The sequence below is a fragment of the Pseudarthrobacter sp. NPDC055928 genome (genome assembly GCF_042270935.1).
Lineage (GTDB): Bacteria > Actinomycetota > Actinomycetes > Actinomycetales > Micrococcaceae > Arthrobacter.
Map to the genome: position 1 here is coordinate 567,446 of NZ_JBHJZH010000001.1, position 56,101 is coordinate 623,546.

At 66.1% G+C, this 56,101-nt stretch carries 51 protein-coding genes (2 of these 51 cut by a window edge); 22 read left to right on the top strand and 29 right to left on the bottom strand.

Annotated elements, in window-relative coordinates; all coding sequences use genetic code 11:
* Positions 1 to 1,043, top strand: the 3' portion of a protein-coding gene (locus tag ACFC25_RS02720) for a M24 family metallopeptidase (RefSeq protein WP_376043889.1). 97 nt of this gene lie to the left of the window's left edge; only the last 1,043 of its 1,140 coding nucleotides appear in the window; its start codon lies beyond the left edge, outside the window; the stop codon is at positions 1,041 to 1,043.
* 128 nt (positions 1,044 to 1,171) lie between these two features.
* Here ACFC25_RS02720 and ACFC25_RS02725 read toward each other — a convergent pair whose 3' ends face one another.
* Genes ACFC25_RS02725 through ACFC25_RS02745 form a run of 5 tightly spaced genes read right to left on the bottom strand, consistent with a single transcriptional unit; the run spans position 1,172 to position 7,174 of the window.
* Positions 1,172 to 2,623, bottom strand: coding sequence for an aldehyde dehydrogenase (NADP(+)) (locus ACFC25_RS02725; protein WP_376043890.1), 1,452 nt, complete (start codon positions 2,621 to 2,623; stop codon positions 1,172 to 1,174).
* A gap of 54 nt (positions 2,624 to 2,677) precedes the next feature.
* Entirely contained in the window at positions 2,678 to 3,787 is a 1,110-nt protein-coding gene (locus tag ACFC25_RS02730; RefSeq protein ID WP_376043891.1) for a mandelate racemase/muconate lactonizing enzyme family protein, read from the bottom strand.
* Complete coding sequence (locus tag ACFC25_RS02735; protein WP_376043893.1) at positions 3,787 to 4,692, bottom strand: 5-dehydro-4-deoxyglucarate dehydratase; 906 nt, start codon at positions 4,690 to 4,692, stop codon at positions 3,787 to 3,789. The genes ACFC25_RS02730 and ACFC25_RS02735 overlap by 1 nt, the downstream gene beginning before the upstream one ends.
* On the bottom strand, positions 4,689 to 5,657 hold the full coding sequence (locus tag ACFC25_RS02740; RefSeq protein WP_337346011.1) for an NAD(P)-dependent oxidoreductase: 969 nt from the start codon (positions 5,655 to 5,657) through the stop codon (positions 4,689 to 4,691). Before ACFC25_RS02740 ends, ACFC25_RS02735 begins: the two co-directional genes overlap by 4 nt.
* 32 nt (positions 5,658 to 5,689) lie before the next feature.
* The gene (locus ACFC25_RS02745) at positions 5,690 to 7,174 is read right to left on the bottom strand and encodes a Gfo/Idh/MocA family oxidoreductase (RefSeq protein WP_376043894.1); all 1,485 of its coding nucleotides are present in this window, start codon (positions 7,172 to 7,174) and stop codon (positions 5,690 to 5,692) included.
* Between the two features lie 343 nt (positions 7,175 to 7,517).
* On the opposite strand from ACFC25_RS02745, the gene ACFC25_RS02750 reads away from it, so the two are divergent.
* Positions 7,518 to 8,552, top strand: a complete 1,035-nt coding sequence (locus tag ACFC25_RS02750; protein ID WP_376043896.1) for a LacI family DNA-binding transcriptional regulator — start codon at positions 7,518 to 7,520, stop codon at positions 8,550 to 8,552.
* A 7-nt stretch (positions 8,553 to 8,559) separates the two neighbouring features.
* Here ACFC25_RS02750 and ACFC25_RS02755 read toward each other — a convergent pair whose 3' ends face one another.
* Entirely contained in the window at positions 8,560 to 9,249 is a 690-nt protein-coding gene (locus tag ACFC25_RS02755) for a FadR/GntR family transcriptional regulator (RefSeq protein ID WP_376043898.1), read from the bottom strand.
* A gap of 114 nt (positions 9,250 to 9,363) precedes the next feature.
* Here ACFC25_RS02755 and ACFC25_RS02760 point away from each other — a divergent pair, with 114 nt between their 5' ends.
* Positions 9,364 to 10,698, top strand: a complete 1,335-nt coding sequence (locus ACFC25_RS02760; RefSeq protein ID WP_376043900.1) for an alpha-hydroxy-acid oxidizing protein — start codon at positions 9,364 to 9,366, stop codon at positions 10,696 to 10,698.
* A gap of 28 nt (positions 10,699 to 10,726) precedes the next feature.
* Here the strand turns inward: ACFC25_RS02760 and ACFC25_RS02765 are convergent, their stop codons facing one another.
* Positions 10,727 to 11,272, bottom strand: coding sequence for a metalloregulator ArsR/SmtB family transcription factor (locus ACFC25_RS02765; RefSeq protein ID WP_337346006.1), 546 nt, complete (start codon positions 11,270 to 11,272; stop codon positions 10,727 to 10,729).
* 155 nt (positions 11,273 to 11,427) lie between these two features.
* Here ACFC25_RS02765 and ACFC25_RS02770 point away from each other — a divergent pair, with 155 nt between their 5' ends.
* Positions 11,428 to 11,931: a hypothetical protein gene (locus tag ACFC25_RS02770; RefSeq protein WP_337346005.1), complete on the top strand. Its 504-nt coding sequence runs from the start codon at positions 11,428 to 11,430 to the stop codon at positions 11,929 to 11,931.
* Positions 11,932 to 11,943: 12 nt separating this feature from the next.
* Here the strand turns inward: ACFC25_RS02770 and ACFC25_RS02775 are convergent, their stop codons facing one another.
* Positions 11,944 to 13,155 carry an acetoin utilization protein AcuC gene (locus tag ACFC25_RS02775; protein ID WP_376043902.1) on the bottom strand — a complete coding sequence of 404 codons (1,212 nt, stop codon included), beginning with the start codon at positions 13,153 to 13,155 and terminating at the stop codon, positions 11,944 to 11,946.
* A 104-nt stretch (positions 13,156 to 13,259) separates the two neighbouring features.
* On the opposite strand from ACFC25_RS02775, the gene ACFC25_RS02780 reads away from it, so the two are divergent.
* Both ACFC25_RS02780 and ACFC25_RS02785 read left to right on the top strand, forming a co-directional pair.
* Positions 13,260 to 14,693, top strand: a complete 1,434-nt coding sequence (locus ACFC25_RS02780) for a TrkH family potassium uptake protein (RefSeq protein ID WP_376043904.1) — start codon at positions 13,260 to 13,262, stop codon at positions 14,691 to 14,693.
* Positions 14,686 to 15,372: a TrkA family potassium uptake protein gene (locus ACFC25_RS02785; protein ID WP_131135094.1), complete on the top strand. Its 687-nt coding sequence runs from the start codon at positions 14,686 to 14,688 to the stop codon at positions 15,370 to 15,372. Before ACFC25_RS02780 ends, ACFC25_RS02785 begins: the two co-directional genes overlap by 8 nt.
* 72 nt (positions 15,373 to 15,444) lie before the next feature.
* On the opposite strand, the gene proC is transcribed toward ACFC25_RS02785, so the two are convergent.
* From proC to ACFC25_RS02820, 7 genes are all read right to left on the bottom strand, one after another.
* Positions 15,445 to 16,278: a pyrroline-5-carboxylate reductase gene (gene proC, locus ACFC25_RS02790; RefSeq protein ID WP_337346002.1), complete on the bottom strand. Its 834-nt coding sequence runs from the start codon at positions 16,276 to 16,278 to the stop codon at positions 15,445 to 15,447.
* Positions 16,279 to 16,583: 305 nt separating this feature from the next.
* The gene (locus ACFC25_RS02795; protein WP_376043907.1) at positions 16,584 to 17,600 is read right to left on the bottom strand and encodes a Ppx/GppA phosphatase family protein; all 1,017 of its coding nucleotides are present in this window, start codon (positions 17,598 to 17,600) and stop codon (positions 16,584 to 16,586) included.
* A 53-nt stretch (positions 17,601 to 17,653) separates the two neighbouring features.
* Positions 17,654 to 18,106, bottom strand: coding sequence for an SseB family protein (locus ACFC25_RS02800; protein WP_337346000.1), 453 nt, complete (start codon positions 18,104 to 18,106; stop codon positions 17,654 to 17,656).
* Positions 18,107 to 18,152: 46 nt separating this feature from the next.
* On the bottom strand, positions 18,153 to 20,882 hold the full coding sequence (gene topA / locus ACFC25_RS02805) for a type I DNA topoisomerase (RefSeq protein ID WP_337351566.1): 2,730 nt from the start codon (positions 20,880 to 20,882) through the stop codon (positions 18,153 to 18,155).
* A 132-nt stretch (positions 20,883 to 21,014) separates the two neighbouring features.
* On the bottom strand, positions 21,015 to 21,656 hold the full coding sequence (locus ACFC25_RS02810) for an ArsR/SmtB family transcription factor (RefSeq protein WP_376043909.1): 642 nt from the start codon (positions 21,654 to 21,656) through the stop codon (positions 21,015 to 21,017).
* 82 nt (positions 21,657 to 21,738) lie between these two features.
* A complete protein-coding gene (locus tag ACFC25_RS02815) occupies positions 21,739 to 23,409 on the bottom strand; it encodes a methyltransferase (protein WP_376043911.1) in 1,671 nt (556 codons plus the stop codon).
* A gap of 35 nt (positions 23,410 to 23,444) precedes the next feature.
* Positions 23,445 to 24,224: a MerR family transcriptional regulator gene (locus ACFC25_RS02820; protein WP_376043913.1), complete on the bottom strand. Its 780-nt coding sequence runs from the start codon at positions 24,222 to 24,224 to the stop codon at positions 23,445 to 23,447.
* A 292-nt stretch (positions 24,225 to 24,516) separates the two neighbouring features.
* Between ACFC25_RS02820 and ACFC25_RS02825 the strand changes: the two genes are divergently transcribed.
* From ACFC25_RS02825 to ACFC25_RS02840, 4 genes are all read left to right on the top strand, one after another.
* On the top strand, positions 24,517 to 25,674 hold the full coding sequence (locus ACFC25_RS02825) for a hypothetical protein (protein ID WP_376043914.1): 1,158 nt from the start codon (positions 24,517 to 24,519) through the stop codon (positions 25,672 to 25,674).
* A 33-nt stretch (positions 25,675 to 25,707) separates the two neighbouring features.
* Positions 25,708 to 26,142: a hypothetical protein gene (locus ACFC25_RS02830; RefSeq protein WP_376043915.1), complete on the top strand. Its 435-nt coding sequence runs from the start codon at positions 25,708 to 25,710 to the stop codon at positions 26,140 to 26,142.
* Positions 26,143 to 26,202: 60 nt separating this feature from the next.
* The gene (locus ACFC25_RS02835; RefSeq protein ID WP_337345993.1) at positions 26,203 to 26,802 is read left to right on the top strand and encodes a hypothetical protein; all 600 of its coding nucleotides are present in this window, start codon (positions 26,203 to 26,205) and stop codon (positions 26,800 to 26,802) included.
* 97 nt (positions 26,803 to 26,899) lie between these two features.
* Complete coding sequence (locus tag ACFC25_RS02840; RefSeq protein ID WP_376043917.1) at positions 26,900 to 27,505, top strand: hypothetical protein; 606 nt, start codon at positions 26,900 to 26,902, stop codon at positions 27,503 to 27,505.
* A gap of 50 nt (positions 27,506 to 27,555) precedes the next feature.
* Here the strand turns inward: ACFC25_RS02840 and ACFC25_RS02845 are convergent, their stop codons facing one another.
* Positions 27,556 to 28,449 (bottom strand): rhodanese-related sulfurtransferase, encoded by an 894-nt coding sequence (locus ACFC25_RS02845; protein WP_337345991.1) that lies wholly within the window; start codon positions 28,447 to 28,449, stop codon positions 27,556 to 27,558.
* 44 nt (positions 28,450 to 28,493) lie between these two features.
* Positions 28,494 to 28,961 (bottom strand): hypothetical protein, encoded by a 468-nt coding sequence (locus ACFC25_RS02850; RefSeq protein ID WP_376043919.1) that lies wholly within the window; start codon positions 28,959 to 28,961, stop codon positions 28,494 to 28,496.
* A 95-nt stretch (positions 28,962 to 29,056) separates the two neighbouring features.
* Between ACFC25_RS02850 and ACFC25_RS02855 the strand changes: the two genes are divergently transcribed.
* On the top strand, positions 29,057 to 29,749 hold the full coding sequence (locus ACFC25_RS02855; protein ID WP_337351558.1) for a GNAT family N-acetyltransferase: 693 nt from the start codon (positions 29,057 to 29,059) through the stop codon (positions 29,747 to 29,749).
* A gap of 28 nt (positions 29,750 to 29,777) precedes the next feature.
* Positions 29,778 to 32,141: a DEAD/DEAH box helicase gene (locus ACFC25_RS02860; RefSeq protein WP_376043921.1), complete on the top strand. Its 2,364-nt coding sequence runs from the start codon at positions 29,778 to 29,780 to the stop codon at positions 32,139 to 32,141.
* 170 nt (positions 32,142 to 32,311) lie between these two features.
* On the opposite strand, the gene ACFC25_RS02865 is transcribed toward ACFC25_RS02860, so the two are convergent.
* The 7 genes from ACFC25_RS02865 to ssd all read right to left on the bottom strand — a co-directional run bounded on the left by ACFC25_RS02865 (position 32,312) and on the right by ssd (position 37,993).
* A complete protein-coding gene (locus tag ACFC25_RS02865) occupies positions 32,312 to 32,671 on the bottom strand; it encodes an Rv3654c family TadE-like protein (protein WP_376043922.1) in 360 nt (119 codons plus the stop codon).
* Positions 32,668 to 33,393, bottom strand: a complete 726-nt coding sequence (locus tag ACFC25_RS02870) for a TadE family type IV pilus minor pilin (protein WP_376043924.1) — start codon at positions 33,391 to 33,393, stop codon at positions 32,668 to 32,670. Before ACFC25_RS02870 ends, ACFC25_RS02865 begins: the two co-directional genes overlap by 4 nt.
* Entirely contained in the window at positions 33,390 to 33,728 is a 339-nt protein-coding gene (locus ACFC25_RS02875) for a DUF4244 domain-containing protein (RefSeq protein ID WP_376043926.1), read from the bottom strand. The genes ACFC25_RS02870 and ACFC25_RS02875 overlap by 4 nt, the downstream gene beginning before the upstream one ends.
* 254 nt (positions 33,729 to 33,982) lie before the next feature.
* Positions 33,983 to 34,660, bottom strand: coding sequence for a type II secretion system F family protein (locus ACFC25_RS02880; RefSeq protein ID WP_376043928.1), 678 nt, complete (start codon positions 34,658 to 34,660; stop codon positions 33,983 to 33,985).
* Entirely contained in the window at positions 34,657 to 35,514 is an 858-nt protein-coding gene (locus ACFC25_RS02885) for a type II secretion system F family protein (protein WP_376043930.1), read from the bottom strand. The genes ACFC25_RS02880 and ACFC25_RS02885 overlap by 4 nt, the downstream gene beginning before the upstream one ends.
* Positions 35,511 to 36,794, bottom strand: coding sequence for a TadA family conjugal transfer-associated ATPase (locus ACFC25_RS02890; protein WP_376043932.1), 1,284 nt, complete (start codon positions 36,792 to 36,794; stop codon positions 35,511 to 35,513). Before ACFC25_RS02890 ends, ACFC25_RS02885 begins: the two co-directional genes overlap by 4 nt.
* The gene (gene ssd / locus ACFC25_RS02895; RefSeq protein ID WP_376043934.1) at positions 36,791 to 37,993 is read right to left on the bottom strand and encodes a septum site-determining protein Ssd; all 1,203 of its coding nucleotides are present in this window, start codon (positions 37,991 to 37,993) and stop codon (positions 36,791 to 36,793) included. The genes ACFC25_RS02890 and ssd overlap by 4 nt, the downstream gene beginning before the upstream one ends.
* Before the next feature lie 151 nt (positions 37,994 to 38,144).
* Between ssd and ACFC25_RS02900 the strand changes: the two genes are divergently transcribed.
* Together ACFC25_RS02900 and ACFC25_RS02905 are read left to right on the top strand one after the other, a co-directional pair.
* On the top strand, positions 38,145 to 39,863 hold the full coding sequence (locus ACFC25_RS02900; RefSeq protein ID WP_376043936.1) for a bifunctional 3'-5' exonuclease/DNA polymerase: 1,719 nt from the start codon (positions 38,145 to 38,147) through the stop codon (positions 39,861 to 39,863).
* A 209-nt stretch (positions 39,864 to 40,072) separates the two neighbouring features.
* Positions 40,073 to 40,267 (top strand): DUF1508 domain-containing protein, encoded by a 195-nt coding sequence (locus ACFC25_RS02905; RefSeq protein ID WP_337345980.1) that lies wholly within the window; start codon positions 40,073 to 40,075, stop codon positions 40,265 to 40,267.
* 31 nt (positions 40,268 to 40,298) lie between these two features.
* On the opposite strand, the gene ACFC25_RS02910 is transcribed toward ACFC25_RS02905, so the two are convergent.
* The 3 genes from ACFC25_RS02910 to ACFC25_RS02920 form a co-directional block, all read right to left on the bottom strand.
* Positions 40,299 to 40,976, bottom strand: a complete 678-nt coding sequence (locus ACFC25_RS02910) for a CoA pyrophosphatase (RefSeq protein ID WP_337345979.1) — start codon at positions 40,974 to 40,976, stop codon at positions 40,299 to 40,301.
* Entirely contained in the window at positions 40,973 to 41,740 is a 768-nt protein-coding gene (nth, locus tag ACFC25_RS02915) for an endonuclease III (RefSeq protein ID WP_337346276.1), read from the bottom strand. Before nth ends, ACFC25_RS02910 begins: the two co-directional genes overlap by 4 nt.
* A gap of 107 nt (positions 41,741 to 41,847) precedes the next feature.
* Entirely contained in the window at positions 41,848 to 43,212 is a 1,365-nt protein-coding gene (locus tag ACFC25_RS02920) for a hypothetical protein (RefSeq protein ID WP_337345978.1), read from the bottom strand.
* A gap of 415 nt (positions 43,213 to 43,627) precedes the next feature.
* On the opposite strand from ACFC25_RS02920, the gene acs reads away from it, so the two are divergent.
* Both acs and ACFC25_RS02930 read left to right on the top strand, forming a co-directional pair.
* The gene (acs, locus tag ACFC25_RS02925; RefSeq protein WP_337346275.1) at positions 43,628 to 45,649 is read left to right on the top strand and encodes an acetate--CoA ligase; all 2,022 of its coding nucleotides are present in this window, start codon (positions 43,628 to 43,630) and stop codon (positions 45,647 to 45,649) included.
* A 176-nt stretch (positions 45,650 to 45,825) separates the two neighbouring features.
* Positions 45,826 to 46,611: a DeoR/GlpR family DNA-binding transcription regulator gene (locus ACFC25_RS02930; RefSeq protein ID WP_337351547.1), complete on the top strand. Its 786-nt coding sequence runs from the start codon at positions 45,826 to 45,828 to the stop codon at positions 46,609 to 46,611.
* A gap of 10 nt (positions 46,612 to 46,621) precedes the next feature.
* On the opposite strand, the gene ACFC25_RS02935 is transcribed toward ACFC25_RS02930, so the two are convergent.
* On the bottom strand, positions 46,622 to 47,641 hold the full coding sequence (locus ACFC25_RS02935) for a LacI family DNA-binding transcriptional regulator (protein ID WP_337345976.1): 1,020 nt from the start codon (positions 47,639 to 47,641) through the stop codon (positions 46,622 to 46,624).
* A gap of 14 nt (positions 47,642 to 47,655) precedes the next feature.
* On the bottom strand, positions 47,656 to 48,858 hold the full coding sequence (locus ACFC25_RS02940) for a Gfo/Idh/MocA family oxidoreductase (protein ID WP_337345975.1): 1,203 nt from the start codon (positions 48,856 to 48,858) through the stop codon (positions 47,656 to 47,658).
* 212 nt (positions 48,859 to 49,070) lie between these two features.
* Here ACFC25_RS02940 and ACFC25_RS02945 point away from each other — a divergent pair, with 212 nt between their 5' ends.
* From ACFC25_RS02945 to ACFC25_RS02970, 6 genes are all read left to right on the top strand, one after another.
* A complete protein-coding gene (locus ACFC25_RS02945; RefSeq protein WP_376043939.1) occupies positions 49,071 to 50,012 on the top strand; it encodes a carbohydrate ABC transporter permease in 942 nt (313 codons plus the stop codon).
* A 9-nt stretch (positions 50,013 to 50,021) separates the two neighbouring features.
* Positions 50,022 to 50,948 (top strand): carbohydrate ABC transporter permease, encoded by a 927-nt coding sequence (locus tag ACFC25_RS02950; protein ID WP_337345974.1) that lies wholly within the window; start codon positions 50,022 to 50,024, stop codon positions 50,946 to 50,948.
* A gap of 51 nt (positions 50,949 to 50,999) precedes the next feature.
* Entirely contained in the window at positions 51,000 to 52,343 is a 1,344-nt protein-coding gene (locus ACFC25_RS02955) for a sugar ABC transporter substrate-binding protein (RefSeq protein WP_337345973.1), read from the top strand.
* 167 nt (positions 52,344 to 52,510) lie between these two features.
* Entirely contained in the window at positions 52,511 to 54,706 is a 2,196-nt protein-coding gene (locus ACFC25_RS02960) for an alpha-galactosidase (RefSeq protein WP_376043940.1), read from the top strand.
* A 151-nt stretch (positions 54,707 to 54,857) separates the two neighbouring features.
* On the top strand, positions 54,858 to 55,340 hold the full coding sequence (gene aroQ, locus ACFC25_RS02965) for a type II 3-dehydroquinate dehydratase (protein ID WP_376043942.1): 483 nt from the start codon (positions 54,858 to 54,860) through the stop codon (positions 55,338 to 55,340).
* Between the two features lie 2 nt (positions 55,341 to 55,342).
* Positions 55,343 to 56,101, top strand: partial view of a DUF2332 domain-containing protein gene (locus ACFC25_RS02970; protein WP_376043944.1) — the 5' portion only. Its footprint extends 318 nt past the window's final position; the window shows 759 of its 1,077 coding nt (coding positions 1-759); its start codon is at positions 55,343 to 55,345; its stop codon lies beyond the right edge, outside the window.

Genomic DNA, 56,101 nt, shown 5'->3' on the forward strand with positions numbered 1-56,101 from the left:
GGCGCGTGCTGGATATCCTCGACGCGAAGGGCCAGGACTCGCTCCTGCTGACCACCCACACCGCGCTGACCTGGTACCTCGATGGCAGCCGCGTGCATATCAGCCTGGCGGGAGATCCCATCGCCGCCCTGCTGGTGGACCGCTCAGGCGACCACCTGGTCACGTTCAACAATGAGGCCGGACGCATAGCTGCCGAGGAACTCCCGGCGGGAGTTTCCCTACACACCGTCCCCTGGTACGGGAACCTGCACGAGGCCGCTGCCGCCGTCGGACGTTCTGCTGGCAGCAGCGCGGGCACTCCGCTCGCCGAGGCAGCGGTGGCTACCGAGCTAAGGGCTGCCCGGCAGCAGCTGCTCCCCGGCGAGAGCGCCCGCTACGCCCACCTCAGCGCGGAACTGGCGGGCATCACGACTGACGTGCTGTCCACCGCCCGGCCGGAAACCACTGAATTCGAGCTCGCGTCCGCCCTCGCCGGCCGTGTGGTGGCCGCCGGCGCGGAGCCGCTGGTCCTCTTGTGCAACGGCAGTTCGCGAAGCGATTTCCGCCACCCGCTGGCTACCCACGCGCCGCTTGGCCGCCGGGCCATGGCAGTGGTGTGCGCACGACGGGATGGCTTGGTTGCCAACATCACCCGCTGGGTAAGGTTCGACGGCGGCACGCCCGCGGAGCTCGACGCCGAGTCCCGGATCGCCGCCGTTGAGGCGGACATCTTTGACGCGACCGTCCCCGGCACCCGGCTTGACCGCATCTTCGGAGAGATTAAGGCCTCGTACGTCCGCCACGGCTTCGGCTCGGAGCAGTGGGAGCAGCACCACCAGGGCGGACCGGCCGGCTATGCCGGGCGGGACCCGCGCGTCACCGCTGCCGCCACCGACGCCGTGGTGCTCAACCAGCCGTTCACCTGGAACCCGTCAGGGCCCGGTGTGAAGATCGAGGATACGGTCCAGCTCACCGAGTCGGGGATGAAGGTCCTGACCGTTGATGACCGCTGGCCCACCACCACCGTCAACGGGCTCAAGCGCCCCCTCACGCTGCAGCCCTAGCCAAAACGCTCTCTCACATAGAACTGCTCCCTGGAAGTCGGAACTGAATTTCTCAGTCCAACTTCCGGGGAGCAGTTCACTACGGAGAGAGCGTTTCGTTTAAACCGACGTTATCTGCGAGAGCGTTGTTACGGAAGAACCAGCTCACCGTCCACGCGGCGCGGAATTCCCAGCGGGTTGCTTTCGCGGAGCGCCGGGTGCAGGACCGTTTCCGGAGCATCCTGGTAGGCCACGGGCCGCTGGAAACGACGGACCGCCGTCGCGCCTACCGAGGTGAACAGCGATGTGGTGGCGGGGTACGGGCCGCCGTGCTGCTGGGCCCAGTTCACTGCTACCCCGGTGGGCCAGCCGTCGAAAAGGACACGGCCAGCGAGGCCGGACAGCTGCTCCACGAATTCTGCGACATCCTCACCCGGCTGGGCGTGGACCGTGGCGGTCAGGCTGCCGGGAACCTTGGCCAGGACAGCGGATAGCTCTTCCTGGCTCGCGTATTCGATCAGCAGCGTGGTGGGGCCGAAGCATTCCTCCAGCAGTTCGTCCGGGCGCTCCAGGACGTTGGCGGCGGAGGTGGAGAAGACCACTGGTGCGGCGCCGTCGCGGGTGGCGTCCTGGTCTGCTGTGCCGCTGACGATGGTCACGTCGGGCAGCGAGGCCACGCTGCGCAGGCCATCCGGGTAGGCGTCGGAGATGCGGGTGGTGAGCATGGCCGCCGTCGGCTTGTCCTTGCTGGCCTCTGCGAGTTCTGCGGCGAAGCCCGAACCCGACGGAATGAACACCAGGCCCGGCTTGGTGCAGAATTGGCCGGCACCCATGGTGAACGAGGATGCGAGGCCCGCCGCGAGCTGGCTGGAGCGCTCGGCCAGCGCCGCAGCGGTGATGACCACCGGGTTCAGGCTGCCAAGCTCGCCGTAGAAGGGGATGGGATCGGGCCTGGAGACGGCGAGGTCAAAGAGCGCCCGGCCACCCGGGATGGAGCCCGTGAAGCCCACCGCCTTGATGGCGGGATCCTGCACCAGCGCGGTGCCCACCTCTCGGCCGCTGACCAGGGCGAACAGGCCATCCGGGGCACCGGCGGAACGCAGGGCTTCCGTGACCACCTCGGCCGTCCGCTCGGAAAGCTTCAGGTGCCCCGAGTGGGCCTTGACGATGACCGGGCAACCCACGGCCAGGGCGGAAGCGGTGTCGCCGCCGGCAACGGAGAACGCGAACGGAAAGTTGGAGGCTGAGAAGACGGCCACCGGACCGATGGGGCGCAGGATTCGGCGCAGGTCCGGCTTGGGCGGGGTGGCGGACGGGTCCGCATGGTCAATGATCGCCTCAAGATAGGAGCCTTCGGTGATCACGCGGGCGAAAAGCCGAAGTTGTCCGGACGTGCGGGCCACCTCGCCGGTGAGCCGGACCGTGCCGAGCCGGGTCTCCGAGTCGGCGATCTCCACCAGTTCGGCCACGTTGGCGTCAACCGCGTCGGCGACGGCGTTGAGCCAGCCTGCCCGCTCCTTGTCCGTCGCCGCAGCGGCGACAGAGGCTGCCCGGGCGGCGGCAGCGGTGAGTTCGGAAAGTGAAAGGGTTGCAGTAGTCACTGGGGTACCTGTATTTCGTCGGGAAGTGTCGTATCGGCGGTCATAGGATCTGCATCAGGGCGAGGGCGTGTCCTTGAAGCGGAAGCCAAGGCCCGGCTGATCCGTCAGGGTCAGGCGGCTGTTGTTGAAGCGGACCGGTGAGGGCCCCGCCAGGATGCCCAGCCGTTCGAAGGAAGCATCCTCCACGTCTTCCACCAGCGTGGGCTCCGCCAGGGTGAGGGCCAGCTGGCCGGAAAGTTCCGGCAGCAGGTGGGGCATCACGCGGATGCTGTTGGTCCGGGCCAGTTCCACGATCCGGCGGAACGGTGTGATGCCACCAACCCGGATGATGTTGGGCTGGATGATGTCCACCGCTTCCGCCTCAATGAAATCGCGGAACCGGTAGATGGTGTGCAGGTTTTCGCCGAGGGCAATGGGGACGGGCGAGTGCTTCCGCAGCCTCCGGTAGGCCCAGAGGTCGTCCGCGCGGATGGGTTCCTCGAGCCATTCCAGGCCGAACTCCGCGAGGACGTCCAACGCTTTGAAGGTTGTGGGCAGGTCCCAGCGCTGGTTGGCGTCAATCATGAGCTTGCGGTCCGGACCGAGCACGGTCCGGACCGCGGCCACGCGTTCGGCGTCCTCACGGATGTCGGGTTTGCCCACCTTGATCTTGACGGCCCGGTGTCCGGCGGCGACCCAGCGTTCGGCCTGGGCCACCAGCTCCTCCAGCGTGTAGTGCAGGTTTACCCCGGAGCCGTACACCTCCGCGGACTCCTGCCGCTGGCCCAGAAGCCCGGTGACTGAGGTCTGTGCGCGGCGGGCCTGGAGGTCCCAGAGGGCAAGGTCGACGCCGGCCATCGCGATGGTGGTCAGTCCCCCGCCGCCGGCCTCATGCAGCCGCTTCCACAGTGCGTCCCACACCGTCTCGGGGTTGGCGGGCAGACCCGTCACGAAAGGTGCGATGTCGTAGTCGAGGAGTGCTTTGACGGCCTGCGGGCCAATGGTGGGCGTCCAGGAAAAACCATGCCCCGCACCGCCGTCGTCCGTCTCGATTTCCGTAACGATCACGTGGTTTTCCGGGGCTTCCACTCCCCAGCTGCGGCGCAGCGGGACGGTCAGGAGCCGCGTGGACAGACCGGTGATGAGCGGTGCGGTCCGGACGCTTTCGACGGCGGGCGCGCTCATCAGCGGCCGGCCAGCTCGTAGCCCTTGGCCAGGATGGACTTCAGCTGGACCAGTTGATCCTCGGTGGGGTCCACCAGCGGCGGGCGGACGCCCCCAACAGCCAGGCCGCCCAGGCGCAGGCCAGCCTTGATCAGCGAGACGCCGAAACCCGGGGTCTGGTCACGGAGCCGCACCAGTGGAGCGTAGAAACCCTCGAGAAGGGCGTTGCGGCGCTCCTCGTCACCGGACATGTAGGCGTCGTAGTACGCCTTGGCGATCTCCGGTGCCATGGCGAACGCGGCCGAAGAGTAGAGCGGGATGCCCAGGCCACGGTAGGCGCCCTGGGTCAGTTCGGCGGTCAGCAGGCCGTTGAAGAAGGCGAAGTCCTCGCGTCCGGTGGCGCGGACCGCGGAGACGATCTCCTGGGCCAGGCCCACGTCTCCCAAGCCGTCCTTGAAGCCGATCACCTTGGGGTTGGCTGCGAGGTGTGCCATGGAGGCAGCAGTGAACTTGGCGTTGCCGCGGTGGTAGACGATCACTGGCAGGCTGCTGGCGTCAGCAATTGCTTCGATGTACGCCACCAGGCCGTCGGTGGGGCCGGTGACAAGGTACGGCGGCAGGACCAGGAGTGCGTCGGCACCGGCTTCCTCCGCCACGCGGGCAGCAGCCAGGGCGTGGCCCAGCGGTCCGCCGGCTCCGGCGACCACCGGCACCTTCCCTGCCACAACCTCGACGGCGGCAGTCACCACGGTGCGCACCTCATCGATGCTCAAGGCATGGAATTCACCGGTCCCGCAAGCGGGAAAAACGCCGCCGGGCCCGAAGGGAAGCCGCGAGCCGATGTGCTCCTTGAGGAGCTCCACATCAATAAAACCTTCCGGCGTGAACGGGGTGACGGGGAAAAACAAAACGCCGTCGAATTTCATGGTGTCTCCTTGGATCCGGCTCCGGCTGTGACCAGCGAGGCGGCTGTCTCGTCGTTGAGGTTGGTGGTGGTTTTCAGTTCGGTCCGCCAGCTGCGTTGGGGTTCCCAGCCGAGCAGGTCGCGGGCTTTGGTGATGGAGAAGGCGGGGCTGGTGCCAGTCAGGCCGGCGGCCAGGGCTTCGCTTCCGGGCAGGAATCGCGGCATCAGCTCGGCCAGTGGTGCCGTTGCGAGGGCGTCAGCTGCTCCGACGAAGAAGGTTTCCCCGTTCGGGATGGAGTCCATCTTCTGCAGGAGCACGTCCAGGAAGTCGGCGACGTCGCGGGCGTCCACGTAGTTGAACAGTGCCGGGGCCGACAGGGCGGGGTCCGCCAGGCGCTCGGCCACGGTGTGGCCCTGTTGCGTGGGCGCACCTTCCCACTCCTCCGGTGAGATCACGTAGCAGGGCCGGAACGCGGCATAGCGGATCTTCTCCCCCTGGGCCGCGGCGAACATTTGAACGGTCTGCTCGGCGATCAGCTTGGACAGCGCGTACGCGTTCCACGGCTTGGGCGTGGTGCGCTCATCCAACGGGAAACTGTCCGGCAGCCAGCCCGCCGGGCAGCCGTAACCCAGCGCGGTGGGGCTGCTGGCCGTGATGATCTTGCCGATACCCAGTTCCGTGGCGGCGCTGATCACTGCGAACGCCAGCCGGGTATTGGTGGCGAAGATGACCTCTTCCGGGGCACTGAACGGCACGGCGATCGCCGCGAGGTGGATGACGGCGTCGGGCTTGGTTTCCTTCAGGAGGCGCAAGGCCTCTCCCGGGACCAGGAGGTCGCCGGTTGCCTGTACGACGCCGGCCGGCAGCTGGTCCAACGGGATGGCGTCGCGGTCCACGGAGATGACCTCGTACCCGGCTTGCGCCAGCCCGGCCACCACGCTGCGTCCCAGCCGGCCGGAGCCGCCGGTGACAAAGATCCTGCTCATGATCGTTTCCTTGAGGATTTCAGGGCAGCGGACTAGGCGCCGCGGCGGAGGTCGGCGCCGAGATCCAGGTCCTCGATGCGGACGGGAAGGGAAGACTCCAGTGACCGGTTGCCGGCGATACCGACGGAGACGGAGCGGAGGCCGTCAAGGTAGCCGGAGGGACGGCCCAGCGGGTCCTCGCCGGGACCGTTGAAAAGGTCTGAAAGGAGGAGCTCATCGCCGCCGCCGTGGCCGCCTTCACCGTTGACAATGGGCACCTCGTAGGCAGCTTCCCAGTGGCGCTGGACCACCAGGCGTTCACCGTTGCGCCGGATGGCGTCCTCTTCCTCGACAGGGGTGGCGCTGGGATCAACCACGGTCTTCTTGTCGGTGCTGCTGAGGACGGCGGCACGCTCCACTACTTCGAGTTCGGCCCGGCCTTCGGTGCCGTTGACGGCCACGCGGTAGCCTTCCCACGGGCTGTGGGCGTTCAGGGAGTAGCTCAGCCGTGGCCCGCCCTGGTACTCCACCACCAGTGCCAGGTTGTCCTCGATGGTGATGCCGCCGGTGAAGACGTCCTGGTCGCGGCGGTAGCCGTCGTAGTGCTCGTTGTCGAGGAAGAGTGCCTTGAGGCGCTCATCGTCGCGCAGGTCCAGCGCAAACGGATCCTTTTCGACTGTTTTGTCCCCGAAGCCGGGGCTGTCGACGTCGGGCGTTCCACGCTCCGGACGGGGACCCAAGCCGCGCTCCGCGGCGTTCTTGTCGCCATAGAACTTCAGCCCGCCGGAGGCGAACACGCGCTCGGGCACGTCATTGATCCACCAGTTAACGAGGTCGAAGTGGTGCGATGCCTTGTGGATCAGCAGGCCGCCGGAATTCTTCTTCTCGCGGTGCCAGCGACGGAAGTAGTCCGCTCCGTGGACCGTGTCCAGGACCCAGCTGAAGTCAATGGAGGTGACCTTACCGATCACGCCGCTCTGGATGATCTCCTTCAGGGCGCTGTTGCGCGGTGAGTAACGGTAGTTGAACGTGACCACCACGTTGCGGCCCGTCTCTTCCACGGCTTTGGTGATGCGGCGGCAGCCTTCGGCGTCGATGGTCAGGGGCTTTTCGACGACGACGTCGGCGCCCGCCTCGAGTGCCTCCACGATGTAGTCCGCGTGGGTGTAGTCCGGCGTGGTCACCACAACCCGGTCAATGTTGTTGGCCTGGATGAAAGCGGTCAGCCCCGCGGGGTCGAAGGAGGCAACCGGCCCCGGGGCCCCGAGTTCCTGGATGAGCTTCTGGTAGAACTCCACCCGGCCGGGGTTGACGTCGGAGAACGCTACGAGTTCCGCGGTGTCCGAGTGCTTGCCAAAGATCGCGCGGATATACATCTCGGAGCGGCCACCGGTACCGATCAGGGCAATGCGCGCCTTGGTTCCCGCACCGGTCTCCTGGGCAAGTGGCTCACGGGCGAGTGATTCCTGGGCGCCAACGGCGGCGGTGCCGGTCAGCGGAGCGGCGGTAGCAGAACTCGATTCGGCTGTGTTGACCATGAGGGTCCCTTTCAAAGGCTTAATACCCGGCCGGAGGACGGCCGTTCGTGTGACGCAATGTGCCGGTTGCTGGACAGTACTGAGAAAGCGTTTTCTCAGAAGCGTTATATGATTTGTATCAAGAGCTACCTGCTTACGTCAACCATTATCCTCCCTGCGGGAAAGCGTTTTCTAAGTGGCCGCCCCGTTCGGCGCCTCCGCGGGTTTTCCAGATCGTCCGGCTCAGCATAGAAATCGCTTTCCGGAGGCGTTATATGCTTTTTCTCACGACACCGCCATCTGCCGGAAACATCGCCAGCCCTCGGGCGGCAGAATGGCCCGAGGGACCTACGAAAGGCAGACCATGGTCAGGAGATCGGCAACCGGCAGGATCGGCATCGCGGATGTTGCCGTCAAGGCCGGCGTTTCGCATGCCACGGTTTCGCGGGTGATGAACGGCAACTTCACCGTCGACCCGGAGATTGCAGCCCGCGTGCGGGCCGCGGCAGCGGAACTGAAGTACCAGCCAAACCCGGTCGGCCGCAGTCTTGCCCTGGGAAAGACGGACACCATTGGCATTGTGGTCCCGGACCTCGCCAACCCCACCTTCCAGGCCATCCTGCGCGGGCTCAGCCGAGCCGCAGCACAGGATGGATACCGCGTCCTGATCGCTGATTCCTTCGAAGTCTCCAGCGAGGAAGCAATCCTGGCCGGAGAGGCCCGACGTCGGTGTGACGGCCTGGTGCTGTGCGCGCCGCGCATGAGCGACGCCGAACTGGAGGAGCTAGTGCCTTCGCTGCACCCGCTGGTGCTGATCAACAGGACTACGGCCGCCGCAGGCGTTCCCAGCCTGGTGGTGGACTACGGGCAGGGGGTCCAGGACCTTGCAGGGCACCTTGTGGAACTCGGCCATACGCGCCTGGCGTTCCTTGCGGGTCCGCCGCGCAGCGCATCCAACGGGCTCAGGCTCCAGGGCCTGGAAGCCTTTAAGGCCGCCCATCCCCAGGTGGAGGTCCTGATGCTCGAAGGCGGCTCCGACTTCGATACCGGGCACGGAGCAGTCGACGCCGTGCTGGACAGTGGCGCGACGGGCATTCTGGCGTTCAACGACCTCGTTGCCATGGGCCTGATGAGCGGACTCCACGAGCGCGGAGTGGACGTGCCCGGCGACATCTCGGTCACGGGCTTCGACGACATCCCGTTCGCCCGGTACACCACCCCCACCCTCACCACCGCCGCAGTGCCCATCACCGAGCTTGGCCAGCACGCCTGGCAGCAGATGCGTGCGCTCATCCGCAAGGAAGAAAACGACGCGCCGGGCAGCCGCTACCAGCCGCGGCTTGAAATCCGGGCCAGCAGCGGGCCGGCCAAAGCTCCACGCACCGCAGCGCACGGCTGAGGTAGTTTTAGGAGCGCTTGACGCCGGCTTCGCGGTAGTAGCCCTCGATGTGGGCAGCCACAAGCTTGGCCGCCCGTTCGCCGTCGTTATTCCGGATGGCGTCCAGGATTTCGCGGTGCTCCGTCCGCAGCCGCTTCGCAGTGGCATCCCAGTCAGGCAGGTTGCCCGTGAGCTGTGACGCGTAGCCGGTAATGGATTCGCGCAGGGAACCCATCATGGCACTGACCACTGCGTTACCTGCGGCGTCGGCCAGGGCAAGGTGGAAGCGGACGTCCAGGGCGAGGAAGTCATCCACGGCCATCCCGTCGACATCCATTTCCTCCAGGAGACGGGCCGCCCCGGTGAGCTCCGGAGAGTCGGGTCGGGCATGTGATGCAGCCCAGGATTCCAGCAAGACACGCGTCTGGACAATGTCGGATACCGGCAGGTGCTGCGTGGCCACGTGAAGCCGAAGGGCCGAGCCGAGTGCCGCCGTCGGATCCGAGATCACCACCGTGCCGGCCTCCGGACCGGAACCGACGCCGGCGCGGACTACGCCCATGGCCTCGAGAATGCGGATCGCCTCGCGCACTGAGGTGCGGGAGACCTGCAGCTGCTCTGCGAGGGTCCGTTCGGCGGGCAGCCGTCCGCCCACGGCCAGCTTGCCTTCGGAGAGCTGGCCCTCGATCCAGTGCAGGACAAGCTGGTGGGTACGCATACCGCCATCCTACTTGATGTGGTTGGACCACATGCCCTAGAGTGTGGTTAGACCACACGAGCGTGACTATCAATGCATGTCCGCGAGCTGTCCGGCCCACCAACGGAGGAAGCCATGACCCACACGATCCAGCCGAACAATCCCGAGACCACCCCCGCCCCGGACGCCACCGATACCCCGGCTGCATCCACACCTCATCCCGCAGCACAGTCGGCTGTACCGGCAGCACTGAAGCGCCGCATTCCGAAATACTCGGACCTGGCGCCGCTGATGCAGTTTAAGAAGCCCGAGTTCAGCAAGGAAGCCCGGCTCAAGCGCGCCAGCACCATCTGGGAACTGCGCGATATCGCCAAACGCCGCACCCCGCAGGCGCCCTTCGACTACACCGACGGTGCCGCCGAAGCCGAGATCACCCTGCGGCGTGCCCGTGAAGCTTTCCTGGACATCGAGTTCCGGCCCGGCATCCTGCGGAACGTCTCCAAGATCGACCTGAGCACTGAAATCCTGGGCAAGTCCTCCCGGCTTCCGGTAGGCATCGCCCCCACCGGGTTCACCCGCATGATGCAGTCCGAAGGCGAATACGCGGGCTCCCAGGCAGCAGAAGCCGCAGGCATCCCCTACACTCTTTCCACCATGGGCACCGCCTCCATCGAGGATGTGGCCGCCGCCGCCCCGAACGGCCGCAACTGGTTCCAGCTGTACCTGTGGACGGACCGTGACCGCTCGCTGGAACTGATCGAGCGCGCCGCCAAGGCGGGCAACGACACCCTCATGGTCACCGTTGATACCGCCGTCGCCGGCGCCCGCCTGCGCGACGTACGCAACGGCATGACCATCCCGCCGGCCCTGACGATCAAGACGGTCCTGGACGCGTCCTACCGCCCCGCCTGGTGGTTCAACTTCCTCACGCATGAGCCGCTGACCTTCGCCTCACTGTCCCGCTACACCGGCACTGTGGCGGACCTCATCAACTCGATGTTCGACCCCACCCTGACATTCGAGGACCTGGACTGGCTGCGTGAGACCTGGAAGGGCAAGCTCGTGGTCAAGGGCATCCAGACCGTGGAGGACGCCCGCAAGGTGGTGGACCACGGCGCCGACGGCGTGGTGCTCTCCAACCACGGCGGCCGCCAGCTGGACCGCGCGCCCATCCCGTTCCACCTGCTGCCCGGCGTGAAGGAAGCTTTCACGAAGGACAACTCGGATGCGGCCATCATGCTGGACACCGGCATCATGAGCGGCGCGGACATCATCGCGGCCCTGGCCCTGGGCGCGGACTTCACGTTGATCGGCCGGGCCTACCTTTACGGCCTGATGGCCGGCGGCCGGACCGGCGTGGACCGTGCCCTCCAGATCCTGGAGAAGGACATGGCCCGCACCATGGCCCTGCTGGGTGTCAGCAAGATCTCGGAGCTGACCCCTGACCACGTGCGCCTGCTCACCAAGTAGCCCGCCCGCCCAACGGGGTAATTAGGGGCTACTTTTTGCGGCCGAACTTCGGCAGGTTCGGCAGGTTCGCCAGCAGGTCGGCGGCCTTGGTGGCGGCGCGGCCCACGGTCCGGCCGATCTGCTGCGGGACGGTGTCGTCGCTGAGCGGGGCTGCAGTACCGCCCGGAATGACGACGGCGGGGCTCAGCTCGGCGTCCTCGCGCGCCAGGACAGCCGCCACGGCTTCATTGTCCGGCACCGGTGTAGCGGCGGCATGCTGTTTGCCGGCTTCCGAAGCGGGCGCCTCAGGCGATTTTGAAGCGGCGGCTGCCGGACCGACGTTGAACGTTTCCAGCCAGCTGACGATCCCCTCCAGGGGCTTTGGGTTCAGCGCGTAGTAACGCTTCTGGCCCTGCGCGCGCATGCTGACGAGCTGGGCCTCACGGAGGACCTTCAGGTGCTTCGAAATAGTGGGCTGGCTCGCGTCCAGTTCCTCCACCAACTCCCCTACGGCCTTATCCCCGGCACGCAAGGATACGAGGATGTCGCGCCGGGTTGCTTCCGCAATGACGGCAAATACGTCGTCTGTCACCATGCCTCCCACCCTAGCGACATATACGCCGGAAGGCATCAACTATTTCGGCCCGTATCCGAGCGCCATTGCCCAAGTTCCCGCGTGGTGCTAGAACGGTTCCACGGTTGCCCCGGACCAAACAGGGGCATCCGCTCAGGGATGAGGAGTGGGTGGCTATGGATTTCCTTCGCCAGCAGCTGTTCAACATCATCGCGTTTGTTTTTCTGGGCCTCTTTGTGGCGGTTTGGGGCTCCGTTTTACTGCGCGTCGGGTTCTGGGTACCGGACGGCAGGACCGTGGCACCGCCCCTGAATGGAGCGCTGGTCACGGCGGCCGGAGTCCTGGCCACGTCGCTGAGCTCGCTGACGGCGTCGGCGCTGGGGTTCACCATCGCCGAAGTCCGCCGCGACGAGCGCGAGCAGGAAGCCCGACGGCCTTCGGGACCCGGGGCTCCCGGCGGCGCCATGGGCTTCAATCCGTCCGAAGTCACCGCCCGACTGTCCGGACGGATCGTCGCAGCCGTGGTGGTCTACCTCGCGGTGGGACTGCTGGTCCTGTTGCTCTGGCTGATCAAGGGAACGGCGTCCACGGACCTGATCGGGGCATTCGCGCTGTCGCTGCTCGGCTGGCTGATCGGCGCCGCCGGCGTGGTTTTCCAGACGGAGAAGCCAACTACCTGACCAAAGCCGGCGTCAGTCGAACCAGGGGTCCAGGCCGTGCAGCGGGAAAACGGCCTTGCGGGTGGCCATGACCGAGCGGTCCACGGCGTCGTTGGGGTCGAAGCCCACTTCCCAGGAACGCCACCAGACTTCCACGTCATCACCCATGAGTCCCGGCGTTGCGGCGCCGAACTTCTCATCAACATACGTGCGCCAGTCCTCCGGCACGGGCGTCCGCAACGGCACCGGACGGCCGGCGGCGATGGCGATCAGGTGGCTCCAGGACCGGGGCACCACATCCGTGACGTTGTACCCGCCGCCGCCGGTGGCGATCCAGCGGTTGCCGCAGTAGCGCGCGGCGAGATTTCCGACGGCGGTCGCGGCCTCGCGCTGGCCGTCGACGCTGAGGTTGAGGTGGGTCAGCGGATCCGTGCGGTGCGAATCGCAACCGTGCTGGCTTACGATCACTTCGGGTTCGAAGGCTCCCACCAGTTGTGGCACAACGGCATGGAACGCCCGCAGCCAACCGGCGTCTCCGGTGCCTGAGGGCAGCGCAACGTTGACGGCGCTCCCTTCCGCTTGCGGGCCGCCGACCTCGTTCGCGAAGCCGGTTCCCGGGAACAGCGTGAGTCCGCTTTCGTGAAGCGAGATGGTGAGCACTCGGGGGTCGTTCCAGAAGATGCTTTCCGTCCCGTCACCATGGTGGGCATCGACGTCGATATATGCCACGCGCCGGATGCCGCCGTCGAGCAGTCTTTGGACGGCAAGGGCTGAGTCGTTATAGATGCAGAAGCCGCTCGCCCGGTCGCGGGCGGCGTGGTGCAGGCCGCCACCGAAGTTCACCGCGTGAAGCGAGGATCCGTCCAGGATTGCCGTTGCGGCGAGCAGCGAGCCGCCCGCCAAACGCGCAGCGGCCTCGTGCATGCCCGCAAAGGCGGGATCGTCCTCGGTGCCCAGGCCCCTGGATTCGTCCGGCGAGGATGGATCGTCACTGACCTTGTGCACCGCCGCCACGAAGTCCGGTGCGTGCACAGTCTCCAGCTCGGCGTCGGACGCCACCTCCGGGGCCACCACCGAAACATGCGGGAGGTCCAGCAGGCCCAGGCTCCGCGCCAGGCGGGCGGTCAGGTCCATCCGTTCAGGCGCCATGGGGTGCCCCGGGCCAAAATTGTAGGCGGTCATGGCGGAATTCCACACCACCGTCGTTGGCGGCGCGGGCTGGCTGAGACCGGGCAGGTATGTCATCAATCACAGGCTACCTGAGCATGCCGCCCCTCCAGCCCGGCCATTACGCGACCTTTAGTGGTTTACTACTGGAGGAAACAGTTTCAACCGAGGAAAAGCCACCCATGACGCAACGCCAGTCGAGGCCCCGGAACCCGGCCAGCTGGCACCCCGCCGCACCGGAGCGCGAAGGCCTCTGGATCTTCACCCAGCTGCGCGACTTCATTGACGACATCGCCAACACCTCCCCTGCCCGGCTTGCCCTGAGCGCGTTCGCCGCTGTCTGCCTGGTCTTCACGTTCCTCCTGTCACTGCCCATCTCCTCAGCCTCCGGTGCGGCCACCCCGTTGCACCAGGCCATGTTCACCGCAGTGTCAGCCGTCTGCGTCACCGGCCTGACGGTTGTTTCGACGGCGGTGCACTGGTCGTTCTTCGGCCAACTGGTCATCCTGGTAGGCGTCTTCGTGGGCGGCCTGGGAACACTGACCCTCGCCTCGCTGCTGGCCCTGATGGTCAGCAAGAAACTGGGTGTGCGAGGCAAGCTGATCGCCCAGGAAGCCATGAACAACGCCGGCCGCCTCGGCGAGGTAGGTACGCTGCTGCGGATCGTCATTACCACCTCGGTGGTGATCGAAGGGGTCCTGGCCCTGGCGCTGATTCCCCGGTTCATGACACTCGGCGAGCCGTTCTGGCAGTCGGTGTGGCACGGCATCTTCTATGCCATCTCATCGTTCAACAACGCCGGCTTCACCCCGCATTCGGACGGGATCGTGCCCTACGAGACCGATCTGTGGATTCTGGTCCCCCTCATGCTCGGCGTTTTCCTAGGCAGCCTGGGGTTCCCCGTGGTGATGGTCCTGCAGCAGAACGGGCTCAACTGGAAGAAATGGAACCTGCACACCAAGCTGACCATCCAGGTCTCCTTCATCCTGCTCGCGGCCGGGACCGTTCTATGGGGTCTGATGGAGTGGGACAACGCCCGGACCATCGGCCACATGGACCTCGGCGACAAGATCACGCACGCGCTGTTCGCTTCCGTCATGACCAGGTCCGGCGGCTTCAACCTCGTGGACCAGAACCACATGGAGTCCACCACCATGCTGCTGACGGACGCGCTGATGTTCGCCGGCGGCGGCTCGGCATCCACGGCGGGCGGCATCAAAGTCACCACGATCGCCGTGATGTTCCTTGCCATCATTGCCGAGGCCCGCGGCGACGCCGACGTCAAGGTCTACGGCCGGACCATCCCCCAAGGCACCATGCGGGTGGCTATCTCCGTGATCGTCGCCGGCGCGACGTTGGTGTCCGTCTCCGCGTTCCTGCTCCTGCAGATCAGCGGGGCGTCCCTGGACCGTGTGCTCTTCGAAACCATTTCAGCCTTCGCCACCGTGGGACTAAGCACCAACCTCAGTGCCGAGCTGCCGCCGTCGGGCGTTTATGTCCTGACTGCCCTGATGTTCGCAGGCCGCGTAGGCACCGTTACGCTTGCAGCTGGCCTGGCCCTGCGCCAGCGCAGCCAGCTGTACCACTACCCGGAAGAGAGGCCCATCATTGGCTAATTCCTCAGGCGCGCCCAACCGGCCCGCCCACAATGCCCCGGTCCTGGTGATCGGCCTGGGCCGCTTCGGCTCCTCCACGGCGGAGCAGCTGGTCAAGCAGGGCCGCGAAGTGCTGGCCATCGAACGGGACCGCACCCTGGTTCAGAAATGGGCGCCGCTCCTGACGCACGTGGTGGAAGCCGATGCCACCAACATTGATGCGCTGCGCCAGCTCGGCGCGCAGGAGTTCAGCTCGGCAGTGGTGGGTGTGGGGACGTCCATCGAGTCCTCGGTGCTGATCACAGTGAATCTGGTGGACCTGGGCATCGAACACCTATGGGTCAAGGCGATCACCCCGTCGCACGGCAAGATCCTCACCAGGATCGGCGCCAACCACGTGATCTACCCCGAGGCTGACGCCGGCGTCCGCGCCGCACACCTGGTCTCCGGCCGGATGCTGGACTTCATCGAGTTCGACGACGACTTCGCCATCGTCAAGATGTACCCGCCGCGCGAAACCGTCGGCTTCACCCTGGATGAGTCCAAGGTCCGCTCCAAGTACGGGGTCACGATCGTGGGCGTGAAGTCACCGGGCGAGGACTTCACGTATGCCCGGCCGGAGACCAAGGTTTCCGCCCGCGACATGCTGATCGTGTCCGGCCACGTGGACCTGCTGGAACGGTTCGCCGCGCGGCCGTAATTGCACGGGTGCCTGGGCCCACGCCCGCCGGGTTCCCTGGCCGAGCTTGCGAGGTTAGGGAGCGCGTGGGGACTAGCTGAGTTGTTTGGTGATCTCCGCGGCGCGGTCCGCGGCGGCGCGGGCACCGGCGGCGATGATTTCCGGTATGCCGCGCTCGTCAAAAGTGGCAATGGCACGTTCCGTGGTGCCGTTGGGGCTGGTCACAGACTTACGCAGGGCTGAGGGATCAGCGCCAGGCTCGGCCAGCATGAAACCGGCGCCTGCCACGGTCTCCCGGGCCAGCAGCAAGGACAGCTCCGGATCCAGACCCAGCTCCACCCCGGCAGCGGCCATGGCTTCGGCCAGGTAGAAAGCATATGCAGGGCCTGAGCCGCTGATCGCCGACAATGCATCCACCTGTTCCTCGGGCACCTCTACAACGGTGCCGGCCGGTTTGAGGATCTCCTTAGCCAGCTGGAGCTGCTCTGGTGAGCAGTTGGTTCCCGCGGACACCGACACCACACCGCGCCCCAACTTGGCAGGAACGTTGGGCATGGTCCGGATGACCGGCTGCCCCGCCGGCAGCGCCGCTTCCAGCTGCGCCAGGGATACGCCGGCTGCCACGCTGATCACGATGGTCTGTGGCGACAGCGATCCGCTGATCTCCCGTGCGAGGTCCGCGATGCCCACCGGCTTGGTTCCCAGGATGACGACGTCGGACCTCTTCGCAGCCTGCTTGTTATTTTCCGGTTCCTCTTCGCCCGCGATGGCGGTGATTCCATGGTGGCGGGCCGCCAGTTCGGCCGCCCGTTCAGCCCGCCGGACTGTTGCCACGATGTCGGCGGGGTCGGCGCCGCCGTCAATCAGGCCACCCAGGATGGCTTCGTTCATGGACCCACAGCCAAGGAATGCGATTCGGTTGCTCATGGATCCATCATTGCAGTTCGAACCCTGCGCTGCCGAAACTGCAAGTGAACGGACGACGGCGGAACTCGCCCTCGGCGATTCACAGGCGGCTCCCATGTTCGGCGCAGGAACTTCACAAGTTGGCGCCCTAACGTAGTTATTACCTCATTGAGGGTGCGAGTGATGCGGCAAGCATGGGGATGTTTGCCCGAGGCACCGGTGGTCGGCAGCAGGTTTTCCCCCATTTTCCTGCTGCGGGCGCCGGTGCTTTCGCGTTAAGGGGCGTTCGAGCCGGAAGTCTTTTCGCCTGGGGCGCAAAAGCACACTCAGAGGGGCACAGCTGCCTGGGGATCCCCGATGTACGGGGCGCCTAGCTGGGGCGCGCTGACGTGCGGAGCCGGCTCCAGCGGCCCGGCAAACACCAGCTGGTCCAGCCGCCGCAGGATCAGGCCTTCACGCAAGGCCCACGGGCAGATCCGAATCTTCTTGAATTTGAACAGTTCCAGCGCGGCCTCCGCCACGAGCGCCCCGGCGAGCAACTGGTTGGCCCGGGCCTCGGAGACGCCAGGCAGGTGCAGCCGGTCCTCGGTTTTCATGGCCGAGATGCGCTGCGCCCAGACGCCGAGGTCCGTCCCGTTGAGTTCGCGTTTGACGTAGGGGCCGGCGATGCTGGGCGCCGCACCGGCAATCCTGGCCAGTGACCGGAAGGTCTTGGATGTCCCCGCGACGAGATTGGCACGCCCTAGTCCGTCGAACTGGCGGACCGCGGGCTTGAGGGTTGCACGGATGTACCGGCGCAGTTCCTTCACGCTCTTGGCCGACGGCGGATCCTCAGCCAGCCAATCCCGCGTAAGCCTGCTGGCCCCCAAGGGTACGGAGGTGGCCATCTCCGGCAGCTCGTCCTGACCGAAGGCCATTTCGAAGGAGCCACCGCCGATGTCCAGGTTCAGGATTGGTCCGGCTCCCCAGCCGTACCAGCGGCGGACAGCGAAGAACGTCATGGACGCCTCTTCACTGCCCGTCAGCTCCTCCAGGGTCACGGTGGTTTCGTGCTCGACCCGGGCCAGTACTTCCGGGCCGTTGGTGGCTTCGCGGATGGCCGACGTACAAAAGGCCAGCAGGTCCTCGGCCTTGTGCTTGGCCGCAAACTCCCAGGCTTCCAGAACAAACTCGGTCAGTTCGTGCTGCCCGGCATCGGTGATGTTGCCATCGGCATCCAGGTACTGGACCAGGGAGAGCGGCCGCTTGTGCGAAGCAAAAGGTACGGGGCGCGCGCCAGGGTGGGCGTCGACCAAAAGGAGGTGGACAGTGTTGGACCCGATATCGAGGACGCCTAGCCGCATCCTGCCATTATTCACCCGCACTGCCCGTCGGTTATAAACGGAGCGGGAACATGTCAGTTGGCGCTGGGATCCGCCGGGGCGCCGTCCGGGAGCTCATCGGCCCGCTTGAAGTCGCGCTTGATGTTGGCCACACCCTCGGGGTTGATCTCGAAGCCGAATGCAGCGCCGGGGTTGATGACCATTCCCAGTTCCTCCCCGATGTTGGCGATGATGGCCGCGCCCTGGGTTCCGAGGATATTCGGGGCCGCAGCCAAGTACTGCTCGTCTACCCTGCTGGGGTGGGAGAAGACCGCCAGGACGGGGTCGCCGTCGGCATTGGCCAGCACGAGGGGCTCCACCTGGGAGTCCTCTCCTTCGATACCCTCGGTGCTGACAACGTAGACCTCGCTGTTGAGGAACGACAGGATAACGTCCACCGGGCTGGCCTCGGGCTGTCCGCCCTGGGCGAGCTTCTCTTCGAGGTCGTTCAGGGGCGTGGTGTCGGCGGTGCCGGGCTGTTCAGTCATGTATCTACTCGACCACGTTGTGCCCGGCACCGCAAACCACCGATTGCTACTTCTTGGCGGCGGCCTTCTTCTTCGCCGGGGCCTTGCGGGCCGTCGTCGTGCGCTTAACCGGACCCTTGGCGCGCTTCTCGGCGAGCAGTTCCACAGCCTGTTCCCGCGTCAGCTCCTCCAAGGACGTGGCGCGCGGAACGGTGATGTTGGTGATGCCGTCGGTGATGTACGGGCCGAACCGGCCTTCCTTCACCACAATGTTCTTTTCCGATACCGGGTCCGGACCGAACTCGGCCAGCGGCGGCACAGCGGCACGGGCACCGCGCTGCTTGGGCTGGGAGTAGATCTCCAGGGCCTGCTCCAGCGTGATGGTGAAGATTTCCTCTTCCGACCCGATGGAACGGGAGTCAGTGCCCTTCTTCAGGTACGGGCCAAAGCGGCCGTTCTGCACCGTAATAAGGTTTCCTTCGGCGTCCTCGCCCAGGACCCGGGGCAGGCTCATCAGCTGGAGCGCTTCGTCCAGGGTGACGGAGTCCACGGTCATCGACGCGAACAGGGAACCGGTGCGCGGCTTAGCCTTGACGGGCTTCTTCGGTGGCTTGGGCTTGCCGTTCTTGTAGTACTCCACGGGCTGGTTGGCCAACTGTTCGTCGGTCATCTCCGGGATAATTTCGGTGACGTAGGCGCCATACCGGCCGTTCTTGGCCACCACGGTGTGCCCGGTGTGCGGGTCCGCACCCAGCACGCGTTCTTCCGGCGCGGCCGTCTCCATCAGCTCGATGGCCTTGGCTGCCGTCAGTTCGTCAGGAGCCAGGTCCTCGGGGACGTTGGCGCGGGAAGACTCCACGATTTCGCCGGTCTTGGCGTCCACTGTGGGGGTGGTGCTCTCCAGGTAGGGGCCGAACTTGCCAACTCGCAGCGTGATCTGGTCCGTGATGGGAATGGAGTTGATCTCGCGGGCATCGATCTCGCCAAGGTTGTTGACGATGCTCAGCAGGCCCGGGTCGGCGTCTTCACCGTAGTAGAAGTGCTTGAGCCAGGCGGACCCAACAGCCTGGCCATTGGCGATCTTGTCCAGGTCGCCTTCCATGTCTGCGGTGAATTCGTAGTCAACGTAGTCCGTGAAGTGCTGTTCCAGCAGGCGGATCACCGAGAAGGCGATCCAGCTGGGCACCAGGGCCGAGCCCTGCTTCCGAACGTAGCCGCGGTCCTGGATGGTGGAGATGGTGGAGGCATAGGTCGACGGGCGGCCGATACCCTTCTTCTCCAGCTCGGCCGTCAACGACGCTTCGGTGAAGCGCGGCGGCGGCGAGGTTTCGTGGCCCACGGCGACGATTTCTGACGCCGAGAGGGAGTCGCCCTTGGCCACATTGGGCAGCCGGCGGGCTTCTTCGGTGTCGTCGTCGCCGCGGCTTTCGTCCTTGCCTTCCTCGTAGGCGGCCAGGAAGCCGGGGAAGGTGATGACGGTGCCGGAGGCGGAGAACTCTGCGTCCCGCCCGTCGGTGGCCACTGCGCCGAGGCGGATGGTGGCAGTGGAGCCCTTGGCGTCGCCCATCTGGGATGCGACGGTACGCTTCCAGATCAGTTCGTACAGGCGGAATTCGTCGCCGGAAAGCTGCTTGGCCACCTGCGCCGGGGTGCGGAAGGAGTCACCGGCGGGGCGGATGGCCTCGTGGGCTTCCTGCGCGTTCGCGGCCTTGCTGGAGTAGACGCGGGGTGACGCCGGGATGTATTCCGGGCCGTACAGTTCGGAGGCCTGCCGACGGGCGGCGGTGACGGCTTCATCGCTCAGCGCCGAGGAGTCGGTACGCATATAGGTGATGTAGCCGTTTTCATACAGGCGCTGGGCGATCTGCATGGTGCTCTTGGAGGAGAAACGCAGCTTACGGCCGGCCTCCTGCTGCAGCGTGGAAGTAGTGAACGGCGCGGCCGGACGGCGGGTGTACGGCTTGGTTTCGACGGAGCGGACCAGGAAGTCCGCGTCCTGCAGGCCCGCTGCCAACGACGTAGCGAGTTCCTCGTTCAGGTGAACGGCGTTGCGGGCGGTGAGCACGCCGTCGTCGTTGAAGTCCCGGCCGCTGGCCACCTTGGCGCCGTCTACAGCGGCAAGTTTCGCCTTGAACGAGGCGGATCCGGCGCCGAACTGGCCTGTCAGGTCCCAGTAGGAAGCTGCTTTGAACGCCATGCGTTCGCGTTCGCGGTCCACCACCATCCGGGTGACTACGGACTGCACACGGCCGGCGGACAGGCCGCGGGCCACCTTGCGCCAGAGGACCGGGGAAATCTCGTAGCCATAGAGGCGGTCCAGCACGCGTCGGGTTTCCTGGGCGTCCACCAGGGCGGCGTCAACATCGCGCAGGTTGTCCATGGCGCGGTGGATGGCTTCCTTGGTGATTTCTCCGAAGGTCATCCGGTACACGGGGACCTTGGGCTTGAGCACTTCCAGCAGGTGCCACGCGATGGCCTCGCCCTCGCGGTCCCCATCGGTTGCGAGATAAAGAGCGTCAGCATCTTTGAGTTGGGCCTTGAGCTCGGCGACCTTTTTCTTCTTGTCGGCCGACACCACGTAGTACGGCTTGAAGTCGTTTTCGATGTCGACGGCGAACTTGCCCACCGAGGTCTTCTTCAGTTCTGCGGGGAGCTCAGACGGCTGCGGCAGGTCGCGGATGTGACCGATGGAGGCCTCTACGATGAAGCCCTCGCCGAGGTACTTGGCGATGGTCTTGCTCTTGGCCGGAGACTCCACAATCACGAGTTTCTTGCCGGTTTTGGCCTTGCTTGGCACGGTGCTCCTACAGAAAAAGGTTGCTCGGGCAGATGAGCCCATATTGGCCTAGTTCACCATATTTTGGACAATCGTGCGCATTCGGCGTGAAAAACGTGCGCCCTCCAAGTGCGGTCCCGAGCCTCGGGTTTCCTACGTTTCCGCAGGTCCGGATGCAACTTCAGGGGCGATCCGAGCTACCGTCCGGTCGTCCGGGATCAGCGACCACATAGCGGCCATCCGCTCGGCTCCTTCGGGGATCCGGTGTGGATCGTCCAGTTCATATTCACCGAGCAGGGCGAACAGGCGCCGGGTCAGATCGGCCTGCTGCTCGCGGGTGAGGTAAAGCAGTTCGCTGGCAAGCACGACGGCGGTGGGGGCCTCGGCAGGTGCGCCGGCGCGGCGGCGCTCATCCCGCGTCCTGGCATACGCGGCAGCGCGGCGGCGGAACGCATCCAGCTCAAGGTCAACGACCGGGCTGGCCGCTCCCCCGCCGGAGTTGATGGCGAAGTCTGTGCCCGCAGCCTTCCAGCGCCGTTCCCGGGCATCCCCCTCGGTGGGCGCCGGGACCACGATGCCCCATTTCTGCAGGGCGCGCAGGTGGTAGCTCATGGCGCTGGGAGTCAGGCCTGTCTGCGCGGCCAGTTCGGTGGCCGTCCGGCTGACCTGGGTGGAATACAGCTCGGAAATGACCTCCAGCCGGGCGGCATGGGCCAGGGCCCGGATAGCCCTTGGATCGGTGATTTCCACCTTTTTCTCCAGGCGGGCGCGGCGGCCTGCAGGTTCCGTATTCACGGCTCCAGTGTATCCAGCGCCCTCCAGCTGTGAAGGAACCCTTTGATATCGGCGCCGATGACTTCACTCGTCCAGGCGAAGGTCAGGCGGGCAGCAGGAAGCCGTCCCGCACCAGGTTCGCCACATCGGCGAGCAGCCCACTGTGGAACGCGCCGGCGTCGAACCCGTCCTCTCCTGACAGGCTGCCGCCCAGGAGGGCCTCCAAGGCGCCCGCGATCTGCCCCACGGTCAGGTCGCCATCGCACGCGGACACGAATCCGGCAAGTTCCGTGCTTAGCAGGTTGGTCCGGCGCAGCCCGGCGCCTTGGCGGAGCAGGATCACGCCCGGGTGCTCGGCTCCAGGGCGCTGGTGGCGTTCCTCAGTGACATCGTCCGCGACCAGCAAGTGCGCGTCCTCCAGGCTGTTGGCGGCCAGCCAGTCTGCCCGTTCGACGGCGGCGCCCAGGTGGGGGCCGATGGGCTGTTCGATGGGGTACGTGATTTCCTCGAACCGGCTGATGACCGCGGACTGCGGTTCCGAGTTGAGGGGCCGGCGCAGCCAGACCATGCCGAAGCCGATGCCAGCCACGTTCCGCGACGCGAAGTCTGCAAGGTAGGCGGCGTAGGCGTCCCGGTAGTGCTGCCGGTCGCGGGATTCGGAAGCGTCCTGCAGCCAGGTTTCGGCATACTGCTCCGGCGCCACCAACTCCCGCTGGATGAACCAGGCGTCCACGTCCGAACCAGCCCAGCTTTGCGGCCTTTCCTGCCACTGCGAGCCCGCCGGGACTTCCCAATTGCCTAAAAGCTGGGCTGTTCCGCCCGGGGCGAGGACCGAGGGAAGTGCCCTGACGAGCGAGGCTACAATGTCGTCGCCCGGCAGCCCGCCGTCCCGGTATGTGAACTGTCCGGATGCGTCCTCGCCGAGGGTCCGGGGCGTGATGACAAACGGCGGGTTGGACACCACCAACTCGAACTCCTCCCCGGCCACCGGCTCCAGCAACGACCCCCGCCGCAGGCTGACGCGGTCCTCGAGCCGGTCCGGGTCCAGGCGCAGCGCCTCGGCATTCAGGAGCAGGTTGAAGCGGGTGAAGGCCAGTGCCCGCTCTGAGATGTCCGTGGCCGTGACGTGCTCGGCATGGTGCAGTAGGTGGAAGGACTGGATGCCGCAGCCAGTTCCCAGGTCCAGGGCCTTGGCGACCTGGCGGCGGATGGTGGTCTGCACCAACGTGGTGGAGGCCTGCCCGATCCCCAGTACGTGGTCGTGCCGCAGCACGCCGGCCTGCTGGTGCGCGGCGAGGTCGCTGGCCACCCAGAGCTCGGCGCCTTCCCAGCCGTACGGGCGCAGATCGGCCTTGGCCTGGAGCACGTCCGCAGCTGGCTCCCCAGAGCCGGACTGGCCAGAGCCGGGCACGGGCTCAGCCAGCCCCAGCTCCACCAGGCCCTCGGCACGGATTCCCGGCAGGGCGGCGTCGAGCGTTGCCCGTGTCTGCGGCTCCGCCAGCAGCCAAAGGCGTACGACGGCGGCAAGGGCCGCGTCTGTTGATCCGCCACCGGCGGGGTCACCTTGCGCGGCAGTTTCGGTCGCCAGCAGCGCCGGGATGAGCTGGTCCCGGTTCAGCGCGAGGTAGGCCGACTCGCCCATCAGCCCGGCCACGCCGTCGAGCGTGTACCCCACGCTGCGGAGATCCGCGGCGAGAGTGGTCAACAGGCCGGGGAGGTCGCTGCGCGGGGCGTCGGGGGTGTTGCCGGCTAGGAAAAGGGTGGAGTCAGTCACCGGTCAAGTCTATTGGCGGGCCCCCACGCTGACGTTTACAGGTTCCGCTCCGCGTAGATCTTCAGCGTGTCACGGACGAAGCTGGCCCCCTCCGTCCCGCCGTAATTCTTCGCAAACCGGGGGTCGGCCACGTACATCTCACCGAGACCGGTGACGTAGGCCTTGACGTCGTCCTTGCCCGCCTCTCCCTTGCCGCGGGCGTCCGCCGCGGGGGTGCCCGGGATACCGGTCAGCCATTCGACGTGCCGCTTCGCGATCGCCTGCGCCTCAGTACTGTCCGGGGCTACGCCGGCCTGTGCGGCAGCAATCCAGTCCTCGCCCAGTTTCTGCGAGCGCTGCTTCCATGCGGCCTTCTCGCTGGTACTCATGCCGCGCCACCAGGAGTCCCCCTTGGCATAGGCATCCTTGCCCCAGCGTTCTTCGACTTCGTCCTTGTACTGCGTGTGGTCGAAACCGTTGAACATGTCTTCTGCCATGATTTCGCCACCTCCTTTCACTGCTTCGAGGGTTTGGGTGACCGACGCGATCTGCCGCGCCAGCCTGTCCTGTTCCTGCTTCAGCCATTCGAGGTGCCCGGTGAGCGCCTTGGCTGCGTCTGCTTCGTCGTCGAGCACTTGGCTGATGACCGGAAGGCCCAGCCCCAGTCCGCGCAGGAGCATGATGCGCTGGAGCTGCACGAGCGCATCCTGGTTGTAGTAGCGGTAGCCGTTGTGCCCGGTGCGGCTGGGCTTGAGCAGGCCGATGTCGTCATAGTGCCGAAGTGTCCTGCTGGTGGTGCCGGCGATCCGGGCGATGTCCTGGATGGACCAGTCCATGGCGTCCTCCTTTCCGTGACTTCCGTGGGCTTCCATGGGCCTCCGTGCGCCTCCGTGCGCCTCCGTGGCTGATTACTTTGACGATAGAGGTTGACGTAGCGTCAACGTCAAGGGCTTTGGGCGTGCGGCGTATCATGGACCCATGCAAACGCAGCAGCGATTTATCAGCCCTCGGCCGTTCACTGGCCGCACGGGCTTCCCATCGCGCGCCTGACGCTGCCGGGGTCCGTCCGGCGCAGCGGCTGAGGGTGTAACTCCCCCTCCCGTATCTGATGCATCAAGGACCCCCGACATGAAGAAATACCTTTCCCTGGCCCAACTCAACTCTGCCCTTTCCCTGCGTGACCTGTCCGATCCCGCGGCCGGCCCGCACGCCATGCAACTGCTCCTGGCCGACGTCGTCGCGGCGCTGGAGCGGCTGTGGGCCGTGCCGTCCCGGACCCACCGGCTCAACCCCCTCGTGGCCACCGCTGACAATTACGACCGGCTGGGATACCCGCCTGACGACGTCACCCGGAATTCGCGCTATTCCCGCCACGTCAGCCCTACGGTGATGCTCCGCAGCCACACTTCAGCGGGCATTCCGGCACTGCTGGATTCGCTCCGGGGCGAGCTGGGGCACTACGACGAACTCCACGTCCTGCCCGGACTCGTCTACCGCCGTGATGCGATCGACCGCACGCACGTGGGCGCCCCGCACCAACTGGACCTGTGGCGGCTCAAGGCGCGCGGGCTACTGGGGACTTCAGACCTCGAGGCGATGATGGCCGCAGTGGTGGAGGCGGTCCTTCCGGCGCCCCTGCACCCTGACGTGCAGTGGCGCGCCACGCCTGCAAGGCACAGCTATACGGCGGCGGGCCGGCAGCTGGACGTGCTCGTGACCCAGCCCGATGGCCGCCGGGAATGGCTCGAACTCGCGGAGTGCGGGCTGGTGGCCGCTCCGGTGCTCCGCGGTTCCGGCCTGGACCCACGGCGCTGGGCAGGCCTGGCCCTGGGCATGGGGCTGGACCGGGCGCTGATGCTGCGGAAGGGGATCACGGACATCCGGCTGCTGCGGTCCGGGGAGCCGGAGGTCCAGTCTCAAATGCTGGACCTATCTCCGTACCGTCCCGTCTCTGCCCTGCCCGAAATCCGGCGCGACCTCTCCCTGGTGCTGGACTCCGGAGCCGATGCCGACGTCGAACTCCTGGGCGACCTCGCCCGTACCGCCCTGGGGTCAGACGCCGACGTCCTGGCGGCCCTGGAGGTGGTGGCGGTGACCACGACGGCGGAGCTGCCGCCGGCCGCCGTTGAACGCCTCAGGATGGGTGCCGGGCAAGTCAACGTACTGCTGCGGCTGGTGCTGCAGCCACTGGACCGGACGCTGACTGACCGGGAGGCCAACGTGCTGCGGGACAGGGTCTACCTGGCGTTGCACCGCGGCGAGGTCCTGGAACTGATTGCGGGGTAAGGATGGCCTCGGCCCGCCGGGTAAGTTGGAGGTATGGCTGTTCTTCCTCCATCCTTTCCGCGTGCCCTTTCCGCGGCCGCCGCCGCCGTCGTGCTGGGCGCTTCCGGCTGCGCTCAGCAGCTTTCGGTGGAGAACGCGGATGTGCCGGCCTGGAAGGCCACTGCCCTCCCGTCGGCCAGCCGCGTTGTGGCTGAGGAGGCCGGAAAGATCCTCAACGCCCAGCCGGTGGACCGTACCGAGAAAGTTCCTGCCGGCAGTTACACCCTGACGCTGGTCTGCGAGGGCGGCGGCAAGGCCTTCCTCGCGGTGCGGTCCGGGGGCAAGGAACTGGCCGACCTCGGAGCGGCCTGTTACGGCACGCGGGAGTCCGTGAAGCTCACCCTTGCCCAAGACGGTCCGTTGGAACTGAGCGCCTCAAGCGTTGACGCACCTCTGCTCTACGCCTACCAGCTGGTGTCCGCCGGCTAGTTTTGGGGAGCTGGCGTCCGTGTGACTTGCGGCGGCCGCGTGCATCAGTAGGCTCGGGCCATGGCACTTCTTGGGGGAACGTCCGTTGGTAACAGATCCACGTTGCGGCGAGGTAAGGCGCAAGGGCCCGCCCTGCGGGGCGTCAACGTGGCCATGGGAGCGCTGTTGGCCATGGCCATGCTGGGCGGGTGCGAGTACGCCGGTACTGACCCCCTGCCGGAGGCCAGCTCATCTGCGGCGCCGTCCGTTCCTCCGCTGACAGGCATCAGCGAGGAGGAAGCCGCACGCCAGTCGGAGCTGATGGCGGAAGTTGATGCCCTCATGGGTCCCCAACCAGACACGCATTTCTTTGGCTTTGCAGGTGGGATGCGGGGAGGATCCGGCATCAGCAGCATGGGCCTTGTGCCGGACGCTGGCAATTACCCGGTCCACGCCGCCTGTGTGGAAGGGCCGGGGGCTACACTTACCATCCGCCAGGACGGGGCGGTGCTCCTCACGCAGACCCTGGAATGCGGAACGCCCTACAACGCCGTGGTTCAGCTCCAGGCCGGCGAGGTTTCGGCGGCACTTGAGCCGATTGGCGACGGCCTCGTTGGCGGCGCCGCCCGATTGGAGGCTCCCCTGGAACGTAAACTGTCCCCAGGCGTGCCGCGGAACTGACGTCCAGGACCCGGCTGGGCACCGCCGCCGCAGCTTGTCCCGGTTTGGCCCGATGGGGCCTCTGGCTTACCGGTTGGGCTGGGCCTAGAGTCAGAGTATGCCCGCGATGCAGGGGGCGCTGCCTCGCCAAAATGCGGAATCTCTTCCGGGCCCCAACCCGCCCCGGAAGGCGCCACTGCGCACCCGGGCGAGGGCCGCCGTCGTGCTGTGGGCTTCAGCCGCTCTGATGGCGGCCGCTTCACTGACCGGCTGCGAATACACCTACGACGAAGGCTGGCGGCCGCCCGATTCCGTCCCCGCTCCGGCCATCACGGACCAGAGCTTCCCAAGGGATCCGCTGCGCAATGAACCGGTCACCGAAGCCGAACTGGAGGACTGGGTGGAGGAGGAACTTCCCTACACCGAGCGGCCGGTAGTCCACACGGATTTCGGCATCCTCACCGGAGGCGAAATCAAGTCCGATACTGCGGCCGGGCTGCCTGCCGGAACGTATGCCCTGGCATTGGTGTGCCGGAGCCAACGGCGGGTTACCTTTACCGTCCGCAGCGACGAGTTCACCCTGGTGGAGCTCAGCCTGCGCTGCGGTTCCACCCGGGAGAACGTGATCTACCTGTCCAAGGATTCAGCCCTCAGTTTCCGGGTCGAGCCCAGGTCACTGGCCAACTATGCGTATCGGCTGACCCGGCTTGGCGCTCCGGGCTGAGCATGTTCGGGCGGTGCAGCTTCAGGCAGTGCAGCTTCAGGCAGTGAGTTTCAGGCAGTGCAGCCCTCGGGGCAGCGGAGCGTCTCCGGGCTGGCGGCACATTCGGCGCAATACAGGGTCAGTGTGCGGCAGCTCGGGTTGGAGCAGTTCTCGAACTTGCTGGTGGGGGCGGCGCAGCGGACGCATTCACCGATGGTCTTGGCGTCCTCGCTGAACTCCAGGTGCATGCGCTTGTCGAAGACGTAAAGCGAGCCTTCCCAGAGGCCCTGGTCCTTGAACGTTTCGCCATAGCGGACGATGCCGCCGTCGAGCTGGTACACCTCTTTGAAGCCGCGGTTCACCATCAGGCTGGAGAGCACCTCGCACCGGATGCCGCCGGTGCAGTAAGTGACCACTGGCTTGTCCTTAAGTTCGTCATACTTGCCGGAGTCGAGTTCCTTGATGAAGTCGTGGGTGGTTGCTACGTCAGGAACAATCGCGTCCTTGAAACGGCCAATCTGGGCTTCGAAGGCGTTCCGGCCATCGAAGAACACGACGTCGTCCCCTGCCTGCTTCCTGGCTTCGACAAGTTCGTGCAGTTCCTCCGGCTTTAGGTGGGTGCCGCCGCCCACCACGCCCTTTTCATCCACTTTTAGCTCGCCGGGGGCGCCGAAGGAGACGATCTCGTCCCTGACCTTCACGCTCAGGCGGGGGAAATCGTCCGCACCGCCGTCGGACCACTTAACGTCGATGTCGTGGAAGCCTTTGTACTCGCGGGTGGTCTTCACATACTGCTTGACCGCGCCGATCTCGCCACCCACGGTGGCGTTGATGCCGTCTTTGGAGATCAGGATGCGTCCGGTCAGCCCCAGCTTCTCGCAGAGGGCGCGCTGCCAGAGCCGCACTGCGTCCGGATCAGCGAGCGGGGTAAAGCCATAAAAGAGCACAATTCGGTTCAAAGCCACGTATTTAAGGGTACTGGCTTCACCGCGCCAGGCCGTTCCGGCGCTTAGGGGTTGCCTTGCCGGGCTGCCAATGCGGCATCACGCCTGTTCAGTGCGGTTTCGGCCACCCGGTAACACAGAACGACGACGCCGAAGCTCACCGCGGTTGCCGACGCAGAGACGGCGAAGGTGTGGGCGCCGCTGCTGGCTGCGACGGCTGCGGCCCCGCCTCCCACAAGATACGGCACCAGGAAGAGGGCCAGCGCCGCCAGCAGTCCGCCCAGTCCTGGCCGTTCCACGCCTTCCGGATCCTGGCGGGATCCCAGGAAGTCCACGGGCCGCTTCAGTTTCCGGTGGATAAGGGCGCCAGCGACCAGCGGCATGATCCCGCAGGCAAGCCAGGCCCAGTAGCTGAGGACGGTGGCTGCTTCCCAGTACCGGGCGCTCCCCACAATTGCGATGGTCGCGCCGATGCACACGAGCACGGACAGTGGCAGCCTTGACGAGGTGGGGTGGTCATTTTCCGGCAGCATCCGGTCAGTGTTGTCTCATCACAATTGCATAAGCAAGTCATATCGGGGTACTGCACCCCCTGTTACTTGTGACAGCGCTGGAATACTCTCATCACATGAGTCCGGACGCCTTGGTTGAAGACATCACACACCTTCTTGAAGTCTGGGTTGCCGGCTGGGCCGGCTGCCGGGGCTACCAGACTGCCACCGAAGGGAGGTTTCCTGCGGCCCTGAGAAAAGACACCACCGGGGACTGGGAATACTTCGCCCACGATCCGTCGGACGATGAGTTTGCGGCTTTGGTGGCCAAGACGGTCGAAGCTCCGGCGAGGATCCTGACCGTCCTGACGAACGACGTCGCGCGCTACACAAACCTGGCGCAAAAACACGGCCTGAACGTGACCTCCGACTCCCAAACCATGATGATCGTGGACATGGAGACCCAGGACGCCGAGGATCCCTGGCTCTCAGATGACGATCTCTCCCTGTCAACGTCCGAACTGGATCGGGTGCACCACGCCGTGGTCCGTTCCGGTGAGAGGGTCGCCGCCAGCGGCAGGGTATTCGTAGTGGGCGACACCGCGGTTTTCGACAAGATCGTGACCGAACCGGCCTTCCAGCGGCGCGGCCTGGGCAGCTTCATCATGAAGGCGCTGGCGGCGCAGGCGTTCGAGCATGACGTGGAGAATGGCCTGCTGCTCGCCTCGCGTGACGGGCAGAAACTGTATTCGCACTTGGGCTGGTCCAACGTGTGCCGGGTCCTGATGCTGTCCAGGTCGAATGAAGGGGCTGACTTGTCGGTCGGGTAATTTTTCCCCGAGTGACAGAATGTTGTGGGTGATCCCCCATGACTCCCTGATTCCCTTACTGGGCCGCGGCCCAGACCCGGAACAGCTGCGTCATGTCCGTACGATTCCTGCCCGGAAGGCTGTCCATGCGCCGTGGCCGGACTGGGCTCATCAGGACTTGGTGGCAGCTTATGGCTCCTTGGGGATTCATGAACCATACCGGCACCAGGTTGAGGCCGCCGACCTTGCCCATGGCGGCGAACACGTTGTTATAGCCACCGGCACAGCCTCCGGGAAATCGCTGGCGTACCAGCTGCCGGCACTGGATGCCATCCACCGCTCCGAACTCCGGGTCCTGTCCGAGCCCGGAAAAATCCACGACGACGGCGCCGTGACGCTCTACCTCTCCCCCACCAAGGCCCTGGCGGCCGACCAATTGGCTGCCATCCGCTCCCTGAAGCTGCCCACCGTCAGGGCTGAAACCTATGACGGCGACACCGACCCCGCGTCCCGCCGCTGGATCCGTGACCATGCGAACGTGATTCTCGCGAACCCGGACATGCTCCACTTCGGGATCCTGCCCAACCATGCCTGGTGGGCAAGCTTCTTCCGGCGGCTGCGGTACGTGATCGTCGACGAAGCCCACAGTTACCGGGGCGTGTTCGGCTCCCACGTGGCCAACCTGATGCGGAGGTTGCGCCGAGTTTGTGCGTACTACGGTGCTGGAACCTCCCAGCCCGAGCCTGTGTTTATCGCCGCTTCCGCCACCGCGTCGGAGCCGGGGACGTCCTTTGGGCGGTTGATCGGGGCCCCGGTCCGAGCCGTCGACCAGGACTGTTCCCCGCACGGCGCCACCACCGTGGCATTCTGGGAGCCGGCGCTGACGGAACTCAAGGGTGAGAACGGCGCCAGGGAGCGCCGGACCGCTGTTGCCGAAACGGCGGACCTGCTGGCAAACCTCGTCTCGGCACGGATCCGGACCATCGCCTTCATCAAGTCCCGGCGTGGTGCGGAGACCATCTCCTCGATCACGAAACGCCTCCTGGACGAGGTGGACCCCAGCCTGCCGCAGCGTGTGGCGGCGTACCGCTCCGGCTACCTGCCCGAAGAACGGCGTGCCCTGGAGAAGGCCCTCCGGTCCGGAGAACTCCTGGGAGTCTCGAGCACCTCCGCGCTGGAGCTCGGGATCGACATTTCGGGACTGGATGCGGTGCTGGTGGCGGGCTGGCCGGGCACCAGGGCCTCCCTGTTCCAGCAGATCGGCCGGGCTGGCCGCGCGGGCCAGGACGCCATTGCCGCTTTTGTGGCAAGCGACGACCCGCTGGACACCTACCTGGTGAACCATCCCGAGGCAATTTTTGATGTTTCGGTTGAAGCCACGGTTTTCGATCCTTCCAATCCTTACGTGTTGGGGCCGCACCTGTGCGCTGCGGCGGCGGAGCTGCCACTGGGTGTGTCCGAGCTAGGCCTCTTCGGCGGCACGGCGGAGAAACTGCTGGGTCAGCTAGTGACCCAGGGCTACCTGCGGCGCCGGCCCGCAGGCTGGTTCTGGACGCACTCGCAAAGCGCCGCCGCCATGGTGAACCTCCGAGCCGATGGTGGCGGCCCAGTTAGCATTGTCGACGCGGACACCGGCTCCCTTCTGGGAACGATGGACTCCCCGCAAACGCACTACCAAGCACACACCGGGGCCGTGTACGTCCATCAGGGTGACAGTTACGTGGTGGAGGACCTGAACGAGGATGAGCACTGCGTGATTGTCCGGCGGGCAAATCCCGATTACTACACAACCGCCCGTGACGTGACCCAAATCGAAGTGCTGGAGACGCTGCGCACGGCTCAATGGGGCGACGTGGCCGTGCACTTCGGCGATGTGAAAGTGACAACGCAGGTGGTCTCCTTCCAGCGGAAAGCACTGATCTCGAATGAAATCCTGGGTGAGGAGCCCCTGGAGCTGGGAGCCCGGGACCTGTTCACCAAGGCCGTCTGGTTCGTTGTGGACAACCGGTCCCTGACCGGTGCCGGGCTCATCGAGGCGCAGTTCCCTGGCGCCCTTCACGCTGCCGAACACGCCGCCATCGGGCTCCTGCCGCTGGTGGCTTCCAGCGACCGCTGGGATATCGGCGGGGTTTCCACTGCCATCCACGCCGACACCGGCGTGCCCACCATTTTTGTGTATGACGGGCACCCCGGCGGTGCAGGGTTCGCCGAACGCGGCTTCGACAAGGCCAAGGTGTGGCTCGCCGCTACCCGGGACGCCATCGAAGCCTGCGAATGCGAGGCCGGCTGCCCGTCGTGCGTGCAGTCTCCCAAATGCGGGAACAAGAATAATCCGCTGGACAAGACGGCTGCAATCACTCTCATCGATGTCCTGCTCAAGGACGCCAGCGAGTCGCTTTCCCTCCCCGTGTAGCCCTTCTCGCCGGAGCCCTTCGCCGTGGAGCGCCCAACCGCCGGGCTCTCAAGGGCGTGAGCTTTCGGGGCGTGAGCTTTCGGGGTTGTGAGCTTTCGGGGTTGTGAGCTTTCGGGATCGTGAGCTTTCGGGGCTGTGAGTACTCCAAGCGTTGGGTCCTCCCGGCAGTTCTAGGGCGGCGGCCCCGCCCTCGCGCGGCCGGTGGCCGTCCCGAGCATGGTCCTTGCGATGAGTTCGGTCCTCACTTCGATGGTCTGGCCTGCGCCTTCGCTGCAGCTGACCACTCTGGCGGCGTTCCGGCTGGCCACTTGCTCGGCCACTACGCACGGCTCCCCCACCATGAGGCCGCGGAGGGCGTCGGCCGCGGCCAAAGCGGCAAGGTCCGCCGCTGCTGCGGCCCTGCTGGCCATCACCGCGGACTGGGCCAGCAATAGCGCCAATGCCATGGCCATGATCACTACCAGCGCCAGCCCGGCTGCCAGGACCGTTCCGGATCCGCGCTCAGGCTGGTCCAGGAAGCTCCTGCTCATGCCATATCCGCCAACCAACGCGGCTTGTGCCAGAGGGGCCTTGGCCTGTCAGGGGCCCGTGGAGGCGGCCCTGGTGCGATCGCCTCCCCTGCAGGCCGCCCAAGTGCGATCGCCTCCCCTGCAGGCCGCCCAAGTGTGATCGCCTCCCCTGCAGGCCGCCCAAGTGCGATCGCCTCCCGTAAAGTCGACCCTCCTGAGATCACATCCCCCGTAAGCGGCGGCCCAGATGCGATCACGTCCCGTGAAGTCGACCCTCCCGCAATCGCCTCCCGAATAGTCCCGCCCCTTGCAGCCGGACCAGGCGTATCCGACCCACGGGAGCCAGTCGTTTCGTTCCGAGCCGAAGCACCGGCAGTTAATGTCCACGGCACCATTGATCCCAGCGGTCCAGCCACTCTGTCGGCGACGGTGACGCTGACCCATTCGCCGTCGGCAACAATGGCCGCTGTGGCCGAAGCCCCGGCCAGCCGCCTCACGATCGCTTCGGCCGCTGCCGGACTTTCGCCGCGGGCGAGTGCCCTGGCGCCGGCAAGCGCTGCCTCTTCAAGCCGCAGTTGGGTGGCCCCCGCGGCTGCACCCGCCAGTAGGAGCGCCAAGAGCAGCAGCACAGCCGGGAGCGCTACGGCAAATTCCGCAGTCACTGCACCCCGGGAGTCCGCCGGGCCAGGGAGGCAGCAGCCGAACGAAGGATCGGGCCGGAACCGGGGCCGCACGCCGGTCATGGCAAGGCCAGCGCCGTACGGATAAGGTTCAGCAAGAAGCCCCGCACTTCGTCACTCCGCAGGATGAACACCAGCAGACCGGCGAATCCCACGGCTGCGAGTGTGGCGATGGCGTACTCGGCGGTAGCCATGCCCGCGTCCGATCCGAGGTGGCGCATGCGGCCGCGGCGGTATCCCCTGCCCCTCCCGGCACCCGGGAAAAGCTCAACGACGTTGCTGGTCACTTCGGCCCCGGTACCCGGCTCCTGTGCCGCGGTCCCCGCCTCGACAGTGATTTCGTCGGCCGAGACCCTGTGTTCCGTGGCATCAACGGCAGAGCTTTGGTTCATCAACATGGTGTTTTTCCCTTCAGGTTGTCCGGCCCGGTTGCCGGCACTTCCGACTCTTCCGGGCCGGGACGGCGCCGGTAAGGGACCGGCTGCCCTAAGTGGATAAGCAAGAGAATGTCCCTGTTGTGGAGGAAAGGTTCCGACATGCCGCCACCAGGCCGGGAGCACAATGAGTGACGGTTCAAAAAGACGATCGTCCGGCGGGATAGGACGAAGCCCTGGTCGGGGCAGGAGGGTGCGACGGCGGGAAGGCTGAGCGGTCAGGAGGGCACCAGTGCGAGGAGGACTGGAACAACTCCAAGGCAGATGAAAGCGGGCAGGGAGCACAGGCCGAGGGGAATGACCAGCTTCACGCCGAGCGACGCCGCGCGTTTCTCTGCGGCGCGGAAGCGCTCACGCCGGATCCTTGCCGCCTGGGCATAGAGGATGGCCGAGGACGGAGCGCCTGTCAGTGCGGCGAATCCCAGTGCATCCCGCATTTCCAGGATCTCCGGCAGGTGGGCTTGCGAACTGCGCCAGGCCGTTCCCCAGTCCGCCCCAATGGCCAGTGCGGAGACGACAGGCTGTAGTGAAAGGCGGTACGCCGGGGAAGCTGCTGCGGCGACGAGTTCCAGTGAACGTCCCACTCCGGAGCCCGCGCCAAGCATGGCGGCCACCAGTTCCAGCATCATGGCAGTATCCCGCAAGCCATCGCTGCTGCCAACGGAGCTGAAGGAGCCTTCCCGGGGCCTGCCGCCTCCCGTCATTCCACCCGAATTACCGCCGTTCTCGATGCGTTCACTTCCCCGTCCGTCCAAAGCCGCCGGGCGCGGTCCCGCTCCAGCCACCGGGCCGAGGCTCCTGAGCCGTTTCCCAGCACGCCCCGGCCCGGCGAATGCAAGGACCGCCGCGACGGCCAGGCATCCCAGCACCACAGCGGCCGGCAAAAAATCGGTCATGACACGCCCGCTCCGGCGGCCGCCCGGACCAGCCTGGCGGACCAGATCCGGCCGGTGACGGTAAGGACCAGTCCGGCCGCCAAGGAGGCCAGGCCCAGAGGTGTCCCTACCAGAATGGCCACCGGGTCCACTCCCAAGGCGATGCCCAGCCCAAGTCCCATCAGTGGAAGCCAGGTCAACAGGCTCACCGTTGCCTTGGGACCGGCCAGGGCCGTCTGGCGGGCCGCTTCGGCGTCGTCCTCAACCTCCAGCTGGGCGGCAAACCGCGTCAGCACGTCAGCGAGCGGGCAACCACTGGCCTCAGCCATGTCAAAGCATGCGGCGAGCTGGACCCAAATTTGTGGCTCCCTGCCTCCTGCGCGCCCAAAGGCCACGGGGACAGCACTCCTGATGGCGTCTGACACGGGCGCGCCGCGCAAGGCGGCTGCGCGTGCCGTACCGAGCACGGCAACGGAGCATGGGTTGAGGCCGGGGCCCGGACAAGCACCCGCTTCATTGCCACCAAGACTGGCAGGATCCGACTGCGCCGAGTACAGGGACCACAGCTCGTCCCAGAGCCGCGCCGGGACCCTGCCGCCTGTGAGCAGCGCCGCCAACTGTTGAACCAGAAGGGTCAACGAGATACTGCCCGGCGTCTTGCTTTTCCGACGCATGAGCCCTGCCAGCGCACCGCGGCCGGCGTAAAAATCGCTTGCTGACCTTCCACGGCTGCGGAGACTGAACACAACTGCGCCACTCGCAGCCCCGCCGGATGCGCGGCCTACGGCACGGTGGAACCGGGCTGCTGCAGTCCGGGCCGGCCGCAGGAACAGCCACACAGCCAGGAAGAGGCAGCCGGCAAGGAGGGCAGTCACGCCGGGGTTCCGGTGAGGGGTTCATCCAGCCCTAGCCGGCTGGCCAACAGGCGCCACGCCGGGCCCGGAGTGGCTTCTCCGCGACGTATCTCCAGGGCGGGAAGGACGGCTAGGACGCCCTGGTTCTCTGCCATCAGGCCGATGCACGCCACCCGACGGCCCCGGGGCGGCCTGTCCACGTGGATGACAACGTCGAGGGCGCTGGATGCCTGAAGCCGTACCGCATCCTGCCCCAGCCCGGCCAGCGCCCCCAGTGCAGTCAGGCGGGCAGGGACGGCTGTAGCTGTGTTCGCGTGAATTGTTCCACCGCCACCGGAGTGGCCGGTGTTCATCGCCGTCAGCAGTTCCCGCACTTCGGCGCCGCGGCATTCGCCCACCACCAGCCTGTCGGGCCGCATCCGTAGCGCCTGGCGGACCAGCTCGCCCAGGTCCACTTCCCCGCCGCCTTCGAGGTTTCCGTGTCGGGACTCCAGGGAAACAATGTGAGGGTGTACGGGGTTCAGCTCTGAGGCGTCCTCGATCAGGACCATGCGCTCGTGTGGGGAGCACAGGCCGAGCATTGTGGACAGCAGCGTGGTCTTGCCTGAGCCGGTGGCGCCGCTGATGAGGAAGCTCAGCCGGTGCTCCACCACGCGTTCCAGTACTTCCTGGACGGTCTCGTCGAACATGCCACCGGACCGCAACTCGTCCATGGTGAACACCTGCTCCCGCCGGATGCGGACGCTCAACAGGGTGCCCGCTGTGGAGATCGGCGGGAGGACCGCGTGGACGCGGTAGCCGCCGTCGAGCCTGACGTCCACACAGGGCGAGCCGTCGTCAAGGCGCCGCCCACCGGCCGCGACCAGCCTGGACGCCAATGCCCGCACCTGGCCCTCACTGGCGAAGGCCACAGCAGAGCGTTCCAGCCCGTTTCCCCGGTCCAGCCACACGGAGTCGGGTGCGTTGACGAAAATATCCGTCACTGCCGGATCCCGGGTGAGCTCCTGAAGCGGGCCCAGGCCGTTGAGCTCGGCGCTGATCCGTTCCGCGGCGGCGAGGGCGCCTGCCGTTCCCAGCATTTTCCCGGTGGCCTGGACAGCTGCGGCCACCCGCGAAGCCGTCAACGGCCCCGACTCCGCCATCACTGATTCGCGGACCGACTCCAGAAGGCCTGAGTCCAGTCCCCGGGAGCCGCCGGCCCGTGAATCACGGACGCGTGCCTGGCGCCGGGCGCCCGCCGGTGCTGCGGCGGATGCTCTGGACCCAGCGGACGCAGCAGAAAAGGAGGACGGCCCGCTCACGCCAAACCGCCTGCTGCGAGTTCGCCGTCGAGCAGGTCCAGGACAGCGGCAGCAAAGTGCCTCACGCTGCGGCGTTTGCCCAGCTCAAGGAGGCGTCCGCTCTCTGATGCGCCCGTGACGCCACGGAGGTCAGGGACCCGGCCGTGGACGGGCAGCCCGACGGCATCGGAGATCAGTGCACTGTCCAGGGCCGCGCCGGGCTTTCCGCGGACCAGGAGGGCAGCCTCCACGGGCGGAAGCTCCTGAAGCAGGCGGGCTGAAGCCACCGCAGCCTTCAGCTGGGCAGGGAGCACCACCAGGATCCGGTCGCAGTCCCAGGCGAAGGTGTGCAACGGCTCGGCGCCGCGGCCGATGTCCACCACCACCAGCTCGTAGCCGCGCCGGGCGGCATCGAGAACTCCGCCGGTGGCTGCGGCGTCCACAGGCGCGGGACGGTCCCGGCTCCCGGGCCAGGACAGGAAGGAGAAACCACCTGTTACGGGGAGGGAATCCGCCAGCTGACCCGGATCGATGCTGCCGCTTGCCTCGGACAAGTCCGGCCAGCGGAGTCCCGGCAGTTCCTCGGCGGCCAGTGCCAGCTCAAGGCCGCCGCCCCACGGGTCACCGTCCACCAGAAGCACGCGAACGCCCATTCCGGCGGCCGCCTGGGCGATCCAGATGGCTGCTGTGGTTGCCCCCGCCCCGCCGCATCCGCCGGTGACGCCGAGCACCAGGCCTCCGGCCTGCGGCGAACGCGACCTGCTGAGGTACTCGGCCAGCCAAGCCGCGGCATCGGGCAGGACGGCTACACGTTCCGCGCCGAGGGCCGCCGCCAGGTGCCACAGGCTGTCGCCTTCCCCGTTAAGGCCCACCAACACGGCGGGAGCCCGGCGCCTGGGCGGCAGTTCGCGGACATCGCTGCCGACGAGTACGGCAGAGGAGGAATCCCAGTACCTGGCCGCCTCTACGACACCGGCCACCACCCTCAGCCGGGCGCCTGCAGCCGCGACGATGCGCTCTACCTCACCTTGCAGAAAGTCGAATCCAGTCACGAGCAGAACCTCCGCAGCCTCCTCCGGCAGCCATGCGCCCGGATCGGGGCCGCGGGCAGGGGCCGCGTGGCCGTCCGGCCCAGCCCGCTCCCCCGCTGCCTTGCGCCGTGCGGCCGTGACGGCAGTGGCCGAACCTGACGGTGGCGGTGTTTGCTGATGCCTGCTCATAGGGCAACTCTCATGGGCCGCGCGCAAAACCGTAACCAGTGATCGGCCCTATGTGGACAAACGCGCGCGGCCGACTCCTGTGGAGGACAACCGCGGACGGTAACAGGACACCCGGCAAAAGGGCAGCCCCGAGACAGGGCAGAATTGTCGTATGTACCTGCTGCTCGCCGCCCACCCCCAAGGCGCAGCCCTCCAGGAACTCACCCAGGCTGGAGACCCTCACCCCAACACCCCGGAACCGCGCGTGATCGGCACGGCCGAGCTCGCCGCCGTCGTACGCCACCTCGAAAGCCGGCCGAACGGCGGTCCGCCGCCGCGTTGGATCTGGCACCGCACCCAGGACTGGTACCCCGCCCTGTTGGCGTCCGGCGTCGAGCTGGACCGCTGTTACGACCTCAGTCTTTGTGGCAACATCCTCGCCTGTTCCGAGTTCACGGCGCACACGGGCTACGCCCAAAACGCCGAAAAAATCACGCTGGATGAGGACCCTCAGCCTCCCCGGGCCCTCCAGCCGCCCGCACCGCCCGCAGAGCAGGGCGCGTTGTTCGAAGACCTGGGCCACGGCGCAGCGCCCAGGCACACAGCCGAAGAACTCCGGGCCGAATACGCCGCCCAGCAGGCAGCCCTGGCGGCCGCAACCCCCGGCGAGAACCGCCCCAAACGGCTCCAGCTCCTCCTCGCTGCCGAATCCGCCGCCGCGATGATCGCCGCCGAAATGCAGCATGCCGGCGTCCCTTGGCGGGAGGACCTGCACGAGAATATCCTCACCGATTACTTGGGGCCGCGCCCGCCATCCGGCCACCGTCCGGCCAAGCTCGAAGCCCTCAACACCGAGCTGCGGGGCCTGCTCAGCGCACCCGGGCTGAATCCGGATTCGCCGCAGGAACTGATGCGTGCCCTGCACCGTAACGGCATCGAAGTCAAGAGCACACGGCAGTGGGAGCTGAAGGAATCCAGCCACCCCGCCATTGAACCGCTGCTGGCCTACAAGAAGCTCTCCCGCCTGCACACGGCTAACGGTTGGACCTGGCTGGACGCATGGGTGGACAAGGGGCGGTTCCGGCCCGAGTACGTAGTGGGCGGGGTTGTCTCGGGCCGCTGGGCATCGCGCGGCGGCGGGGCGCTCCAGATTCCGCGGCAGATCCGTGGCGCGGTGCATGCCGATCCGGGCTACAAGCTCATTGTGGCGGATGCTTCCCAGCTGGAGCCCCGCGTCCTGGTCGCACTGGCCCAGGATGCCAAAATGGCCGAGGCTGCGCGGGACAAGGACCTGTACGCCGGCATCGCCGCCCAAGGATTCGGCGGTGACCGTGCAAAAGCCAAGGTGGCCCTCCTCGGCGCCATCTACGGTGCCACCACGGGCGAATCCGGGCGGCTGATGCCCCAGCTGGCGAAGACCTACCCGCGCGCCGTGGGCTTCGTGGAACAGGCGGCGCGGGACGGTGAAGCCGGCGGGACGGTCACCACCAGGCTGGGCCGCAGCAGTCCGCCACCGTCACGGCAGTGGTTTCAGAGCCAGCAATCCAGCACGGCCGAGGAACAGCGCAGCGCCGAATCGATCGCGCGCTCCCGCGGCCGGTTCACCCGGAACTTCGTGGTGCAGGGATCGGCGGCGGACTGGGCAGCCTGCTGGCTCGCGGAATTACGACGGCGGCTGCGAGCCATGCGCGCGGAAGGTTTCGGACACGCGGAGCTGGTGTTCTTCCTGCACGACGAGGTGATGGTCCATGCGCCTGAAGCTCAGGTCAACGCGTGCATCGCGGCAATTGAAGACGCGGCCAGCGCCGCCAAGGAGCTTTTGTTCGGGTCCATCCCGGTGGAGTTCCCGGTCAGCGTGGCCGTGGTGGACTCGTACGACAACGCCAAATAGGCCGCCCCGCAGGATTCCGGCACCCTAGCGGTCCGGTGGCGTCCTCCTCCAGTCACAGGCCATAGAACCGTCACAGGGCGCCCAGCGAAGTAACCTACCCGGGAGTAGTTGGCCGACCCCATGTGAGCCGCGTTACAGTCAATTAACGGGCTCAAGCAGGCGGGTCAAGCAACACATGCAAAGATGCATACCCAGGGGAGGTCCGGCACATGGCGGGCAGATTCGAAATACACCGCGTGGGTGACGAGGCCTACAGGCTCCGTCTCACCGACGCTGACGGCAACATTGTGGCGGTTTCGCCGAATTTCAGGCACGTTGGAGCATTGCTCGAGGGCATCAAGGCCGTCCGCGAGAATGCAGCTACCGGAATCGTGGTGGATCTCCGGCAGCAGCCCCAGTCTTAATGGAACTGACCGGCGGCAAGGGTGGCGCCGGTCAGATCATGATGTTGTGCAGGCGGGACTGGTCCCAAGGGACGGCCCAGCCCAACTGCTCAAAGAGCCCGTTGAGCACAATGCCTGTGAAGCCCCACACCACCACTCCGTTGACGGTAAAGGCCGGGCTATTGAACGTGCGCCCGGCGCGGCTGACGGTGGACATGACCCGGTTGTCCGGGTCCAGCAGGTCCCGGACCGGGATCCGGAAAACCTGTGCGGATTCCCCGTAGTCCACCACCCGCACCGGCGATGGCGAGGCCCACCAGGCCAGCACCGGCGTCACGAGGAAGTTGCTCCGTGCCAGCCCGAGCTCCTGCAGCGTGCCAAGGACTTCCACCCCTCCGGAGTCCAAGCCGGTTTCTTCCTCCGCTTCGCGCAGCGCCGCCTCCACCGGCGTTTCCCCCGGATCGATACTGCCACCTGGAAACGCGACCTGGCCGGGGTGCGACTCCAGGGTGTGTGCGCGTTCCAGCAGCAGGACGTCGAGGTCGGCCGGGGCGAGTGGCTTGCCGGACGATGCGGGGACGGTGTCCAAAACACCGAAGAGCATCAGTACGGCCGCCCTGCGCGCAATGCGTTCGTCCACAGTCAGCGCGGCCCAGAGGGCATCGGGTTCGGGGGCGTTGCCTGCTTCGGTCCGCTGTACGAGGTCGATCAGGTCCTCACGTGCGCTCACGGAACCCGTTTCTGTGATTCCATCCGGATTTCCGCGGCGCGGTGCGTCTCAGCCAGCAACTGGGCCAGCAGCTGTTCGCTGCCGGGAGCAAGCTCGTATTTCAGCAGTTTGGCGGCTTTGGCGGGATCGGTCTCGCCCAGGCCGTAGCTGGGGCACCAGTTGGCCACCGGGCAGGCCCCGCAGGCCGGCTTCCGCGAATGGCAGACCCGCCGCCCGTGGAAGACCACGCGGTGCGAGAGCATAGTCCAGTCCCTGGGTTCGAACAGCTCGCCGACGTCGAATTCGATCTGGACAGGATCCTCGGAGCCGGTCCAGCCAAAGCGGCGTGCCAGGCGTCCGAAGTGCGTGTCCACAGTGATGCCTGGGACGCCAAAGGCATTGCCCAGCACCACGTTCGCCGTCTTGCGGCCCACCCCCGGGAGGGTCACAAGGTCCTCAAGCCTGGACGGCACCACACCGTTGTATTCATCCACCAGGCGGGTGCCCAGCGCAATCAGGCTCCGGGTTTTTGCCCGGAAGAACCCGGTGGGTTTGATGATTTCTTCCATGACGGCCGGGTCTGCCTCGGCCATTGCGCGGGCGTCGGGGTACTTGGCGAACAGCACCGGGGTGATCTGGTTGACGGTGACGTCGGTGGTCTGCGCGGACAGGACAGTGGCCACAAGCAGCTCAAAGGGGCTCCGGAAATCGAGCTCCGCGTGAGCGTAGGGGTACTTCTCAGCCAGAGCCTTGTTGATGCGCCGCGCGCGGCGCTTCAGGGCCAGGAGGGACTCGTTCGAGACCTTGGGTCCGGACGCCGCCGCCGTTGGCCCCGGCGCAGCCCCCCGGGCCGCGCCGTTCCTTGAAGTACGTGAAGTGGCCACCGGGCCGGCTAACCGCGCTCGATGTTGCTCAGGTCGCGCAACACGCCCACGCGGCCGTCGGTGTGCTGGACCAGGAACTCGTGGCCCCGATCCTCGAGTGCCAGGACCCAGCCGCCCGGCTCAATGACGAAGGCGGGGGCACCGGTCCGGGGATCAACGGCCGTCCGGTGCTGTGCGACGGCGAACCAGAAGGCCTCGTGGACGGGGTGCTCCTCGGATTCCTCGGGGCGGCTTGCCGGATCCACCGTGGCGCCAATGGGCTCTTCCTTGCGAACCTGCGGGTGGACGGCCGTGGCTGGAATGGGATCGGACGCCTGGCGGGCCGGCGTGACCGCCGGGGTATCGTTCCCGTGGGCCTCGTCTGCTGCGGCAACCACTGCGGGAGGTACGACGTCGGCTGCCTGGGTTGGGGGCCCAAAGTCACCTTCTGAAGGCCATTCGGATACCTCGGGGGCCGACGAGACGGCTGCCGTGTCGGCGGCGCGGGACTGCACAGGCTGTGCTTTCTGCGCGGGCGCCGGCACCTGCTGTGCTGGCTGCGCCTCCTGCGGGGACGGCTGTACAGGCGCGTACGGCGAGGTTCCCGGCGTCGTCACCGTCTGGGGTCCTGTGTGTCCAATGGAACTGGAAACAACCGAAGAACCGGCTGCAGCAGCCGGACCCGTGGAAAATCCTGTTGCACCAGTGGCAGCACCGGGAACAGCGGCATGATCCTTGTCCGGTGAAGCGCCTGACACGGGCTTAGCTTCCTCCGGGGCAGTGGGTTCCTTCGGGGCCTTGGGCGTGCGCGGTTTAGGCAGCGGAACGGCAGACTCGCGGGCCACCACGTGGGCCGGGACCTCCTGACGCCCTTCGAAGTCGCTGGCGAAGTACGGAATGAACCTGCCCAGCACGGTGGCCGCAAACAGGACGACGGAGCCGATCAGTCCTGCCAGCAGGGCGGGGTGGTAGTCGCTGGCTACGGACAGGAAGAAGAACGCAACCGAGAAGGACGCCACCACGGACGCGAACTGGTCGACGGACAGCGATCCGATCCGGACCTTCGTGGCGGGCGCAAGCCTGCGGGCCGCAAAGAGTGCGCTGACGATCAGCGGCAGGACGATTCCCAGCCCGAGGAAGAACAGGTTACCCACGTTCCAGAGATTGAACCTGGTGAGGAAGACCGGCAGCAGGGAGGTGACAAAAAGAATGAGGGTGGCGGCGAAGACGGTGAGGTCACGGACTGTGAAGTGCCCCAGAACTGCCTGGTGCCGGGAGCTGGCCTTCCCGATGGCTGGCTCCGGCTGGCCTTTCCCCGCGCTGCTCCCGGACGAGCCGTCAGGTCCGGCCGCTGTTGCACGGCCGGTTGTCTGGCCGAAGCTCTGCTGGTTCATTCTGTTCTCCTTAGCGTGGCGGCACGGGACCTTGCGGTCCCACAAACCGTGCCGTCTGAAACGGTGTTGCCGGCCGGGTCACCCGCAACGCTGTTACCCGGCCGGACGGTTCCGTCGAAAGTCACAATTCAATCTCAGCCTAGCCAACAGCCTTGGCGATCACTAGCCGAAGGGTTGGCTGCGTGGCGTCCCCGGCGAGTGGGCGAAACCATTCACCGCTTAATAAACGCCGCTCACGGGCACCTCTGTGACAGGGCACACACAGCTGCGGACTCAAGCATTAGTCTTGATTTCGGAACAGCTCTTTGCGGAATGTCCGTGACCGGCCGTTGCCCAATGCCGCGCAAAGCGGTGGGGTGCCGCCCGGCCACGGCACATGCCGCGCAGCAAAGGTCGATGAATGATGAGGTTCACCATGTCCCAGGACACTCCCGGCTCCACCGCCACCGCTCCCGAAGCTTCCGTGCAGAGCGACCAGCAGGGCGATGCCTTCGAAAATCTGCTGCACGAGAACCGCAAGTTTGCGCCAACCCCGGAATTCGCTGCCGACGCCGTGGTCACCGCAGCCGATTACGCCGAGGCCGACGCCGACCGGCCGGCGTTTTGGGCCAAGAAGGCCCGTGAACTGCTCACCTGGTCCAAGGACTTCGATGAGGCCCTGGACTGGTCCAACCCGCCCTTCGCCAAGTGGTTCGTAGGCGGGGAGGTCAACGCCGCCTATAACGCCCTGGACCGGCACGTGGAGAACGGGCTCGGGGACCGGGTGGCCATCTATTTCGAGGGCGAACCCGGCGATACCCGCACCTACACCTACGCCCAGCTCACCGAGGAAGTAAAGAAGGCCGCGAACGCGTTCGAATCCCTCGGCGTGGCCAAGGGCGACCGGGTGGCCGTCTACCTGCCCATGATCCCCGAAGCCGTGATCACCCTGCTGGCCTGCGCCCGCATCGGTGCGGTTCATTCTGTGGTGTTCGGCGGGTTCTCCGCCGACGCACTCCGGTCCCGGATCGACGACGCCGAAGCCAAGCTGGTGGTCACCGCCGACGGCACCTACCGGCGCGGCAAGCCCAGCGCCCTCAAACCGGCGGTCGACGACGCCCTGTCCCGTCCTGGTGACGGTAGCGGCCACAGCGTGCAGAACGTGGTAGTGGTCAAGCGCAACGGCCAGGACGTGGACTGGCACGAGGGCCGCGACCACTGGTGGGACGACACCGTCGGTGCGGCATCCGCCCAGCACACCGCCGTCGGGCATGACTCCGAACACCCTTTGTTCATCCTGTACACCTCCGGCACTACCGGAAAGCCCAAGGGCATCCTCCACACCACCGGCGGCTACCTTACCCAGGGCGCCTACACCCACAAGGCAGTCTTCGACCTGCACCCCGACACGGACGTCTACTGGTGCACGGCCGACGTCGGCTGGGTCACCGGGCACTCGTACGTCGCCTACGCCCCGCTCATCAATGGCGCCACCCAGGTCATGTACGAAGGCACCCCGGACTCCCCGCACCAGGGCCGGTGGTGGGAGATCGTGGAGAAGTACAAGGTGTCCATCCTCTACACCGCGCCCACGGCGATCCGCACGTTCATGAAGTGGGGCCGGGATATCCCGGACAAGTACGACCTCTCCTCCCTCCGGGTCCTCGGTTCGGTGGGTGAATCCATCAACCCCGAGGCCTGGATGTGGTACCGCGACGTCATCGGCTCCAACAAGGCACCGATCGTGGATACCTGGTGGCAGACCGAAACCGGCGCCCAGATGATCGCCCCGCTGCCCGGCGTCACTGCCACCAAGCCCGGCTCGGCCCAGGTGCCTCTGCCCGGCATCGCCGTGGACGTCGTGGACGAACTCGGCCAGTCCGTCCCGAACGGCCATGGCGGGTTCCTGGTCATCCGTGAGCCCTGGCCCGCCATGCTCCGCGGCATCTGGGGCGACCCCGAACGGTTCAAGGACACTTACTGGTCCCGCTTCGAGACCATGTACTTCGCAGGCGACGGCGCCAAGAAGGATGAGGAAGGCGACATCTGGCTCCTGGGCCGCGTGGATGACGTCATGAACGTCTCCGGGCACCGGCTCTCCACCACCGAAATCGAATCCGCCCTCGTCTCGCACCCGTCCGTCGCCGAAGCCGCCGTGGTGGGCGCTGCGGACGAGACAACCGGCCAGGCCGTCGTCGCGTTCGTCATCCTCCGTAGCGACGTGGTGGACTCAGGCGACCAGATCATCGCCGAACTCCGCAACCACGTGGGCAAGGAAATCGGCCCCATCGCCAAACCCAAAACCATCCTCGTGGTACCCGAACTGCCCAAGACCCGCTCCGGGAAAATCATGCGCCGCCTCCTCAAGGACGTCGCAGAAGGGCGCGAAGTAGGCGACGCCACCACCCTGTCGGACCCGACCATCATGAAGCAGATCGCGGCATCCCTGCGGAAGTAATGCGTGGCAGGGCGAGGAGCGGCAGTCATCCTCTGCGCGCTGCTCGTTCCTCGCTCTGACGCGCGCTGCCGGATAACTCCCGCTCCTCGTCGACGGCGCTTCCCACCACTGTGGGCGGCGCCGTCGCCGTATGCTTGGTGCAGCCCCTGTCCGTTGGCTTTAAGGATGGTTTTTAGATGCTTCCCGCTGCTCGACATCAGGCGATTGTGGACGCCGTCCAGCGTGAGCGGGTTGTTCGCGTGTCCGACTTGGCGCAGCAGTTGGGCGTTTCGCTGATGACCGTGCGCCGGGACATTGAAGTGCTGGAGGAGGGCGGCCGGCTGGAGCGGATCCACGGCGGCGCCAAGATCCCCGGTGATGTCAGCACGCACGAACCCGGCTTTGAGCTCAAATCCACCCAGCTGACGGCCGAGAAGAAGGCCATCGCCCTGGAGGCAGCCAGCCTGGTGCACGAAGGCATGGCAGTGGGCCTCAGCGCCGGGACCACCACGTGGGCGCTTGCCAAGGAACTGGTCAACGGTCCGCGCATCACGGTGGTCACAAACTCCGTGCGCATCGCGGACCTGTTCCATCACGGCGCATCCGCCGGCTCTGCCCGTTACGGCTCCACGGTGATCCTCATCGGCGGCGAACGCACGCCGTCGGACGCGCTTGTTGGGCCCATCGCGACGGCGGCCCTGAAGCAGCTGCACCTGGATGTGCTGTTCCTGGGTGTGCACGGCATGGACGCGGACGCCGGCTTCACCACCCCCAACCTGCTGGAAGCCGAGACGGACCGAGCCTTCGTGGCCGCGGCGCGCAACGTCGTCGTACTGGCTGACCACACCAAGTGGGGAATGCTGGGGATCAGCACCATAGCGGCCCTGGACGAGGCCGATGAGGTCATCAGCGATGCTGGCCTCAGCCCCGAAGCTCGTCGGATCCTGGGCGAGCGGACCGGCAGGCTTCGGATCGCGGGTTAGCCGGACTTCCCTAGGGACAGCCGCAGGACTGGCGGACGTGCAATTTAGTAGCGAAGATGCGGTGCCGGGGCTTCTCGCCGCGTCGGGCGGCCACGAGGGCGGCCACGGCGGCCTCTGCCATATCGGCCACGGGCTGCTCGACCGTAGTTAGCGGTGGCCACGAGTATTCGGCCTCAATGGAACCGTCGAACGAGGCGACTGCGATATCGCCCGGCACCGAGAGGCCGGCCTCATGGATCGCCCGCAACAGACCGATCCCCTGCATGTCAGAGGTGGCAAAGATGGCTGTTGGCCGGTTGATCGACGCCAAAAGGCGTTGCCCGGCAACATAACCGCCGGGCCGAGTGAATGAGCTGTACACGATGGGCCCCTCCGGCAGGCCCGCTTCCTGCAATGCCTCCCGCCAACCGACCTCACGGCCATCTGTGCTGTCGGAAACGTTGGTGCCCATTGCCAGGCCGATGTTGGTGTGGCCGTGGCTGATCAGATGCTGGACTGCGATCCGGGCGCCGGCTGCGAGATCAACACCGATGCTGTTGAAACCGGGGGCATCCCGTTCCTGGTTCAGCAGTACGGAGGGGATGTCTGCCGTTTCCAGGACCTCCAGATCGGGTTCAAAGAGGACGCTGGCCAACAGCACCCCGTCCACCTGCCGGGCAGCCAAGTTGCGGATATTTCGCCGCTCCTTGGCGAGGTTCCCGTCTGAGTTGCTCAGCACCAGGGCATAGCCCAAGTCGGCCGCTGCATCCTCCACCGCGTGGGAGAACAGAGCGAAGAAAGGATTGGAAATGTCCGGGACCACAAGCCCCAGGGTCTCGCTGGAGCCCAGCTTGAGGGCGCGGGCCGCCGCGTTGGGGCGGTAGCCCAGGACGCGGATGGCGTCCTTGACCTTCGCTTCGGTGACGGGGGCCACCTTCTTTGGCCCGCCGTTCACCACATAGCTGACGACGGCGGTGCTGACGCCGGCGTACCGGGCAACGTCCTTGCGGGTCACCGGGCCGCGCGGGGCCTGCACTGCTGGAGTCGTCATGATGTCAATGCTAGCTATCGAATTTCCGGGGCATCGCCAAAGTCGCGGATGGGCAGCCGTTCCCCACCGCGGAGGGCTGACTCGTGGGCCACAATGCCGGGAAGGGTGAACCGCGCGGCAACCCAGGCATTGACAGGTGGCAGCGTCCCGGTGTTGACCGCTGTCACGAAGTCGTCCACCAGGAAGTGGTGGCTGCCCTCGTGGCCGTTTGGCGCGCCGCGGAACTCCTCAGGGAGCCGTTCGGCGTCGTGGACTGGCGAGAGCCCGGAGACAAACGCGTCCCTCAGTTCCGGGGCAACGTTCGCCAGGGACGGGTCGTCCAGGGACATGCTGGGACGGGTTTCGAACTGCTCGGAAATATCGTGGACGTTTTCCTTGTCCTGCCACACTGTGACTTTGGCGAGCTGCTCGAAGCTGGCCTCCGTACCGAAGAACCGGAACCGGGACTCCCTGATGTGCGAGGGATAGCCCACCCGGCGCATCTCGTTGGTGCGCATCACGCCGCCGTCGTTGAGTTCAAAGAGGGCCGTGGCGTTGGAGAAGTCATTTCCGAACATGCTGACTTCCTTGTCAAAGACGCCGTCATTGCGGTCATCCTTCACTCCTACGCAGCTGACGCTGACCGCATGGGCGGGGACGGCGCCGAGTACTCCGCCGACTGCGTGCGTGGGGTACAGCATGGGTGGGTAGCTGGCGGTTTCCTTCCAACGCTCGCCGCCGCTGTACTGGTAGGCGTCGTAGAACCCTAGATCCATGTCGTGGACGTAGTCCCCTTCGGCGTAGAAGATCCGCCCGAAGCGGCCGGCGGCAAGCTGCTTGCGTGCGTAGACGGTGGCGGGGTTGTAGTAACTGGTCTCCCCCATCATGTAAACCAGGCCGGTTTCACGGACGGCGTCGATGATCCGGGCGATTTCGTCCTCGGAAATGGCCATGGGGACGGCCGAGTAGACGTGCTTGCCGGCACGAAGGGCCTGCTCCACCAGGGGACCGTGCGTCCAGCGCTGGGTGAAGATTGCCACGGCATCGACGTCGGAGGCGAGAAGTTCCTCGAAGCTCGCCTTTGCCCCCACCAGGTGGTAGCGCTCCACTGCCTCGGCGGCACGCTCCGGAAGCTCATCCACCACATACACCGAGCTCACGCCGGGGTGGAGATTGAAGAGGTGCGCGAACTGGCCGCCGAACTGGCCGGCTCCTACTACGCCGATTGAAAACGCCATTGTCCCTCTTTCCACGGGTGCTTGCAGGAGCGCCGGGCAAGCGCTGTCCATCAGGAATCCCAGTGTTGCACCGGAATCTACTCGAGTCAATGGGCTAGCGACTGGATTAATCCCTGTCAAATAAGCCTAGAAATTCTTCTTGCCACATTCAATCTACTCGTGTAGATTTCTCACCAGTTGTTATCCACATCACAGTCAGGAAAGGGTCGACGATGACCACCCTTGCCAAGCACACGAGATCCGCCCCGCCTAAGCCCGGAGCCCCCATGCCGCGCGGCGGCTACCGCCAGCTGGGCGACCTCAAGATCGCCCTCCTCTTCATCGCCCCGGCCATGATCGGGTTCGTCTTCTTCTACGTTGTCCCGACCATCCGCGGTGTGTACCTGAGCTTCACGGAGTACAACATCCTGGGTGACCCGGAATGGGTGGGGATGGACAATTACACGGCCATCGCCAAAGACCCGCTGTTCTGGAATTCCCTGGCGGTCACGGGCCAATACGTCTTCCTCAACATCGTCCTCCAGACCGCCCTGGCCCTGGGCCTGGCCCTCCTGATGCACCAGGTGGCAAAGTCCACGCTCATCCGCGGCGCACTGCTGTTGCCCTACCTGATGTCAAACGTCATCGCGGCGCTGCTGTGGTTCTGGATGCTCGACTACCAGATCGGTGTGGTCAACCAGTTCATCGAATGGTCCGGCCTCCCCCGGGTCGCCTTCTTCGGAAGCGAGGAGTGGGCCATCCCCACCCAGGCTCTGATCAACACGTGGCGCCACATGGGCTACACAGCCCTGCTGATCTTCGCCGGGCTCCAGGCCATCCCTGGCCACGTCTACGAAGTGGCCAAACTCGACGGCGCGTCACCGTTCCAGACCTTCAGCAAAATCACCATTCCGCTGCTGCGGCCGGTGCTGGTCCTGGTCCTGGTTGTCACGGTGATCGGCTCGTTCCAGGTATTTGACACCGTTGCCGTGACCACCGCCGGCGGGCCGGTCAACGCAACCCGCGTCATCCAGTACTACATCTACCAGCGTGCCTTCACCGAGTCGGACTTCGGCTACGGATCTGCAATTGCCGTCATTCTCTTCCTCATCCTCGCCTTCGTGGCCTTCATCCAAATGAAGTTCCTCAAGGGCAACGAGTCGGACCTGGACTAGGAGCCCCGCATGACCACCACCACCAGCCGCGCACCGCTGCCGGCCTCAACCCGCCGCCGTCGTCCGTTCAACCCCCGCCGGGCAGGTGCCTGGGCCCTCCTGGTCCTGGCCATCGCGGTCTCCGTCCTGCCCTTCCTCTGGGTGCTGCGCACGGCATTGTCCACCAACTCGGCACTGGCTTCCAACTCGGCCAGCCTGCTTCCCGCGGAATTCACTTTCGGCGCCTTTATGCGGGTATTCGGCCTGCAAAGCCCAGCCGACGCCGTCGCGGAAGGCGGTTCCGGTGCCGCCATCGATTTCTGGCTCTACCTGCGGAACTCCATCATCTTCTCCTCCATCACCACCGCCGGAGCCGTGTTCTTCAGTTCGATGGCTGCGTACGCCTTTGCCCGGCTGCGCTGGAAGGGACGGAACCTGGTGTTCAGCCTGTTCCTCGGCACCATGCTGGTCCCGCCGATCTTCACGGCCCTGCCGAACTTCCTGTTCATCAAGAACCTGGACCTGCTCAACACCATGCTCGGCATGGTCCTGCCGTACGTCTTTATGACACCGTTCGCCATCTTCTTCCTGCGCCAGTTCTTCCTGAACATGTCCCGGGAAGTCGAAGAGGCGGCAATGCTCGACGGCGCCAAGCACCTGCGCATCTTCTTCCAGATCGTTCTCCCCAACGCCGCTGCCCCCATCGCCACCCTCGCACTGCTCACCTTCATCGGCCAGTGGAACGAATACTTCTGGCCTTTGCTGGTCGGTTCCCAGGATGACGTGCGGGTCCTGCAGGTGGGCCTCGGTGTCTTCAAATCACAGTCCCCGCAGGGAGCCCCGGACTGGTCCGGCCTGATGGCCGCCACCCTCATTTCGGCCCTGCCCGTCCTGATCCTCTTCGCCGCCTTCGGCAAGAAGATCGTCAACTCCATCGGCTTCTCCGGCATCAAGTAAATTTCCCCACCAGTAACAGCCCATCGCATCCCCCGAACGGAAAGTAGAACCATGAAGAAAACCCTCGGCGCCGTTGCCGTCGCCGCAACTGTGGCACTGTCCCTGTCCGCCTGTGGCGGCGGCTCATCGTCCTCGGCAGAGTCTGCCAAAGGCGAGATCAGCTACTGGCTGTGGGACGCCAACCAGCTGCCCGCCTACCAGCAGTGCGCAGACGACTTCACCAAAGCCAACCCGGACATCAAGGTCAAGATCACCCAGCGCGGCTGGGACGACTACTGGAGCACCCTGACCAACGGCTTTGTCGGCGGCACTGCCCCGGACGTCTTCACCAACCACCTCGGACGCTATGGTGAGCTCGCCGAAAACAAGCAGCTGCTGCCCATCGACGACGCCGTCGAGAAAGACAACGTAGACCTCACCGCCTACAACGAGGGCCTCGCGGACCTCTGGGTCGGCCAGGACGGCAAGCGCTACGGCCTGCCGAAGGACTGGGACACCATCGGCCTGTTCTACAACAAGGCCATGCTCGCCAGCGCCGGCATCACCGAAGACCAGATGAAAGACCTCGCCTGGAACCCCGAAGATGGCGGAAGCTACGAAAAGGTCATCGCCCACCTGACCGTTGACAAGAACGGCAAGCGCGGCGACGAGGCCGGCTTCGACAAGGACAATGTCGCCGTCTACGGCCTGGGCCTCAATGGCGGAGGAGATTCCTCCGGCCAGACGGAGTGGAGCTACCTCACCAACACCACCGGCTGGTCCCACACGGACAAGAACCCGTGGGGTACGCACTACAACTACGACGACCCCAAGTTCCAGGAAAGCATGGCCTGGTTCGCCGGACTGGCCCAGAAGGGCTACATGCCCAAGCTGGAGACCACGGTCGGCGCCGCGATGGCAGACACCTTCGCAGCCGGCAAGTCTGCCATCAACGCCCACGGCTCGTGGATGACCGGCCAGTACATCAGTTACAAGGGCATCGAGGTGGGCATCGCCCCGACTCCCGTTGGTCCGGAAGGCGAGCGCGCCTCCATGTTCAACGGCCTGGCTGACTCGATCTGGGCAGGCACCAAGAAGAAGGACGCCTCCATCAAGTGGGTGGAGTACCTCGCTTCCGCTGACTGCCAGGACGTTGTGGCCTCGAAGGCCGTGGTCTTCCCGGCGCTGAAGACTTCCTCTGACAAGGCCGCCGAAGCCTTCAAGGCCAAGGGTGTGGACGTGACGGCCTTCACCGAGCACGTGAAGAACAAGACCACTTTCCTGTACCCGATCACTGATAACACAGCCAAGGTCAAGGGCATCATGGAGCCCGCCATGGACGCCGTGGTGTCCGGCAAGGCGCCCGCCAGCTCCCTGACCCAGGTCAACGAACAGGTCAACGCCCTCTTCAAGTAGGCCTGGTCCACCAAAAAACGTGACTGCGGGTGTGGCCGCAGTCATCGGCTCCGGATGCCGCCGTTTCCTCCTCGCGGCGGCGGCATCCGGACACCACACCCCAACACAGCACCACCACCGTCCTGCGTCAGTGAACGCACGCCATAATTACCGAAAGAGATATACCTATGGATTCGCTCCACCTCCGTACCGCCGGCACCAGCCTGGTGATCAGCTTCGACAGCGGGGAGGCCGAGATTATCCATTGGGGCGCCGATTTGGGTGACGCCCCACTTCCGGACCTCGCCATCCTCGGCGAGCCGATCCCGCACTCCGCCATCGACGCCACCGTACCCGCCGGCCTCCTGCCGCAGGCGTCCTCCAGCTGGCGTGGCCGTCCCGCCCTCCGCGGCCACCGCGTCGCCGACGGCGTCTCCGGCCTCGACTTCTCAGCTCGCCTCCGCGTCGTCACAGCGACGGCCGAGGGTAACTCCGCTGCCATCGTCCAGTCCGATCCCGACGCCGGCCTCACCGTCCTGTCCTCGGTGACATTGCACGACGGCGGCCTGCTGGAGCTGCGTCACACCGTCACCAACGATGGCACCACGCCCTATCAGCTCGACGAACTGGCAACCGTCCTCCCGGTGGCGCCGGACGCCGTCGAACTCCTTGACCTGACCGGGCGCTGGTGCCGGGAACGCCACCCGCAGCGCCGTCCCATCCAGCAGGGCACCTGGGTCCGCACCGGCCGGCATGGCCGCACCGGACACGACTCCTCGCTGCTCTTCGCCGCCGGCACCGCTGGATTCGGCAACCGCCACGGGAAGGTCTGGGCCACGCACCTTGCCTGGAGCGGCAACCACGAGCAGTTCGCAGACAGCATCGGCGACGGCCGCACCATGATCGGCGGCTCGGAGCTCCTCGGCCCTGCCGAAGTGATCCTCGAGCCGGGTGCCAGCTACACCACTCCGGCACTGTTCGCCGCCTACTCCGACCGCGGCCTGGACGGCATCAGCGAGGCGTTCTACAACTGGTTCCGCTCCCGCCCCCACCACGTGCTCCCCGCCGCAGGCGGCGGCAAGCCCCGCCCCGTAGTGCTCAACACCTGGGAAGCTGTCTACTTCGACCACAACCTGCCCACCCTGATCGAGCTCGCCGATTCCGCCGCCGAGCTCGGGGTGGAACGATTTGTCCTCGACGACGGCTGGTTCCGCGGGCGACGCCACGACAACGCCGGGCTTGGCGACTGGTACGTGGACGAGGCGCTGTGGCCGGACGGGTTCACGCCGCTGATCGACGCCGTGACATCCCGCGGAATGGAATTTGGGCTCTGGGTTGAACCGGAGATGATCAACCTCGACTCCGACATAGCCCGCGCCCACCCCGAATGGATCGTCGGCCCGGCCGCCATTTCGCACAAGGACGGCGGCCGCCTGCCGATCGAGTGGCGGAACCAGCATGTGATCGACCTCGTGAACCCCGAAGCGTGGCAGTACATCTTCGACCGCGTGGATGCGCTCCTGTGCGAGAACAAGATCAGCTACCTCAAATGGGACCAGAACCGGGACCTGCTGGAGCACGGCCACGCCGGACGCTCCTCCGTCCACGAGCAAACCCTGGCGGCCTACCGGCTCTTTGACGAACTCAAGAAGGCCCATCCCGGCGTCGAGATTGAAAGCTGTTCCTCCGGCGGCGCCCGCGTTGACCTGGGGATCCTGGAACGCACGGACCGGATCTGGGCCTCGGACTGCAACGACGCCCTGGAACGGCAGACCATCCAACGCTGGACCGGGCTGGTGGTCCCGCCCGAACTGGTGGGTGGCCACGTCGGCCCCACCACCTCGCACACCACAGCCCGCACCCACGACCTGTCCTTCCGTGCCATCACGGCCTTGTTTGGCCACTTCGGCATGGAGTGGGACGTCCGGGAGGTGCAGGGTGCGCAGCGCGACGAGCTCAAGCGCTTCATTGGGCTGTACAAAGAACACCGCGATCTCATCCACTCCGGGCGCATGGTGCGCGCGGACGTTGCCGACGGCTCCCTGCTCCTGCACGGCGTAGTGGCCTCCGGAACCGATTCGGCCCGACCCGCACAGGGCACAACGGCGGCACTGTTCGCCCTGGTCAGCACGCGCACCGCGTTCGCTGAGCAGACCGGCCGCATCACCATCCCCGGGCTCGAACCTGAAAGCACCTACCGGGTGGAGTCCATCTTCCCGACACCTGGAGACGCTGACTACGCCCACACCTACACGCAAGTGAGGCCGCCGTCATGGCTGGCCGACGGAGCAGTTGCCGGCGGCCGCTTCCTGGCCGAAGTGGGCCTGCCGATGCCCATCCTGAACCCGGAACATGCCCTCGTGCTGAGGTTCACCGCACTATAGTGTCGGATTCTGCTCCATCATTTGCTGGCCGAGTCCCACGCCTCCTGGAATGGCGGCACGGTGGAACCACACCGGACGAATGATGGTGCAGAATCCGGCGCTCAGGCTGGCGCCAATCGGTCATCAGCCGTCATCACCTAAAGTTGGCAGCATGAACGAATCCGATCAGAGCCTCCCAGACAGCAGTACCAAGACCGCCGGGCGTGGCACCATCCTCGTGATCAACGGCCCCAACCTCAACCTGTTGGGAACCCGAGAGCCGGAAAAGTACGGCACCTCCACCCTCGCCGACGTCGAGAAGCTGGCCGGTGCCACCGCTGAGGCCCATGGATTCACGGTGGAATGCGTCCAGTCCAACCATGAGGGCGTGCTCCTTGACGCCATCCACGCAGCCCGCGGCACCGCCGTCGGCATTGTGCTGAACGCCGGTGCCTTCACCCACACGTCCGTGGCCTTGCGTGACGCCCTCGCAGCGGTTCAGCTTCCCGCCGTCGAGGTCCACATCACCAACGTGCACCAGCGCGAGGAGTTCCGGCACCATTCCTTCTTGTCCCCCGTCTGCACTGCTGTCATCGTGGGCGCCGGAGTGTTCGGTTACAAGCTCGCCATCGACTACCTGGCCGAAGCGCTGTAGCCATGGCCGCCGGGCCGGAGCCGCAGCCCGAATCGGACGGTGTGCGCGTCCCGGCCGAGCCCGATGGGCATACCGCCGCGTGGTACCGGCACTTTGGCAGCGTGGAAGCCCCCGGTTCCTCCCCCTGCTACGCCGAATGGACTCTGGGGATCGCCGACGACCCGCAGATCATCGCCCGCATTGACCGGTGGCCGCATGACAAACGCCAGCCCAACCTGCTCCTTGCCGCCGCCCGGTACCTCGGAGCTGTGCCGGGCCCCTTTGAACAGTTCCGCGACTTCCTCAACGCCCGATGGGACGATGTCAGCAGGATTGTGCTCTCCCGGTCCACGCAGACCAACGAGGCAGGCCGCTGCGCCACGCTGCTGCCGTCGCTGGCGGCCATCTCGGAGGCTGAGGGTAAGCCGCTGGCTTTGCTGGAGGTGGGCGCCTCAGCGGGCCTGGTGCTGTACCCGGACCGGTACGGCTACGAGTACGACGACGGCACCACAGTTACGCGGTTATCTCCCGGCCCGGACGTTGGAGCCCCGGCCGGGGTCCCCATCCTGAACTGCGCCACCACCGGCCGGGTACCTTTGCCGGCCTCGCTCCCGTCCGTGGTGTGGCGGGCTGGCATCGACCTGAATCCCTTGGACGTGGGGGATCCTGGGGACGTCGCGTGGCTGGAGGCACTGGTGTGGCCGGAACAGGAGTTTCGGCGCACACGACTCCAGCAGGCCGTCGCCATCGCCCGGCAGGATCCGCCACACCTCGTCGCCGGC

Bases quoted from the DNA above. Each gene is read 5' to 3' on its own strand.
- aroQ (WP_376043942.1), top strand. From the start codon at position 54,858: ATGAACGAATCCGATCAGAGCCTCCCAGACAGCAGTACCAAGACCGCC.
- ACFC25_RS02830 (WP_376043915.1), top strand. From the start codon at position 25,708: ATGGCTGTTCTTCCTCCATCCTTTCCGCGTGCCCTTTCCGCGGCCGCC.
- ACFC25_RS02750 (WP_376043896.1), top strand. From the start codon at position 7,518: ATGGTCAGGAGATCGGCAACCGGCAGGATCGGCATCGCGGATGTTGCC.
- ACFC25_RS02850 (WP_376043919.1), bottom strand. From the start codon at position 28,961: ATGCTGCCGGAAAATGACCACCCCACCTCGTCAAGGCTGCCACTGTCC.
- ACFC25_RS02930 (WP_337351547.1), top strand. From the start codon at position 45,826: ATGCTTCCCGCTGCTCGACATCAGGCGATTGTGGACGCCGTCCAGCGT.
- ssd (WP_376043934.1), bottom strand. From the start codon at position 37,993: ATGAGCAGGCATCAGCAAACACCGCCACCGTCAGGTTCGGCCACTGCC.
- ACFC25_RS02920 (WP_337345978.1), bottom strand. From the start codon at position 43,212: ATGAACCAGCAGAGCTTCGGCCAGACAACCGGCCGTGCAACAGCGGCC.
- ACFC25_RS02880 (WP_376043928.1), bottom strand. From the start codon at position 34,660: ATGACCGATTTTTTGCCGGCCGCTGTGGTGCTGGGATGCCTGGCCGTC.
- ACFC25_RS02745 (WP_376043894.1), bottom strand. From the start codon at position 7,174: ATGGTCAACACAGCCGAATCGAGTTCTGCTACCGCCGCTCCGCTGACC.
- ACFC25_RS02905 (WP_337345980.1), top strand. From the start codon at position 40,073: ATGGCGGGCAGATTCGAAATACACCGCGTGGGTGACGAGGCCTACAGG.
- ACFC25_RS02840 (WP_376043917.1), top strand. From the start codon at position 26,900: ATGCCCGCGATGCAGGGGGCGCTGCCTCGCCAAAATGCGGAATCTCTT.
- ACFC25_RS02955 (WP_337345973.1), top strand. From the start codon at position 51,000: ATGAAGAAAACCCTCGGCGCCGTTGCCGTCGCCGCAACTGTGGCACTG.
- ACFC25_RS02820 (WP_376043913.1), bottom strand. From the start codon at position 24,224: ATGGACTGGTCCATCCAGGACATCGCCCGGATCGCCGGCACCACCAGC.
- ACFC25_RS02875 (WP_376043926.1), bottom strand. From the start codon at position 33,728: ATGTTGATGAACCAAAGCTCTGCCGTTGATGCCACGGAACACAGGGTC.
- ACFC25_RS02855 (WP_337351558.1), top strand. From the start codon at position 29,057: ATGAGTCCGGACGCCTTGGTTGAAGACATCACACACCTTCTTGAAGTC.
- ACFC25_RS02835 (WP_337345993.1), top strand. From the start codon at position 26,203: ATGGCACTTCTTGGGGGAACGTCCGTTGGTAACAGATCCACGTTGCGG.
- ACFC25_RS02730 (WP_376043891.1), bottom strand. From the start codon at position 3,787: ATGAGCGCGCCCGCCGTCGAAAGCGTCCGGACCGCACCGCTCATCACC.
- proC (WP_337346002.1), bottom strand. From the start codon at position 16,278: ATGAGCAACCGAATCGCATTCCTTGGCTGTGGGTCCATGAACGAAGCC.
- ACFC25_RS02940 (WP_337345975.1), bottom strand. From the start codon at position 48,858: ATGGCGTTTTCAATCGGCGTAGTAGGAGCCGGCCAGTTCGGCGGCCAG.
- ACFC25_RS02765 (WP_337346006.1), bottom strand. From the start codon at position 11,272: ATGGTGACAGACGACGTATTTGCCGTCATTGCGGAAGCAACCCGGCGC.
- ACFC25_RS02825 (WP_376043914.1), top strand. From the start codon at position 24,517: ATGAAGAAATACCTTTCCCTGGCCCAACTCAACTCTGCCCTTTCCCTG.
- ACFC25_RS02780 (WP_376043904.1), top strand. From the start codon at position 13,260: ATGACGCAACGCCAGTCGAGGCCCCGGAACCCGGCCAGCTGGCACCCC.
- ACFC25_RS02760 (WP_376043900.1), top strand. From the start codon at position 9,364: ATGACCCACACGATCCAGCCGAACAATCCCGAGACCACCCCCGCCCCG.
- ACFC25_RS02755 (WP_376043898.1), bottom strand. From the start codon at position 9,249: ATGCGTACCCACCAGCTTGTCCTGCACTGGATCGAGGGCCAGCTCTCC.
- ACFC25_RS02935 (WP_337345976.1), bottom strand. From the start codon at position 47,641: ATGACGACTCCAGCAGTGCAGGCCCCGCGCGGCCCGGTGACCCGCAAG.
- ACFC25_RS02770 (WP_337346005.1), top strand. From the start codon at position 11,428: ATGGATTTCCTTCGCCAGCAGCTGTTCAACATCATCGCGTTTGTTTTT.
- ACFC25_RS02735 (WP_376043893.1), bottom strand. From the start codon at position 4,692: ATGAAATTCGACGGCGTTTTGTTTTTCCCCGTCACCCCGTTCACGCCG.
- ACFC25_RS02945 (WP_376043939.1), top strand. From the start codon at position 49,071: ATGACCACCCTTGCCAAGCACACGAGATCCGCCCCGCCTAAGCCCGGA.
- ACFC25_RS02960 (WP_376043940.1), top strand. From the start codon at position 52,511: ATGGATTCGCTCCACCTCCGTACCGCCGGCACCAGCCTGGTGATCAGC.
- ACFC25_RS02950 (WP_337345974.1), top strand. From the start codon at position 50,022: ATGACCACCACCACCAGCCGCGCACCGCTGCCGGCCTCAACCCGCCGC.
- ACFC25_RS02800 (WP_337346000.1), bottom strand. From the start codon at position 18,106: ATGACTGAACAGCCCGGCACCGCCGACACCACGCCCCTGAACGACCTC.
- ACFC25_RS02740 (WP_337346011.1), bottom strand. From the start codon at position 5,657: ATGAGCAGGATCTTTGTCACCGGCGGCTCCGGCCGGCTGGGACGCAGC.
- ACFC25_RS02900 (WP_376043936.1), top strand. From the start codon at position 38,145: ATGTACCTGCTGCTCGCCGCCCACCCCCAAGGCGCAGCCCTCCAGGAA.
- acs (WP_337346275.1), top strand. From the start codon at position 43,628: ATGTCCCAGGACACTCCCGGCTCCACCGCCACCGCTCCCGAAGCTTCC.
- ACFC25_RS02795 (WP_376043907.1), bottom strand. From the start codon at position 17,600: ATGCGGCTAGGCGTCCTCGATATCGGGTCCAACACTGTCCACCTCCTT.
- ACFC25_RS02865 (WP_376043922.1), bottom strand. From the start codon at position 32,671: ATGAGCAGGAGCTTCCTGGACCAGCCTGAGCGCGGATCCGGAACGGTC.
- ACFC25_RS02870 (WP_376043924.1), bottom strand. From the start codon at position 33,393: ATGACCGGCGTGCGGCCCCGGTTCCGGCCCGATCCTTCGTTCGGCTGC.
- ACFC25_RS02775 (WP_376043902.1), bottom strand. From the start codon at position 13,155: ATGACATACCTGCCCGGTCTCAGCCAGCCCGCGCCGCCAACGACGGTG.